General features: G+C 51.0%; 46 protein-coding genes. 27 read left to right on the forward strand and 19 right to left on the reverse strand.

Annotated features, from left to right (window positions below):
• Nucleotides 1-204: 204 nt before the first annotated feature.
• Entirely contained in the window at nucleotides 205-450 is a 246-nt protein-coding gene (locus AC5JLP_RS20680) for a hypothetical protein (protein ID WP_496069837.1), read from the forward strand.
• Between the two features lie 25 nt (nucleotides 451-475).
• Here the strand turns inward: AC5JLP_RS20680 and AC5JLP_RS20685 are convergent, their stop codons facing one another.
• The 4 genes from AC5JLP_RS20685 to AC5JLP_RS20700 all read right to left on the reverse strand — a co-directional run bounded on the left by AC5JLP_RS20685 (nucleotide 476) and on the right by AC5JLP_RS20700 (nucleotide 4,807).
• Nucleotides 476-1,201 carry a TIGR04283 family arsenosugar biosynthesis glycosyltransferase gene (locus AC5JLP_RS20685; protein ID WP_496069838.1) on the reverse strand — a complete coding sequence of 242 codons (726 nt, stop codon included), beginning with the start codon at nucleotides 1,199-1,201 and terminating at the stop codon, nucleotides 476-478.
• Between the two features lie 200 nt (nucleotides 1,202-1,401).
• The gene (locus AC5JLP_RS20690) at nucleotides 1,402-3,120 is read right to left on the reverse strand and encodes a PhnE/PtxC family ABC transporter permease (RefSeq protein WP_496069839.1); all 1,719 of its coding nucleotides are present in this window, start codon (nucleotides 3,118-3,120) and stop codon (nucleotides 1,402-1,404) included.
• Nucleotides 3,117-3,872, reverse strand: a complete 756-nt coding sequence (locus tag AC5JLP_RS20695) for a phosphonate ABC transporter ATP-binding protein (protein ID WP_496069840.1) — start codon at nucleotides 3,870-3,872, stop codon at nucleotides 3,117-3,119. The genes AC5JLP_RS20690 and AC5JLP_RS20695 overlap by 4 nt, the downstream gene beginning before the upstream one ends.
• A gap of 2 nt (nucleotides 3,873-3,874) precedes the next feature.
• Complete coding sequence (locus tag AC5JLP_RS20700; protein WP_496069841.1) at nucleotides 3,875-4,807, reverse strand: putative selenate ABC transporter substrate-binding protein; 933 nt, start codon at nucleotides 4,805-4,807, stop codon at nucleotides 3,875-3,877.
• Nucleotides 4,808-5,459: 652 nt separating this feature from the next.
• Between AC5JLP_RS20700 and AC5JLP_RS20705 the strand changes: the two genes are divergently transcribed.
• From AC5JLP_RS20705 to AC5JLP_RS20725, 5 genes are all read left to right on the forward strand, one after another.
• Nucleotides 5,460-6,410 (forward strand): DUF4365 domain-containing protein, encoded by a 951-nt coding sequence (locus AC5JLP_RS20705; protein ID WP_496069842.1) that lies wholly within the window; start codon nucleotides 5,460-5,462, stop codon nucleotides 6,408-6,410.
• A gap of 193 nt (nucleotides 6,411-6,603) precedes the next feature.
• Nucleotides 6,604-6,849 (forward strand): type II toxin-antitoxin system RelN family antitoxin, encoded by a 246-nt coding sequence (locus AC5JLP_RS20710; RefSeq protein ID WP_496069843.1) that lies wholly within the window; start codon nucleotides 6,604-6,606, stop codon nucleotides 6,847-6,849.
• 73 nt (nucleotides 6,850-6,922) lie between these two features.
• Nucleotides 6,923-7,150, forward strand: a complete 228-nt coding sequence (locus AC5JLP_RS20715) for an antitoxin (RefSeq protein WP_496069844.1) — start codon at nucleotides 6,923-6,925, stop codon at nucleotides 7,148-7,150.
• The gene (gene vapC / locus AC5JLP_RS20720; protein WP_496069845.1) at nucleotides 7,151-7,552 is read left to right on the forward strand and encodes a type II toxin-antitoxin system tRNA(fMet)-specific endonuclease VapC; all 402 of its coding nucleotides are present in this window, start codon (nucleotides 7,151-7,153) and stop codon (nucleotides 7,550-7,552) included. It begins immediately after the preceding gene.
• Nucleotides 7,553-7,601: 49 nt separating this feature from the next.
• A complete protein-coding gene (locus AC5JLP_RS20725) occupies nucleotides 7,602-8,003 on the forward strand; it encodes a PPC domain-containing DNA-binding protein (protein WP_496069846.1) in 402 nt (133 codons plus the stop codon).
• A gap of 21 nt (nucleotides 8,004-8,024) precedes the next feature.
• Here AC5JLP_RS20725 and mnmH read toward each other — a convergent pair whose 3' ends face one another.
• From mnmH to rnhA, 4 genes are all read right to left on the reverse strand, one after another.
• On the reverse strand, nucleotides 8,025-9,125 hold the full coding sequence (gene mnmH, locus AC5JLP_RS20730) for a tRNA 2-selenouridine(34) synthase MnmH (RefSeq protein WP_496069847.1): 1,101 nt from the start codon (nucleotides 9,123-9,125) through the stop codon (nucleotides 8,025-8,027).
• Between the two features lie 143 nt (nucleotides 9,126-9,268).
• Nucleotides 9,269-11,563 (reverse strand): selenide, water dikinase SelD, encoded by a 2,295-nt coding sequence (selD, locus tag AC5JLP_RS20735; RefSeq protein WP_496069848.1) that lies wholly within the window; start codon nucleotides 11,561-11,563, stop codon nucleotides 9,269-9,271.
• A gap of 179 nt (nucleotides 11,564-11,742) precedes the next feature.
• Nucleotides 11,743-12,021, reverse strand: a complete 279-nt coding sequence (locus AC5JLP_RS20740) for a hypothetical protein (protein WP_496069849.1) — start codon at nucleotides 12,019-12,021, stop codon at nucleotides 11,743-11,745.
• Between the two features lie 238 nt (nucleotides 12,022-12,259).
• Nucleotides 12,260-12,742 carry a ribonuclease HI gene (gene rnhA / locus AC5JLP_RS20745; RefSeq protein ID WP_496069850.1) on the reverse strand — a complete coding sequence of 161 codons (483 nt, stop codon included), beginning with the start codon at nucleotides 12,740-12,742 and terminating at the stop codon, nucleotides 12,260-12,262.
• Nucleotides 12,743-13,122: 380 nt separating this feature from the next.
• Between rnhA and AC5JLP_RS20750 the strand changes: the two genes are divergently transcribed.
• From AC5JLP_RS20750 to AC5JLP_RS20805, 12 genes are all read left to right on the forward strand, one after another.
• The gene (locus AC5JLP_RS20750) at nucleotides 13,123-13,932 is read left to right on the forward strand and encodes a fatty acid desaturase (RefSeq protein ID WP_496069851.1); all 810 of its coding nucleotides are present in this window, start codon (nucleotides 13,123-13,125) and stop codon (nucleotides 13,930-13,932) included.
• Between the two features lie 57 nt (nucleotides 13,933-13,989).
• Complete coding sequence (locus AC5JLP_RS20755; RefSeq protein WP_496069852.1) at nucleotides 13,990-14,790, forward strand: ABC transporter permease; 801 nt, start codon at nucleotides 13,990-13,992, stop codon at nucleotides 14,788-14,790.
• A gap of 5 nt (nucleotides 14,791-14,795) precedes the next feature.
• Nucleotides 14,796-15,737 (forward strand): ABC transporter ATP-binding protein, encoded by a 942-nt coding sequence (locus AC5JLP_RS20760; protein WP_496069853.1) that lies wholly within the window; start codon nucleotides 14,796-14,798, stop codon nucleotides 15,735-15,737.
• A gap of 112 nt (nucleotides 15,738-15,849) precedes the next feature.
• On the forward strand, nucleotides 15,850-17,865 hold the full coding sequence (locus tag AC5JLP_RS20765) for a DNA polymerase III subunit gamma/tau (RefSeq protein WP_496069854.1): 2,016 nt from the start codon (nucleotides 15,850-15,852) through the stop codon (nucleotides 17,863-17,865).
• 255 nt (nucleotides 17,866-18,120) lie between these two features.
• On the forward strand, nucleotides 18,121-19,389 hold the full coding sequence (locus AC5JLP_RS20770) for a glycoside hydrolase family 10-like protein (protein ID WP_496069855.1): 1,269 nt from the start codon (nucleotides 18,121-18,123) through the stop codon (nucleotides 19,387-19,389).
• A gap of 87 nt (nucleotides 19,390-19,476) precedes the next feature.
• Nucleotides 19,477-19,893: a hypothetical protein gene (locus tag AC5JLP_RS20775; protein ID WP_496069856.1), complete on the forward strand. Its 417-nt coding sequence runs from the start codon at nucleotides 19,477-19,479 to the stop codon at nucleotides 19,891-19,893.
• On the forward strand, nucleotides 19,890-21,104 hold the full coding sequence (locus AC5JLP_RS20780; RefSeq protein ID WP_496069857.1) for an NRAMP family divalent metal transporter: 1,215 nt from the start codon (nucleotides 19,890-19,892) through the stop codon (nucleotides 21,102-21,104). Before AC5JLP_RS20775 ends, AC5JLP_RS20780 begins: the two co-directional genes overlap by 4 nt.
• Nucleotide 21,105: 1 nt before the next feature.
• On the forward strand, nucleotides 21,106-21,465 hold the full coding sequence (locus AC5JLP_RS20785) for a hypothetical protein (RefSeq protein WP_496069858.1): 360 nt from the start codon (nucleotides 21,106-21,108) through the stop codon (nucleotides 21,463-21,465).
• Nucleotides 21,465-21,785, forward strand: coding sequence for a hypothetical protein (locus AC5JLP_RS20790; protein ID WP_496069859.1), 321 nt, complete (start codon nucleotides 21,465-21,467; stop codon nucleotides 21,783-21,785). Before AC5JLP_RS20785 ends, AC5JLP_RS20790 begins: the two co-directional genes overlap by 1 nt.
• Before the next feature lie 184 nt (nucleotides 21,786-21,969).
• A complete protein-coding gene (locus AC5JLP_RS20795; protein ID WP_496069860.1) occupies nucleotides 21,970-22,401 on the forward strand; it encodes a hypothetical protein in 432 nt (143 codons plus the stop codon).
• 310 nt (nucleotides 22,402-22,711) lie between these two features.
• Nucleotides 22,712-23,482 (forward strand): FAD-dependent oxidoreductase, encoded by a 771-nt coding sequence (locus tag AC5JLP_RS20800; RefSeq protein WP_496069861.1) that lies wholly within the window; start codon nucleotides 22,712-22,714, stop codon nucleotides 23,480-23,482.
• 18 nt (nucleotides 23,483-23,500) lie between these two features.
• Entirely contained in the window at nucleotides 23,501-24,724 is a 1,224-nt protein-coding gene (locus AC5JLP_RS20805; RefSeq protein ID WP_496069862.1) for an FAD-dependent oxidoreductase, read from the forward strand.
• 92 nt (nucleotides 24,725-24,816) lie between these two features.
• Here the strand turns inward: AC5JLP_RS20805 and AC5JLP_RS20810 are convergent, their stop codons facing one another.
• The 3 genes from AC5JLP_RS20810 to AC5JLP_RS20820 all read right to left on the reverse strand — a co-directional run bounded on the left by AC5JLP_RS20810 (nucleotide 24,817) and on the right by AC5JLP_RS20820 (nucleotide 26,151).
• Nucleotides 24,817-25,173, reverse strand: a complete 357-nt coding sequence (locus tag AC5JLP_RS20810; protein WP_496069863.1) for a DUF1818 family protein — start codon at nucleotides 25,171-25,173, stop codon at nucleotides 24,817-24,819.
• 11 nt (nucleotides 25,174-25,184) lie between these two features.
• Nucleotides 25,185-25,781, reverse strand: a complete 597-nt coding sequence (locus AC5JLP_RS20815; protein WP_496069864.1) for a hypothetical protein — start codon at nucleotides 25,779-25,781, stop codon at nucleotides 25,185-25,187.
• 142 nt (nucleotides 25,782-25,923) lie between these two features.
• On the reverse strand, nucleotides 25,924-26,151 hold the full coding sequence (locus AC5JLP_RS20820) for a DNA-directed RNA polymerase subunit omega (RefSeq protein ID WP_106260391.1): 228 nt from the start codon (nucleotides 26,149-26,151) through the stop codon (nucleotides 25,924-25,926).
• 297 nt (nucleotides 26,152-26,448) lie between these two features.
• On the opposite strand from AC5JLP_RS20820, the gene rdgB reads away from it, so the two are divergent.
• The 6 genes from rdgB (at nucleotide 26,449) to AC5JLP_RS20850 (ending at nucleotide 35,968) form a co-directional block, all read left to right on the forward strand.
• Nucleotides 26,449-27,039 (forward strand): RdgB/HAM1 family non-canonical purine NTP pyrophosphatase, encoded by a 591-nt coding sequence (gene rdgB / locus AC5JLP_RS20825; protein ID WP_496069865.1) that lies wholly within the window; start codon nucleotides 26,449-26,451, stop codon nucleotides 27,037-27,039.
• Between the two features lie 533 nt (nucleotides 27,040-27,572).
• On the forward strand, nucleotides 27,573-28,247 hold the full coding sequence (locus AC5JLP_RS20830) for a sugar transferase (RefSeq protein ID WP_496069866.1): 675 nt from the start codon (nucleotides 27,573-27,575) through the stop codon (nucleotides 28,245-28,247).
• A 670-nt stretch (nucleotides 28,248-28,917) separates the two neighbouring features.
• On the forward strand, nucleotides 28,918-30,369 hold the full coding sequence (locus tag AC5JLP_RS20835; RefSeq protein ID WP_496069867.1) for a YdcF family protein: 1,452 nt from the start codon (nucleotides 28,918-28,920) through the stop codon (nucleotides 30,367-30,369).
• Nucleotides 30,370-30,461: 92 nt separating this feature from the next.
• Entirely contained in the window at nucleotides 30,462-32,210 is a 1,749-nt protein-coding gene (locus AC5JLP_RS20840) for an ABC transporter ATP-binding protein (protein ID WP_496069868.1), read from the forward strand.
• A gap of 622 nt (nucleotides 32,211-32,832) precedes the next feature.
• Nucleotides 32,833-33,615, forward strand: a complete 783-nt coding sequence (locus AC5JLP_RS20845; RefSeq protein ID WP_496069869.1) for a DUF928 domain-containing protein — start codon at nucleotides 32,833-32,835, stop codon at nucleotides 33,613-33,615.
• A gap of 106 nt (nucleotides 33,616-33,721) precedes the next feature.
• Nucleotides 33,722-35,968 (forward strand): CHASE2 domain-containing protein, encoded by a 2,247-nt coding sequence (locus AC5JLP_RS20850; protein WP_496069870.1) that lies wholly within the window; start codon nucleotides 33,722-33,724, stop codon nucleotides 35,966-35,968.
• A 22-nt stretch (nucleotides 35,969-35,990) separates the two neighbouring features.
• Here the strand turns inward: AC5JLP_RS20850 and AC5JLP_RS20855 are convergent, their stop codons facing one another.
• Nucleotides 35,991-36,518, reverse strand: coding sequence for a hypothetical protein (locus tag AC5JLP_RS20855; protein WP_496069871.1), 528 nt, complete (start codon nucleotides 36,516-36,518; stop codon nucleotides 35,991-35,993).
• 118 nt (nucleotides 36,519-36,636) lie between these two features.
• Here AC5JLP_RS20855 and AC5JLP_RS20860 point away from each other — a divergent pair, with 118 nt between their 5' ends.
• Nucleotides 36,637-37,704, forward strand: a complete 1,068-nt coding sequence (locus AC5JLP_RS20860) for an IS630 family transposase (protein WP_496069872.1) — start codon at nucleotides 36,637-36,639, stop codon at nucleotides 37,702-37,704.
• Between the two features lie 76 nt (nucleotides 37,705-37,780).
• On the opposite strand, the gene AC5JLP_RS20865 is transcribed toward AC5JLP_RS20860, so the two are convergent.
• From AC5JLP_RS20865 to AC5JLP_RS20890, 6 genes are all read right to left on the reverse strand, one after another.
• Entirely contained in the window at nucleotides 37,781-37,993 is a 213-nt protein-coding gene (locus tag AC5JLP_RS20865) for a type II toxin-antitoxin system HicB family antitoxin (RefSeq protein ID WP_496069873.1), read from the reverse strand.
• Nucleotides 37,993-38,172, reverse strand: a complete 180-nt coding sequence (locus AC5JLP_RS20870; RefSeq protein ID WP_496069874.1) for a type II toxin-antitoxin system HicA family toxin — start codon at nucleotides 38,170-38,172, stop codon at nucleotides 37,993-37,995. Before AC5JLP_RS20870 ends, AC5JLP_RS20865 begins: the two co-directional genes overlap by 1 nt.
• A gap of 78 nt (nucleotides 38,173-38,250) precedes the next feature.
• Nucleotides 38,251-39,390, reverse strand: a complete 1,140-nt coding sequence (locus tag AC5JLP_RS20875; RefSeq protein ID WP_496069875.1) for a 5-(carboxyamino)imidazole ribonucleotide synthase — start codon at nucleotides 39,388-39,390, stop codon at nucleotides 38,251-38,253.
• 297 nt (nucleotides 39,391-39,687) lie between these two features.
• The gene (locus AC5JLP_RS20880) at nucleotides 39,688-40,206 is read right to left on the reverse strand and encodes a pentapeptide repeat-containing protein (protein WP_496069876.1); all 519 of its coding nucleotides are present in this window, start codon (nucleotides 40,204-40,206) and stop codon (nucleotides 39,688-39,690) included.
• A 194-nt stretch (nucleotides 40,207-40,400) separates the two neighbouring features.
• Entirely contained in the window at nucleotides 40,401-42,494 is a 2,094-nt protein-coding gene (locus AC5JLP_RS20885; protein WP_496069877.1) for a caspase family protein, read from the reverse strand.
• A gap of 480 nt (nucleotides 42,495-42,974) precedes the next feature.
• The gene (locus AC5JLP_RS20890) at nucleotides 42,975-43,673 is read right to left on the reverse strand and encodes a PTPA-CTERM sorting domain-containing protein (RefSeq protein WP_496069878.1); all 699 of its coding nucleotides are present in this window, start codon (nucleotides 43,671-43,673) and stop codon (nucleotides 42,975-42,977) included.
• Between the two features lie 1,049 nt (nucleotides 43,674-44,722).
• Between AC5JLP_RS20890 and AC5JLP_RS20895 the strand changes: the two genes are divergently transcribed.
• Together AC5JLP_RS20895 and chlP are read left to right on the forward strand one after the other, a co-directional pair.
• Nucleotides 44,723-45,385: a hypothetical protein gene (locus tag AC5JLP_RS20895; protein WP_496069879.1), complete on the forward strand. Its 663-nt coding sequence runs from the start codon at nucleotides 44,723-44,725 to the stop codon at nucleotides 45,383-45,385.
• Between the two features lie 239 nt (nucleotides 45,386-45,624).
• Nucleotides 45,625-46,848 (forward strand): geranylgeranyl reductase, encoded by a 1,224-nt coding sequence (gene chlP, locus AC5JLP_RS20900; RefSeq protein ID WP_496069880.1) that lies wholly within the window; start codon nucleotides 45,625-45,627, stop codon nucleotides 46,846-46,848.
• A 96-nt stretch (nucleotides 46,849-46,944) separates the two neighbouring features.
• On the opposite strand, the gene AC5JLP_RS20905 is transcribed toward chlP, so the two are convergent.
• Nucleotides 46,945-47,136: a hypothetical protein gene (locus tag AC5JLP_RS20905; RefSeq protein ID WP_496069881.1), complete on the reverse strand. Its 192-nt coding sequence runs from the start codon at nucleotides 47,134-47,136 to the stop codon at nucleotides 46,945-46,947.
• Nucleotides 47,137-47,249 lie beyond the last annotated feature (113 nt).

The following is a 47,249-nucleotide window of genomic DNA, read 5'->3' on the forward strand; positions in this document are numbered from 1 at the left end:
ACGCAGCTTCTTCCAGCTTAATTTGCTCTCGTTGAGGTAACAAAAGAGGGATTACATTCTATTTTGCGCGCACGAAACCAGTCATGAGCTTGGATAACATCGTTACCCTCCGCAGGGATATTAAAAATAGCAACAATCAAATGCTCCTTTTTTCGTCGGGTTAGCACGAGCCGCTATAATCCAACCATTTCTGACGAGGGCATCATGCAACAGTTCCTCTCAGCATCAGTAGGGGGCGAAATGACCTGGATGCAGCCTCCCGGCGCGTCCCAAGACGATCCGCTGATTCTGTGGTTAAAGCCGCGATCGGCCTTACGCTGGCAACCATACACCCAGTTTCCAGCGCTCATGCAGCTAGAGACAACCGGAGACATCCAACAGTCTAAAGGGCTAACAACGATGCAGTTTCTTAAAACGCGAGGGTGGATCATGGTTGCCCCACCGAAGTAAGGGCTGCTCACAGTTGCAGTCATGTTTACCGGGCGACCCGCTTTCCCCAACTGCGATACCAGACTGCCAAGCGTGCTGGAGCAACACCCATCAGATACCCCAGGATGATGCACTGATTGATCAGCGTTGTGCGGAAAACATGGAGCTTCTGCCAACGGCGATCAGACGTTAGTACCGTACCCGGCGAAATGGCAATGCGTCCGCGCTGCTTTAACCGCCGCACCAGCTCAAAATCCTCCATGATAGGCAAGGGTGGAAAGCCACCGATCGCGCGAAAGGTATGGGCTGACATAAAAATCGCCTGATCACCATAGGGCATCTGACAGAGGCGCGATCGTATATGCACACCCCATTCCACCCAACGTAGCCCTGGAGTGGTGCCATCAATGGCTAGCTCGAACGCCCCAGCGATGACCTTCGGCGGCCTCAACGTTTGCCGCACCAATTGATCAAAACCATCGGGAAGACAGGTATCTGCGTGCAGAAACAGTAAAATATTGCCTTCAGCCATCGCTGCACCCAAATTCATCTGATGGGCACGTCCCGGCACAGGTGAACAAATAACGTTGGCTCCCCAGAACTCTGCCACGCTGATTGTGTTATCCAAACTGCCACCGTCTACTACAATCACATCTACAAGCGGGATGGTTTGCAGTGCTTTTAATGTTCGAGGCAGGTTTTTGGCTTCATTCAACGTGGGAATAATGATGGAAATGGATCGATCGACGTTAGGCATCAATGGCTGATTCATCGGCTTCTTTATAGCAGTACGCTCATTGGTTAGGACACACAGTAACGGTCGAACCATTGATGGACAAGGCTTTCCCTTCTGCCCTCTGCCTTCTGCCTTCTGCTATACCAACGTTCTGAAATCGTTGAATCATGTTTTTGATCAGTCATTCATGATCTGTAGGGGCGTTACATGTAACGCCCCTACGGACGGAAACAGCGCTACCGCAGCGATCGCCGTACTTTAGCACTGATGGCATCAACGAGAAACGTCAACAGTAGGAAGCCGCCCAGCGTCACAATCGTGCCGCGATAATCAAAGCTGCTCAATTGCTCCGTTAGTAAGCGTCCCAAGCCACCCGCACCGACTAAACCCACAATTACCGTTTCTCGCATACAGACTTCCCAACGATACAGGTCATACGCCAGAAAGCGAGGCAAACTCAGCGGCAGTACGCCATAGAAAAAGACCAGCGAACCGGGTGTGCCCTGGGCTTTCAGTGCTTCTAAGGGACGAGTATCGAGATTCTCGATCGTCTCCGCTTTCAAGCGACCGAGAATGCCCAGGTTATGAATGCCAAGCGCGATCGCGCCCGGTAGAATGCCTGGAAACATGACAAACAGCGCCACCAGTGCCCAAATAGGAGCAGGAATGGCACGTGCTATCAGCAACATCACTCGTGAAAGTAGAAAGAAACTAAACGCAAACCATCGCTTTGCCTGATGACCTGGATTCAGCACACCTCCTGGCAGCAAGACATTGGAGGCGGATGGAAACGCCAGCAGCATACCGCCTAGACCCGCCAGCGCGATCGCCAGAATAGACATCGCCACCGTTTCCAGTGAGAGCGGTAAGAGTTGGGGTAGCAGACTCCAATCGGGTGGTAGGGACGATCGTGCCAGCTCTCTCAGAAGCTGCTGCGTTCGGCTTGCCCAGAGTTTGCTGTAGTCAGGATGGATCGACCAGAACGAAAAGACAATCAACCCTAAAAGTGTCAGACCAATGAGGTTTTTCTGAACTCTGGTGGTTTGTTGGGATGGTTGGGTGCTGGCAACTGATCGACGTTGCGATCGTCTGGCTGGCGATCGTTGAGCCGATGGCAAATTCAATTCCAAACGATTTGCACAGTTTAAATAACGGCGCAACCGGGCACTGCCAAAATCCACCAGGCCATTCAAGCAAAAGAGCGCGTAGAAAAACGTCCAAAGCTGCTCGTATTGCAGCGATTGCAGGCTGAGCAAAATCTGGTAGCCCAGGCCACCCGCCCCGATGATGCCCAGCACTGCTGCTGATCGAATGGAACACTCAAACCGATAAAAGGCGTAGGACACCAAATTGAGACTTGCTAGCGGTAACAAGGCATAGCAGAAGGCGATCGGCGCAGGCACACCACTGTTCAATAACGCCTGTAAGGGCTGTCGGGGCGTTTCATCCAAAATCTCAGCAAACACTTTGGCGGTGATGGCTCCAAAGGGAATCGCGATCGCCAGAATTGCAGTCAGTGGATCTAAGCCCCAAAGGTTGATGAAGAACAGTCCCCAGATGAGTTCGTGAATCGCGCGGGGAATCGCTAAAAGAAACCGGATGCCGTACCACCCGGAAGCCGCCCGCCGCTGACGGTGCGAGAACACAGACTCCCACCACACTTCTGATACCAGGATGCCTCCGATCGCGCCCAGAACCAGACTGAACAATGTGCCACACACTGCATAAGCGAATGTTGTCACCATTGCGCTAAGCGTCACCTGGAGCAAGTTCTGACTGAGATCGGGATGGACTGCCGCCTGGAGAAATTGCCAGAACTGAGGAAACCCATCCACATTCACCAAATCGCGGCGAAACAGTCCGGCAGCCAGGAGTGAAAGGACGATCGCTCCCAACCCCACCAGTCCCCATCCCAGAGGTGCAGTTAAGAAGGGTTGACGCGGTAGGGCTGTCATAACGATGGCTCTAGCCGATATAAGGCATCAAACATCTCGCTCGTCACCGCTTCGGTTGGAGCATCAAACACGATCTGTCCCTGTCGCAGCCCAATCAACCGCTGACAGTAGTGACGCGCCATTGCCACATCATGCAAACTCACAATCAACGTTTGTCCGGTTTGCTCACCCAGCGATCGCAGCAGCGCCATCACTTCTCGGCTGCGCTCCGGGTCAAGACTCGCGATCGGTTCATCTGCCAGAATTGCCAACGGGTTTTGCACCAGCACCCGCGCAATCGCCACTCGCTGTTGTTCCCCACCAGAAAGGCGATCGGTGCGAGCATACAGCTTATCGGGAATGCCCACCTGAGCCAACGCCTTCGCAGCCGTCTCGACTTCCAACGGCACCAGCAAGGACAGCAATGCTTTGGGCAATGACCAACGTCCCAAATGTCCCGCATTGACGTTATGGATAACCCGCAAGGTATCAATGAGATGGAACTGCTGATAAATGGTGCCAAACTGCCGCTGTACTTGCCGTAAGCGTCGTGGGGACTGATTGAGGTTGCAGCCCAACGCCCAGACCTCCCCTTCTGTGGGAGAAAGCGTCCCGTTGAGCAATCGTAAGAGCGTGCTTTTGCCTGCGCCACTGGAGCCAACCAGCGCAACGCATTCGCCAGGATACAGTTGCAGGCAAACATCCGACAGAGCCAGACACTCTCCAAAACGCCGGGAAACGTGCTTCAGCTCAAACAGTGGCGCGATCGTCATAGTTACTTAATCTTGCCAATTTCTCGTCCCACCTGCTCAATTTGGGCGTAATTAGAGTTTTGAGTGGGCACAAACTTTGTGGCATTAAACAAGTCAAGAATCTCCTTCTGCTCTGGCACAGCGGGATTAAGCTTGAGCAGTGCCGATCGCACTTTCTCCTCAAAGTCGGCCCCAAACTGCTGCTTCACGGCAGGATTGATCACCCAGTGGTAATCATAGTAAGCCGGAGTGCGCCAGATGGCTTCCACTTTGCTGGTATCCACCTTGCCCTCTTTTAAGCGGCTCAGCCACACTTTCTCATTCAGCACGCCTGCATCGTAAGAGCCTGCCTGCACCAGCTTTAGCGTCGCATCGTGGTTTTTGGAAAAGCCCACCTCTCCCTTAAAGTCGGTCAGCTTGATGTTTGCCTGTTGCAAGAAATATTGAGGCATCAACCGTCCAGAGGTCGAAGATTCACTGCCAAAGGTGAACGTTTTGCCCTTCAGCGCCGTTAACCCTTTCTCATCTGTAATAGGAGCCAGTCCACTCTTTTTATTGGCAATAAAAATGCTGTGGAAGTTAGAATCCACTTCTCGTTGCGCGATCGCCTCTGCACCAGGAACCTGAAGCCGCGCCTGCACACCCGTCAGTCCGCCAAACCACACCATCTCCAGATCACCCACTTTGAACGCTGTAACCGCTGCGGTGTAGTCCGTAACAGGCTTATAAGCAACAGGAACCTTCAATTCGTTCTGCAAGTAGGTGGATAGCCTGGTATAAAGCCGCTGAAGCTGCTCTGGATCTTGATCGGGAATGGCACCGATCGTAAACACTGCTTTCGTTGCCGCCTCTTTAGTCGCTTCAGGCGCATTTGCCGCTGGAGGCTGGGGTGAACAGGCAACACCTAAACCTGATAGTAGTACAGCAGCAAGGGCGATCGGCCAATTACGTTTCATAATCCTTGTTCAACATCTCAACACACCCTGACATCGTAAACCCCAATGGTTCTTTGAGATGCACAAGTCAGGAAGCAGCCGTTACAGAAAGCTGGCTAATGGTGGTTGAAACGTGTAGAAGCGTCTCAAAACGCAGTCCAAGCTTAAACTGATTGCCTAGCCCTATATCGTGTTTGGGTTCCCGAACATCATGTTTAAGTACCCGAACATCATATTTAAGTACCCGAACATCATATTTAAGTACTCGAATATCGTATTTAAGTACCTGAACATCGTGTTTGAGTACCTGAACATCGTGTTTGAGTACCTGAACATCGTGTTTGAGTACCCAAACATCGCGTTTGGGTTCCTAAACACCGTAGTTTAGTACTCACATGTTGTATTGAGGTTCCTGATCGTGAGCGCTGGCATCTTAGCGAGTAACTCAATGCTTACTGGCATTAGCGATCGTGCTGTGGCATGAGCGATTGTATAGACAGGCTGTGAGGGGAAAGACACGGAAGCTTTCGGGTTATTCACTCAAATCAGGGAGATATACGGAAACTTTCCATACAATCAATTGTTAGGCAGCTAAAATTAACCTTACTGCTCATGTCTGTTTACTTCCTTAAATAGCTGTTGGGTTAAGATTGAGAAAATCTCTAGTGCCGTGATGACCAAGTTACCCAAACGTTCTAAATCTCAAAAGATGGGGATGAGTGCTGCTGATCTCCTCAGTTCTGTTTTTGTCGAGTTTTACAACGTTATTCCTGTCCCTCAAGATAGAGACCTCGGTATCGACTTCATCTGTGAAATCATGCGGGAAGAACACCCAACTGGGAAATTATTCAATATTCAATGTAAAGGGAAAGATGAAGCCAAAGTAGAAGGTGATTCAATCATAGTTCCCATCAAAGTCACGACTCTCAATTATTGGCTCCTTCAACCAAACCCAACATTCTTAATTGTTGTTGACAGCAAAAATAGTTTATTTTACTGGTCTTTTCCTCAAGACTTTCTCGGTTCACTCAATAAAAATTGGCAAGAACAGAAGACAGTATCAATTCTAGTTCCTGTTCAAAATTGGTTCGAGCAAGATATAGATAGCTTGCCCACTCAACTGGTTTCAATAGTTAATTCACATGCATCAGCTACTCCTCGAAATGGCGATTATCTCGGAACATTAACACTTGGAGATGCCATAAATAGGGCTGCTGACTATGGATTGCATGTTCTGAGAGCACCCTTTCATCGTCCTTTTCAGTATATGGGAATGTCTATTGCAGATGCGGCAAGCGCGGTTGGCAGTCAACCCAATAAAGTTGGCAATATCATTATTGAGTCTAATCAAGCCCATATGCTGTTAGAGGCAGAAGGAAATTTCGTGAATTATGTAGATATTGAACTGAAAAAGACTGCACCTTGGAGTCAGAGCCGCCCGTTTGATTCTGCGGCAATTTTAGGAGTACTTAGTACTAATTCAGCTGAGTTGGAACTAGTCCGTAAACAGACGCACTTTCACACCTACTATGACCGTAAGAGAAGATTAAAGGTTGGCGTATCTTGTCAATATGAAGGCGCATCGCTGTCTGTAGGATTTAGCGGCAAGTATTACGGGGCTTGAAGGAGTAATAAAAGCAATTCTGTTTTGTCGTATTGCATTCCAAGCAGTTCAGATTGTTTGCTCCAGGTTGGGAGATAGCATTGTCTAACAATCCCGTTGCACACCGACCGTTTAGAGTCTCTTCGTCGAGTTGGACAAATTAGTAGCTTAAAGGCTTTAAATTGATTTATTTTGAATTTCTTGAAAGGGCAAAATGAAAGCACTCAAAGTTATGGCAACCATTGATGAACAGGGGCAACTGACGTTAGATCATCCTCTGTTAACAGATAAAAACAGTCGTGTTGAAGTCATTGTCTTGATTCCAGAATCATCAGAAGCCGAAGAAGAAGAACAATCTAAATCAGCACTGCTGCATGACTTTCGGCAAGCTTGGCACGAAGCGATGACTGGGCAAACGATTCCCGTTGTTCAGCTATGGAAAGGGCTTGAGAGTGACTAATCCACCCTTCATCCAAGTTAAATCGCCACCATATTCAATCGAAACCTTCGCACTGAAGTAGAGGATATACATCATGAACACAGCTAAAATTAGCACCGATGGCACTCATCAGATTGTGATATTACCTGACGACTTCAAAATAGCGGGCACCGAGGTCTACATTAAAAAAGTCGGTAATGCGATCGTGCTTATCGCCAAGGATAATCCCTGGCAATCACTCTTCGAGAGCTTGGATCACTTTTCCGATGATTTTATGGCTGACAGAGATCAGCCGTCCCTCGATCAGCGAGAGGCTTTTTAGATGCAATACTTATTAGATACTAATATTTGTATCTATTTGATTAAGCAGAAGCCACCTAAAGTATTGGCACGCTTTCAAAGCCTTAACCTATCAGATATTGGCATTTCGTCTATTACCATAGCGGAATTAGAATACGGCGTCTGCAAGAGTCAGCAGCAGGAAAAGAATCGCAATGCCTTAATGCAATTTTTAGTGCCGCTAGATGTTGTCGAATTTGGTCAAGCTGCTGCAACGATTTATGGCTTGGTAAGAAGTGACTTGGAAAGACAAGGACTTGTCATTGGTTCAATGGACATGCTGATTGCCGCCCATGCGTTGAGCCTTGGAGTTACTCTCGTCAGTAATAACGTTCGAGAGCTTTCGCGCGTTACTAATCTACTTTTAGAAAATTGGGTAGAGTGAGCTAGCAAGATGCGTTTATGAAAATCAACTCATTCAAAAGTACGATCGCATGAACATTTTTGCTTTACGACTTTATCCCAATCAGGATTTGAAGCAAGCGCTAACAGAATTTGTTGTGGCGAAGCAAATTCAGGCGGGGTTTATTTTGTCGGCGATCGGGAGCTTGCAAAAAGCCACCATTCGCTTTGCCAACCAGCCAACGAGTGACATATTCGACGAGAAGTTTGAAATCATCGCGTTGAATGGAACGCTCTCGGTGCATGGGAGTCATTTGCATGTAGCGATCGCCGATCAGACAGGTCGTATGACAGGTGGACATCTCACTGAGGGCTGCATCATTTACACCACTGCCGAAATTGTCATTGGCGAAAATCCCAACCTTACTTTTGTACGCACGCCAGACCAACAAACTGGTTTTCTAGAGTTAGAAATTAGAGAACGTGCTGTATGAATTCTGGTGAGCGGTCAGCTATCAGCGGTCAGCGGTCAGCATTGGACTGAAATTTTGCGAAGGATACACACGTAAAGCATCTGGTAATCGTGTGCTTTGTTGATTGGCTAGCTGGCGCGATCGCTCCACTAAGGTTTTCGCAACCTCAATATCTGTTAATCCTGTTACATCGATCGAGTCAATGCCAACCTGTCGTCGTTTGAGATCGTAGCGATAGGCTTTGTCGTAATAGTCCAACACCAGATCCACAGCTGCAGCTAGATTACCCTGTTGGATACAATCGACTGCCTGCTGGGTACGATCGCCACCAAGCCGCTTCTTCAAACGTACCGTCGCTTCTAGTAGCGCTTCAGGCTCAACCGCACCATAATCCTCCAGCAGCAGATGAATGCGTTCTTCCCGCGATCGCTCAACCTGCAACACAGGAGCCGCAACCATCTGTTGAAACAGATCATCTGGTACACGACACGAGCCAATCATACGGCTTTCGGCTTCAATCCAGATGGGACGATCGCGGCTTAGCTGGCTCCATTCTATTGCAATGAGGTTTTCAAACTGTTCCGTGCTGGGTTGCGGTGGCAAACCAAGATTGCCATAGCTGCTGCCCCGATGGTTCGCTAGATGCTCCAGATCCAAAATCTGTTCTCCCTGCGCCTTTAAAGCATTCAGGATGAGAGTTTTGCCTGTCCCTGTCATGCCGCCCAAAGTCACGATCGGCTTCGGTTCTGCCAGCACTGCATGCGCCCAGTGGCGAAACCCTTTGTAACCACGATCGAGCACCGTAACCTGAAAGCCTGCTGTTTCTAGTAACCATGCCATGCTGCCGCTACGCATCCCACCCCGCCAGCAATGCACCCGCACCACGCGATCGGGTGACAAGGTTTTGGCTTGCGTAACGAAAGATGTCAGCTTGGGACCGACGATCGACAGGCCCAGTTCCACCGCTTCATCTCGCCCTTGCTGTTTGTAGCAGGTGCCCACTTGCGCTCGTTCCTCATTGCTAAACAGGGGAAAGCTTATAGCGTCTCGGATGCGTCCATGCTCATGCTCAGCCGGACTTCGCACATCGAGAATCGCTCCGGGTGCGGCGAGGAAGTCGGCAATGGGTAAGGTTTGGGGCATGAGAAGGAGGACGGAGGCGGAGGGAAAGGGGGAGCAGGGGGCGTGGGGGGAGCAGGGGAATGGGGAGGAGCTATGAGCTACGTTGCTTCTGACTCCTTTCTGACTTCTGACTTTCAGCACCTACCAACTCAACAACCACTGCTCTAAGCGATCGTAATCGGTTTTGCCTGATCGCGCAGAGGCGTTGTGTGCCCGATGATAGCGCTATGTGTGTAGCCGAGTGCGCGAAGGGCCGTCAGACAGCGATCGCTCTCCTCAACAGGAACGGATGCAAGTAACCCACCTGATGTTTGAGGGTCGAACAGAAGTGGGAAAAAAGGATGGGCGTTGACCGCAGAGGCGTTGGCGATCGCTTGCATCGCGTGCAAATTTTGAGGTTGCAGAGAGCTTGTAATCCCTCGCCCAAGGGTCTCTAAGGCACCTTCCAAGAGAGGTATAGCGGCTAGGTTCAGCGTTACGGCGACATTAGAGGCTTGTACCATTTCCGTGAGATGACCGACTAAACCAAAGCCAGTGACATCCGTGCAGGCAGTGGCGCAATGCTCCAGCAGACAAGTTGCCGCCCGCTGGTTGGATTGCTGCATGGAGGCGATCGCGCCATCTAGCCAACGTCCTTTCGCTTTAAGCTGCATGTGAGCGGCAAAGAGCGTGCCTGTGCCGATCGCCTTCGTTAAGATCAACGCTTGTCCTGGCTTCATGCCACATTTGCGAAGCAGGCGATCGGGCTGTGCCAACCCATTACACGACAGCCCAAACGCCAGTTCTGCGCCTTCGGTTGTGTGTCCGCCAATCAGCACCGCCTGCGCCTGATTGAGCACCGACATCGCGCCCGAAAGAAGCTGATACAGGGTTTCTTCCACGTTTGCCGGCTGGGCATAGGGAATAGTGGCGATCGCCAGCACACTCTGAGGTTGGGCACCCATCGCAAACAGATCGCTCAAGGCATGGTTCGCGCTAATCTGTCCAAACACAAACGGGTCATTCAATAGCGCTGGAAAGTAGTCGATCGTCTGCACCATGACCGATCCTGCCGGAACCTGTACTACAGCCGCGTCATCAGAAGCCTCCAAGCCAATGAGAATATCCGATCGTGTACGACTTCCGTTTTCCTTCTGCACCCGCTGCAACGCACGTGACAAAATACTGCTGCCAACCTTCGCCCCACACCCCGCACAGCGCATCGCCGGAGCATCCTGAACCAGAGTTCTGAACGACGTTGAGGCATCGACCGCAGTCTCTTGCTGATCGCTGACCGCTGGCCGCTGACTGCTTTCTTTCATCTGCGGCAACTCACTAAACCGCTGCATAAACGCCCGATCGATCCAGTCTTTCCAACGCCACAGCAACGGTGATTGCCAGCCAAACGAACCGCGAACCGCGATCGCTTCACCATCGCCGGTACCAATCAAGCTGAGGTATTGTGCTTGCGGTCGAAAGGTTTTCAAGGGCTTGTTCTGCACAGCGCGTCGTAGATTGTTGACCAGGGGCTTCCCCTGACGTACGGCAAATACACCTGCCTTTGGGCGCGGGTGATTGAGCATCGTTGCCGTGTCGCCTGCTGCAAAGACATTGGGATGAGAGAGCGATCGCAGCGTGTCATCCACCAACACGAAGCCATCTTCATCCACAGCTAACCCGGCTTTTGCCAACCAATCAGGAGCCGCTGCCTGCGTCACCCAAAAGATGTAATCGCAAGCAACTGTCACCGACGCACCAATGACCTGATGCGGCTGAACAGATTGCACAGGCTCCTGTAAGTGGATCTGGATGCCACGCTGAGCCAGCAACTTGTGAAAACGATCGCGCACCCAACGGTTTTGGGTCGGTAACAACGTCGCCTCTTTCTGAAAAAGATGGACGGTCAGATTCGTGAGAGGCTGTTGCGCCGCCTTCAAAATTTGCTGAAGGCGATGTTGCATCGTCAGCGCCAGTTCTACACCACCCGCACCGCCACCCACAATGCCGATCGTCCTAGCTTTTTCAGGGGTTCGCGTCACGTCAAGCACCACCTGATCCCAACGCTCTAGAAATTGGCGGACGGGCTTCGCTGGAATAATGGCCTCTCGATCGCCCATCAAAGCAGGCAGCTTCGGCGTACTGCCAATATTGATCGACAAGAGATCAAAGGCAACAGGCGGACGATTGGCACAGAGAACACGATTTTGGGCTAAATCTAAGCCGATCGCGCGATCAATATAAAACTGTGCGCCCGCGAACTGAGCCAGTCGACGCAAATCCATATGGCACTCTTCTCGACTGTAGAAGCCTGCGACGTGCCCCGGCAGCATTCCCGAATAGGCGGTATCAGAGGCTTCCGTCAACAGCGTGATCCGGACTCCTGGCATCGGCTTCATACCAAACATCCGCAGCGCGATCGCATGCGAATGCCCACCACCCAGCAACACCACATCGTTGAAAATTGGCTGCGATTGCTTCATGCGTCAAAGAGGAGCGGAGGAGTTAGACCGATAGGGGAGCGGGGGAAGCGGAAGGGGCAGGGAACGACGAGGGAAGCGAAGGGGGCAAAAGAGAGCCCTAAAGAAGGCAAGACTAGGCAAGATCTGTTTGCTCTCCCCTGCTCCCCTAGCTCCCCCTGCCTCCCCTGTCCCGCCTTCCTCTAATCTACCCGCTCTAACTGCCAGAGAATCTGATTCCCTTCCCGCCGCACGCGAGACACAACCCAATTGCGCCAAACCCAATGATCGCCGCGACTGGTGACAGCGCTGGCGTTCACATCCATGAGATCGGCTAACTCAGAGCTGGTAATCAAGTAGCCTTTACTGGAGATCTCATCGGCGAAATGTAGAGTGTCTACCAGATCACGCAGTTGCGCGACTCTAACTTCGCGCGGCAAGTTGTCGATCGCATCCGTTTGGGAGTGAGAAGAAACATCCATCTTGGAATTCACTACCTGTAGATACTGCTTTTATTCTGTTTCAAATAAAACTTTATGGTTAAAGCTGTAACGAGTGAAGAAACACACGCTTAAGCATTTAGACTTAGACCCTTACCTTGAGATATTGCAACGAATTTAGAGGGTTTGTACAAAACCGTTAGGGTAAGATACAAGCCTTTACAAAAATTAACCAGTTTGCGCAAAGATACTTAACAAACTTGCATTTGTTCAGACTGCGTTATGGCAAGGAGAGCTGTTTTAAGTTAGGCATCTTACCGATCGAGAAAGCACGAGCGATCGCGTCACACCGTTCGTTCCCTACGTTGCCAGTATGTCCGCGCACGTAACGCCACTGAACGTTGGGCGAGTTTAGCGCATCCATTTGTTGCCACAGGTCAGGATTCAGCACAGCCTTACCTGTCGAAGTCTTCCAGCCTTTTTTCTTCCAACCGTGAATCCATTGGGTAATGCCGTTTTTGACGTACTCGCTATCGGTATACAGCTCGATCGAGTCTGTATACCCCGTGTCTTTCAGAAACTGGAGTGCTGCGATCGCCGCCTGCATTTCCATCTGGTTATTGGTTGTATGTGCCTTGGCTCCACCCATTTCGTGTACCGAGCCATCCGCAAAGTAGACAACCGTTCCCCATCCACCGGGACCAGGATTGCCTGAGCAAGCGCCATCGGTATAAATCGATTGGATTTTTAAGCGATCAACCATCAGTCATCTGACCAGAAACGGACTATTCAGGTTACCATACGGACGATCGCGTAAAGAATCGTCTCATTATTTTGGCTTGATAATCGCTGGCATGGAGTTATTTGGTTTCACATTGAAATCTTCTGAAAAGGGCATTGGATCATTGAACGCTAGGTTCAACACATCTTGCTTTTCAGGATGACCTCTGGCTTAGTCTGCATAGGTTTATTCACTCCATGTCTCGATCGTAGGGCAATCATTTTGTCACTAGTGGCAAGGGTGATAGAGCAAAAGTAGGTGCGGTTGCTTTTTGTGTGCAATCGACCGCATAACACTTGCTTGCTCAAGGATTGCCCCTGCTATCTGGAGATTGAGAGCAATTTAGTTATGGAAACGGCATCGTGCTGGATAGAGAAAGACGCATTCACGCAGAATCAGGCTTGACACAACTTGACCATCATTGGCATCTATCAGGACAAGCAACGTCACTTACGCTTACGGGAAGCCAGAAGTATCAGGGGTTGGCGATCGCTGGCGGCATCATCGGGCTATGGCTCATCAGCCTGGTGAGTTTGCTCACGTCAGGTCAATCGCTGCCGATCGTCTGGATGGCGCTGGCGATCTTAAGTCAAACGTTCCTCTACACAGGGCTGTTTATCACGGCGCATGATGCCATGCATGAATGTGTCATACCCCAACATCCAAGGGTAAATCACACGATCGGGTTTTTAGCGCTGCTGCTCTACGGCTTTTTACCGTATTACAAGTTACGCACCGCCCACTGGCAGCATCATCAATATCCAGCAAGCGATCGCGACCCTGACTATCACAATGGCAAGCATACGCACGGGTTGTTCTGGTACGTCCGCTTTATGGTTCGTTATTGGGGTTGGTGGCAGTGCATTGGCATCACGGCAGCGTATCATTTTATGCATCGAGTGCTGGCTGTTTCGGAGCTAAATCTAGTCGTGTTTTGGGCCATACCAGCGCTTTTGAGTTCCCTGCAACTATTCTACTTCGGCACCTTCCTGGCGCATCGTGAACCCGCAACGGGGTATCAAAATGCAGCTCGTGCCAATAGCATCTACCGTCCAGTCCTTTGGTCATTTTTAACCTGTTACCATTTTGGCTACCACAACGAACACCATGAGCATCCGCATGTGCCTTGGTGGGGGTTGCCTGCGATCGTGCAAATACAGTCCACGCAATAAGCGTTCAGCGATCAGCCATTCTTCCTCCTCTGCTCCCTCTGCCTGCCCTGCCCCTTTATGCAACAATCCATCACACGACAATTCAGGCGCGACTGGCTGGGAACCGTTGCGATCGCCCAGCGCATTTTGCTGGAACTGTGGCGACGCAAGGTGAGTCTGGTTTGTTGGACGGTGTTTCCAGCCTCGATTTTGATTGTGAATGGCTTAATTTTGACGGAGCGTGGACGCTTATCCACTGGAGTCGCCTTTGCTCAATCGGTGCCACCCTGCTTAGTGGGAACAGCGCTGTTTTTTAGCTGCCTGGGTGGTAGCATTGCGACGATCGTGGCAGAGCGTGAGCAGCGGACGCTAAAGCAACTCCTGATTTCGCCGCTGCGAGGGATGGCTTACTTCCTGGGTATCTTTCTGGCGTATGGGGCGATCGGGGTTGGTCAAACGCTGCTGGTGTATGCGATCGCGGCGTTCACTGGCTCTGAATTTAAGGGGTCACTTTCTCTAAGTGTGCTAATTATTGGGTTGAGCATGATGGCGTATGTGGGCACTGGGTTTTGCATTGGCGCAAAGTTGGCTCGCCGCACGGAGGATGTGAATGCCTTGATCGCCGCGCTGGGTGTGCCATTATTGCTGCTGAGTGGAGCGTTCATCCCCATCAATTTTTTCCCTGAAGCATTGCGAAACATTGCCCGCTACAACCCGATTTATCACATGATCGAGGCACTGGCAGCCGCGTCTGTAGAGGGTTTCAAAATAACTGAAGTTGCGCCTCATCTCTGGTTTTTGGTCGGTTTTACGGGCTTGATGGTTCTGACTGGTTGGGTCGCGTACCGTCAGATGCTAAACAGTGAGAGGAGATCGTAGGGTTCATGCTGCACATTCAAAATCTTTACAAGTCCTATGGCGATCGCACTGTTTTACGAGACCTGAACCTGAGCATCGCTCCCGGTGAAATCTACGGGCTGTTAGGGCCGAACGGCGCAGGCAAAACCACGACCATTCGCATTCTTTGCAGCTTACTAACTGCCGATCGTGGAAACGTGACGCTTTCAGGTCAACCCCTTTCAGACGCAACGAAACCGCTCATTGGTCTCGTGCCGCAAGAAAACTTGCAATATGCCAGCCTGACCTGCGCCGAAAATCTCGATTTTTTTGCACGGCTCTATGGTCGATCGCGCCAGCAGCGAAAGGAACAGGTGTCTGCATGCCTGGATGCCGTTGGCTTGCTGCCCCGTGCCAACAGTCCCGCCGAGACCTTGAGTGGGGGCATGAGACGTCGCCTTAGCTTAGCGATCGCACTGGTGCATCATCCCAAACTTCTGATTCTGGACGAGCCGACTACAGGGTTAGACATTGAAGCCCGCATTGACCTCTGGAGGTTGATCCGGCAGTTGCAAAGTCAGGGCATGACGATCCTCCTCACAACGCATTTGCTGGATGAAGCCGAGCGCTTGTGCGATCGCCTGGGCATTCTCAAGCAAGGATGCCTGCTGGCAGAAGGAAGTCTCGCAGAACTGCGTCAATGCATTACGGCACAAGAAATTGTTATCGTGCGCACGACTGCTGAAGCGGAGGCAATCGCCCGTGCAGAGACACTCGGCTTTCCCTACCGTCGCTACGGCGATGACCTTGCTTTTTGGCTCCCCCAAACTCTGGAAATGAAGGCCATTATTGATCGCTTTGATGGCATTCCGTTGGAGTCGATCGCCCGTCAACCTGTACGTCTGGAGCATATTTACGATGAAGTGCTGCGGGGAGCGGCAAATGAGCGATCGCGAGATGCACCGAAACCGCTTGAAGCGATCAGTTAATTTAGACCTCCGAGTTCTTACAGAAAACTCGGAGGTCTGGTTTGAGAGAAATAGTTCATACGTTCGCATCATCTGTCGCTTACGCTAGAGAGCAGGGATTTGCTGTAGATCGATGACCTATCAACCGCTTCATCACAAATATCGTCCACAAAGCTTTAGCGATTTGGTCGGGCAGGAGGCGATCGCCACCACGCTGACAAACGCTCTACAGCAGCGGCGGATTGCACCTGCCTATCTGTTTACGGGTGCGCGTGGTACAGGCAAAACCTCCAGCGCGCGCATTTTGGCAAAGTCGCTGAATTGTTTGAAGTCCGATGTGCCGACTGCTCAACCGTGTGGGACATGCGAGGTGTGTCAGGCAATCGCCAAAGGTGCCGCGTTGGATGTCATTGAAATCGACGCTGCCAGCAATACAGGCGTTGACAATATTCGCGAACTGATTGAGCGATCGCAATTTGCACCCGTCCAGTGCCGCTACAAAGTGTATGTGGTGGATGAGTGCCATATGCTCAGTACCGCCGCGTTTAATGCCTTGCTGAAGACGCTGGAAGAGCCGCCCGATCGCGTAGTCTTTGTACTGGCAACGACCGATCCTCAACGGGTGCTGCCGACCATTATTTCGCGCTGTCAGCGGTTTGACTTTCGGCGCATTCCCTTAGAAGCAAGCGTCAAGCATCTCCGGTTGATCGCTACCAAAGAGGCCATCAACATCACCGATGATGCCATCATGCTCATCGCCCAACTCTCTCAAGGTGGCATGCGCGATGCCGAAAGCCTGCTGGATCAATTGAGTTTGTTGGCGGGTGAGGTCTCTGTCGATAAAGTGTGGGATCTGGTGGGATCGGTGCCAGAGCGCGATTTAATGTCTTTGCTGGAAGCGATCGCGCAAGACAACCCTGAGACCTTGCTCGATAGCGTTCGGCGACTCATGGATCGGGGGCGCGAACCGCTGATCGTCCTGCAAAACCTCGCCAGCTTCTACCGAGATCTACTCATCGCCAAGACAGCACCCGCTCGGAACGATCTGGTGACGCTAACCCCTCCCACTTGGGCGACGCTCTGCAACTTTGCCCAAACCCTAGATCTGCAAACCATTCTGGCAGGACAACAACAACTCCGTCGCAGTGAAGACCAGATTAAAAGTACGACCCAACCACGGCTCTGGTTGGAAGTGACGTTAATGGGATTGTTGCCTTCAGCGGTTAGCAGTCAGGCAGGAGGCACAAGGCCAAAGGCAGAAGGCAGTTCAATGAGGGAGACCGATGCGGTGGTAAGTCTTCCTGTTCAGGCGGTAAAGCCTCCACAAGTAAAAGCGATCACACCAGTCATTCCCGTCGAGCCAGCAGAGGTGAAGGCGATCGCAGAGCCAGTCCGTTCTGTAGAGCCAGTCGCAGTTCAGGCCAACGGAGCTAGCCAACCAGCTAGGGATGCGAGCAGTGATCTTAGTCAAACCTGGCAGGAAATTTTGAGCCACATTGACCTGAAGGGCACTCGCGCCATGCTGAGTGTGAATTGTCACCTACTCAACCAGAACGACCAGGAGATTCTGGTGGGTGTGAAAGCTCAAAGTATGCTCAAAATGATTACGGGCATGATCCCGCAGCTTGAGAAAGCCGCTGCTAAAGCGTTTAAGGCAAAAATTAAAGTTGACCTCCAGGTAACAGAGCCAACCCTTCAAGCGGTACAAACGCCACCAGAAGCGAGTGATCGCTCATCCTTACTCAAAAATGAGTTGAGCGATCGTGCGATCAATCCACCAGCCTTTGATGCAAACCAAGACTCAAGGGCTGAGCCTGCAATCACACCCATATCCCCCAGCAACGCACAACCTCACCCAAATTCTCAGGCCCCTTCAACGCCCAAACAATCATCCTCCAACCACGCGACAGAGGCAGCAGCGGATTATTATTCTGCGCCTGATCAGTGGCAACAAGAAGACGAAGTAACCCGCGCAGCGAAACAACTAGCTGACTTCTTCGGCGGCAGAGTGGTCGATCTCAGCGACAGTGATACTATCGCAGAAGCCCCCAAACTGGCGGAAATCGACGCAGCCAGCCTCAAACATAAAGCAGCAGAAGCTTTGCCAGAAACAGACTATGAACCGGATGAAGATGATGTACCGTTTTAACGGATTTTCTTGAAGTGGCGCTGTATAGAATTGCAAGTCTAAGCTCGACTGTATCCAAACGCTATAACCCTTAAGTGGAGCCAGCTGTGGCATATCAAATTCTCTCTGAACTTTTCTTGATATCAGGTTAACCGCTGGAAATCTGAAAAAGTTTCGGCTCCATCTGCGACCCAGACACCGCCAAGAATGGGAATTTTTTAACATGGATAAAGTCGAGCTTAGAAACCTCATTTCTCAGCTCTTTAAAGTCACTTCATGATGCGTAAATTTATTCAACAGTTAGACCGATCGCTCCACCAGGCCAGGCAATTTGTACGGAGTCGCAAACATCAAGCCTTGATGCTGTTGGTAGGGAGTCTGGTGCTGCTGGCAAGTGTGTCCCTTCCAATGACCGCGCAGTCTGCTTCTCAAGCGATCGCCCCTCGTCAAGAGATTCGTGGCGTTTGGTTGACCAACGTGGATAGTGCCGTGTTGTTCAAGGCGACGGTGCTTCAAGATGCTGTGCAGCAACTCGCGCGATTGAACTTCAATACGCTGTACCCCGCTGTCTGGAACTGGGGCTACACGACCTATCCTAGTGCGGTCGCAAAGCAGGCGATCGGGGCTGCGGTTGATCCACGCCCGATCGGATTAGAAGGGCGCGATTCACTGGCAGAACTCGTGCAGCAGGCGCATCAAAAGAGCATCGCAGTGCTGCCCTGGTTTGAGTTTGGCTTTATGGCACCTGAAGATTCGGCGTTAGCGATTCGGCATCCCGATTGGTTAACGCAGCAGCAAGACGGTACGCAAGTTTGGCAGGAGGGCATTTATCCTCGTGTGTGGCTCAACCCGTTTAAGCCCGAAGTGCAGCAGTTCATTCAAACGCTCATTCTGGAACTGGTCAACCAGTACGATATTGACGGCATTCAGCTTGACGACCATTTTGGATTGCCCTACCAGTTTGGCTATGACGATTACACCGTGCAGCTTTACAAGCGTGAGCACCAGGGTAAAGCGCCACCGAGCAATTCCAAAGATCCTGCCTGGATTCGTTGGCGGGCCGATAAGATTACCCGTTTCACTACGCAACTTTTTCGAGCGATCAAAGCGCGGAAAAATAACGTTTTGCTGTCACTGTCACCCAACAACTATGACTTTTCTTACAACTACTCTCTGCAAGACTGGCGAGACTGGCGGCAGCAGGGCTTGATCGAAGAACTGGTCCTTCAGGTGTATAGCAATGATCTGCAAGCGTTTACGGCACAACTGAAAACACCGGAACTTCAGACAGCACGGCAACATATTCCCACCGCGATCGGTATTTTGACCGGACTCAAAAAGCGTCCCGTCTCCATGAAGCAAGTCCGAGAGCAGCTACAGGTAGTACGACAGCAACGGTTTGCAGGGGTGTCGTTCTTCTTCTACGAGACGCTATGGCATTTAGCGGCTGAACCAGAAGCCGATCGCAAAGCGGCATTTCAAGCCCTGTTTCCATCGCTTGCTAGCCGACCCAACGTGATGGAAGGGTGGGTCTCCCCTCGTTAAAGTCTCTCCAGTGGTATACAAACTAACCGTTCTAACATGCGGAAATAAGGATAGGGGAGCTTCGTTTATCAGAAGCGATCGTCAGCCATGAACCGAATTCGGGCATTGAGTCCGTTGTTGCTTTTCGTGCCAATTGCGTGTAGCCAGCAGTCATCAAGTGAGGTCTTGAGCCAACATTTGAAGACGGTGCATTCTTGGACGGCGACTGCGCAGATGGTGGCAGAATCTTGGACACAAGGGTCTGTGCCTCAACGCTACGCTAAACAAACGTTAGAGAAGACGCAGCAAGAGATTGCTAAAGAAACAGAGTCACTGTTCAACGAGTTGCCGCAAACTCGATCGCAGTTCGCGCCATCCCTACAGCAATTGCAACAGACCATTCAACAACTGTCGATCGCAGTAGAGCAATCAGAAAAAGCCGCGATCGCAGCCCCCTTGAAGCAACTGATCATCGAAGAACAACAGCTTCAAACCCTGATCAGAGCGCAGGGAACATCACCATGAACAAGGCTCTGGAAATTGCGCTGGGGATTGCAACCAGCATTGGCGGTTTTTTAGATGTGGGCGCGATCGCAACGGCAGCCGAAGCGGGTTCGATCTTCGGCTTTGAACTCGTTTGGGCAGTCGTTCTGGGCACCATTTGCGTCATTTTTTTAGTCGAGATGTCGGGTCGGTTAGCGGCAATTAGCAAACACACGTTGGCCGATGCTGTGCGGGAGCGGTTTGGCTTCAACTTCTATATCCTGCCGCTGTTGGCTGAAGTCGTCGTCGATTTTTTGGTACTAGGTGCAGAAATTGGCGGGGTTTGTATTGCCTTTCAACTGCTCACTGGCATTAGCTTTCAGTGGTGGGCGCTACCCGTTGCCTTTGCTATCTGGTTGCTGCTATGGAAAGGCAACTTCAGCGTGATTGAAAATGGGGTGTCTCTACTCGGCTTAGTGACGCTGGTGTTTGTGGTTGCAATGGTGATGCTTAAAGCCCCGATCGCACCGATCATCGTTGGACTGAAACCGACGCTTCCCGCTCAAGATAGCCCCCACTACCTGTTCATTGCGGTAAGCATCCTGGGCGCAATCATCAGCCCCTACCTGTTCTATTTCTACTCATCCGGCGCGGTCGAAGACAAATGGGATGAAGGTTATTTGGGCGTGAATCGCATTGTTGCCAGTGCAGGTATGGGTTTTGGCAGTGTGGTTTCGCTCGGTGTACTCATCGTTGCTGCTGTGGTGCTAAATCCCAGAGGTGTTCAGGTGGATAGTTATGAGCAGGCGGCGCTCATGCTGACGCAGCCATTTGGCTACTGGGGTTTCATTCTCTTTGCGGCCTCGCTGGGCATTGCTTGCTTTGGCGCGGCGCTAGAAGTCACGCTCGACACGGCTTATATCGTGGCGCAAGCCTTTGGGTGGAATTGGGGCGAAAACCTGCATCCCAAAGAGGCAGCCCGGTTCAGCATGGTTTACACCGTGTTTGTGTTGCTTGCCTCCCTATTGATGGTGTTTGGTATCGACCCCTTACAGCTCACACTGTTTTCGATGGCGCTTACAGCCGTGATTTTGCCGATCGTGATGGTGCCCTTTCTGGTTTTAATGAACGACGAAAGCTACATCGGGCAATATCGTAATGGCTGGATCAGCAACAGCGCGGTGATTTTTATTATTGGACTAGCGTTTGTGCTGGCGATCGTCGCCATTCCGCTGGAAGTGATAGGAGGTTGAGATGGACGTGATTCGGGATGTGTTGGATAACCAACTGGTCGATCGCAACCAGCGCAAGATGGGCAAAGTAGACGGCATTGTGATTGAACTGCGAGACGGTCAACCACCCCGACTGGCGTACATCGAAACTGGAGCCACCACTCTCGCACGTCGCTTGCATCCCCGCTTAGAACGCTGGGTTGCGGCATGGCAAAGTAAATGGGGCGCAAAGCGATCGGAGCCGTTTCGCATTCCCTGGTCTAAGGTGCGCGACATTGGCATTGATGTCGAAGTTGATGTAGACGCAGACGAAACCGCCGCCCTTGCCTACGAGCAATGGTTGCGAGACAACGTGGTGAAGCACATTCCCGGAGGCCGTTAATGTCAACTAATGAACGACATCTAGAATTGCTCCTCGGTCGCTGTGTGTACGATATAGACGGCAAACGAGTGGGGCTGATTGAGGAAGTTCGCGCGAACCAAGAGGGCAGCGATTGGGTGGTTCAGGAATACCTTTTGGGCGCAACGGCAATTCTAGAGCGTTTATCCGCCTGGTCTTTGGGAATTGGTATTCTACGGTTGTTGGGCGCTCACAAACTTCAGGTCGGTTACCGGGTGCCGTGGGATCAGTTAGATTTATCGGACCTTAAGCACCTGCGCCTAAACTGCACGATCGACACGCTACAGGCATTGGACAAGTAGTCAGAACAATATCGTTCGGATTCCTTTTGCTGAAGCAGCTACTCCAGGTCGATCGCGACTTTGTTATGATCGAGAGGCAAAGCAAGTAGTACAAACGTTTTATCTAGGCGTTACACTAGCCATGCAGGGCGTATACTAAAGCTTGCTTTCTCTTCTTAAACAGGCTTCAGCAGGAACCACTATCATGACGACCCCTAAAAATGGGAATACAGCCGTTGAAGTTACAGCGCCAGTAGCCACCAGCGTTGCATCAACCGATCGCGCCGTAGACAAGCCCCCCTCAAAATCGGTTGAAGACTCCGAACCGAAGCCTACTCAAACGGCAGAGGAAGAGATCACGCAAGCAATTCAAGTCCTGTCTACACTAGCGACCTTAAAACTGAAAACTCAGGAGTCGAAAGACCAATCCCTGACCGTCCTCAGAAAAATTGAGTCGCTGTTTAAGCTGGAAGAACCGATTTCTCCTGAAGACCTCGAAGAACTCAAAACGGGCTTTAAGACCTTAAACAAGTTTGCGCTTGCGGTGAACCAGTACTACGAGACCAAAACCAAAGCAGAAGATGCCAAGAAGGTGCTTGACGGGATTTTAGGCAGCTTTAAGTCAAGCGTAAAATAGAGCCAGGACTTACGCCTTTGCCCCCTTTTCTTGTATGCCCAAAGGGCTTTGAGCCTCCAATTCTAGGGGACTTTGAGTGCTTGCTCCCCCTTTCTTGTATGCCCGCTAGGGCTATAAATTGTGGGCTGGGGGCAGTTTTGCGAGCATTTGCGTAAGTCCTGAAAGCTTTCCTAACAGCACATAGAGCAGATGCACTGGTTTAAGCATCTGCTTTTTTCATCCTTTTGATAGATGATGTGTTAAAACCTATCGCAGTGGTCGTGATGGGTTGACTGTGAAGCGATTGTTGGTTTCTCGAAAGTGGTCGGCGTTGAAGCGCGCGCTCCTTAGGCATCGTTACCCTTGGGGCAAGCCCTTTTTTATCGGGAAACGGCTACCAGCGCGGCTCTGGTCACGGTTACTTCCACTAACCACCATCAGCTTTGCCTTGGGGTTCATCCTCTCTACAGGGCTGCTGTTTTTGCAGGCTGGGCAGCAGCAGGAGTCGATCGCGGTTAGTACGCCTGCTCCCAACGCTGCTTTAATACAATCACCCGTCGAACAACCTGTACTGCTGCCGCTGCTGGCAAATGGTCGTCCGCAACTCTCACCGCTTCCGCCCGCGCAGGAGGACTGGTCGTGTGAAGTTGTAGTAGTAGGGGGATCGCTCGGTGGCATTGCGGCGGCAGCTCATGCCATGCAGTCGGGTGCTATTACCTGTCTGATTGAACTAACACCCTGGTTGGGCGGGCAAATTAGCGCTCAAGGAGTATCCGCGATCGATGAATCGCGTTTGATGTGGGAAAGTGGTACGTTCTCTCGCAGTTGGACTAGCTTCAAGGCGTTAATCCAGCAGCAAACGGTGAAACTGCCCTCCTGGGTACCAGTGAGGGGCAATCAGGAGGCTGAAAATCTCAATAGTTGCTGGGTTGGTCGGCTCTGTTTCTCGCCGCAAGCAGGGGCCGCGGCCAGTCAGCAATTACTCAAGACTGCATCAGCAAATGCACCGGGTAGTCGATGGGGTACCAGCATCGCGTTTAAGGGCGCTGAATTTGATGCAACGGGCAAGGTTATTACAGCCATTCATGCGGTGCGTCGATAGCCACATCGCTCTAAATATGTGCCTGAGGGCTGGTTTTCTAGAGAATTAGGACGCTGGTATTCCTGGCAAACCGATGATGTGTTTACAAAACAAGCGCTGCGCCTTCACCCACGCCCTGGCAAACCACTGTTGGTTATTGATGCCAGCGATACAGGAGAACTGGTCGGCTGGGCAAACATTCCTCATCATTTAGGCACTGAAGCAACCGCAGTGACAGGTGAGCCAAATGCACCCATTAACGCTAATCCAGACTGTCTTCAAGCATTTACATACCCCTTCGTTCTGGCACTGCATAATGACCAGGGCAGGAGTTCCAAGGTTTTAGCTCGCTTGCAGCCAGACTACTCACGGCGAGAACATCAGCGAGAATTTTCGCTCAAGCACTATCCCATGTTTCAAGGCGCACATAACTTTTTCAACTACCGCCGCATTGTCAGCACAAGTCGCAACAATCCGTTCTACGGCACCTCCACATTGGGAGATATGACGATCGTCAACTGGAATTGTGGCAATGACTGGACGTGGATGAATCCCCCCCTCCTGCTCAATGAGCCACAGATTGATGCCACCGGGCAACGCCAAAACTGGAAAGGTGGACTAGCTACAATCGCGCTGAGAAGTGCTCAGGAACATGCGCTCCTCTTTGCCGAATGGCTGATGAAAACGCAGTCAAAACCTACATTTCCCCTCATGCTGATGACAGGCTCTCAGTCGCCTCTAGGTACGACCTCAGGGCTAAGCATGGTGCCCTACATCCGCGAGGGACGACGAATTGTGGGACGTAGCGCCTATGGACAACGTGAATTTATGATCCGCGAACAGGACTTGCGCAAAGACCTTTCCGGTGGACGCGACTTTAGCCGTACTGCGATCGCTGTCACCCACTACGCGATCGATCTACACGGCTGCCGTTACCGCAACTGGCAACCCTCAGATGAGGCTACCAGTGCTCCCGTGCGCGAAACCAACATCCGCCCACTGCAAATTCCGCTAGAGAGTCTCATTCCGCAAGGTGTCAATAATCTTTTGATAGGTGGGAAGAGTCTGGCAGTGACACACATCGCTGACGCCGTTACCCGGACACACTACAGCGAGTGGAGTATTGGCGCAGCAGCAGGTGCGACCGCAGGATGGTTAACGACGCAAGCGCCACGCAATCTCCCCCTAGCAGACATTCCCAAACGGTCTATGCCAGCATTACAGCGATATTTAACTGATCAGGGGCTGAGATGGCGCTGGTAGGAGTTAGGCGTCAGGAGTTAGATGATTGTCTTCTCAGTTGATCCATCGCAACGATTTGATCCATCGCAACGACGGAAGCAGGCTCATATGGTTCAAAAGACATCGAGCGATCGTGCCGCTTGGGCAAGCGCTGGCACGGCTGTAGCAACCCAGTGGCCTTCGCCGCGCCGTCCGGTTAACAGCATCAGGTGCAAGCGATAGGCATAGGGATAGCCTTCAACTTCTAACCAGAGGCGATCGCTCTCAGCTTCGCAGGCGATCGTTTCCTCAGCCATTAACTCACTGCTCATTTGAATCATCGTTTCGACCAACTGATTGAGCAGCCGACAGAAATCTTGTAGCTCTGCTGCGGTTAGCTCTAAAGCCCAATCATCTGATCCTACCAACCCTTGAAAAGTATCGGCATCTGCATCCCAGCCTAGCCGCCATCCAATCCCACTCTTGATCATGCGGGCCATACTCAAGGCTTCAGCAGTGAAGCGCCTCCAGAATCGGGGGGCTTTGCGTTTGGCTGTGGCTTTTGGCTGGGCGATGGTTGCGGTGTCGGTGCGTCTACGTTTGCGGTTGGGGCTGTGAAGCCATCTACCAGTGCCTGAACGAGTGCATCACGCTGCGATCGCGTGAGCCGATTAATCGCAGCCCGATCGCCTTCAGCAGGATTAGTCTTCAGGGTCGCACGGCTGGGATAACTGGTCTCATCAAAACTACCATTAAGCCCCAGGCCGAGATAGTCGGCGATGGTCAGTTTCCAGTCGAACCGATACAGCGGCGATCGACCAACCACATAAAGGTGATAGCGAATCAACCGACCGACCAACGTATTGTCCGATGCAACCTTACCCGTTTCTTTACTAACGTATTGATTTTCTTTGGGCAGATCGGGTACACGTTCATATACAGTCTGCCAGACCCCTTCTGGACGCACACGCTGAGCAAAGGCGGGCGATCGCTCCAGTCCAACAGACCAGAAGACCAGCAGGCTCATGGCAAGGAGCAGGGCACTCACAAAAGAACCCATCATGACAGCACGTCGAGAAGTCAGCCGTTTTCTTGCCATTGCGATCGCTCAATGAGTGGTCAGGTAATGCAATAAGAAGCAATCAGCGTTGCTAAAGTTCCATGCAAGGATCAGCCACGACACTCCCCGTCCTGTCATTGGCTTCTTGAACGCTGATGATGACTGAGCAAGACCCCAATCACTACTCGCCAATAATTTCGGGCTGAGTCAGTTCGTCAGACATCTCGATAATGGCTCGCATGACTGGCTTCATCATGGGATCGTCCACACTATCGAAATCTTCAAACCGTCTGCGTTTTGCCCGGTTGGCAACCTGCACCGTAATCCGATAACGATTGGAAGCGGCTGAGATCAACTCGTCAGCTCGACGCATCAATTGAGTGCTATCGAAGGCGGCACGCTTTTGCATGAAGTTACCTACTCTAAAAAGAACGTCAAGCTCCAGTTTACCAAGAGTCAACTACAGTTGGTAACAGTTCACCTGTGTATAGCGATCCTGTTTGATTTATGAACATGATTCTGGATTGGTTTTTAGCTTTCAGCGGTCAGCTTTGAATTCCAGGCTGACGGCTCAAGAAGTGGTTGGTTGTTAAAAGAAACCCGATGGCTGACCGCTGACCGCTGATAGCTCTTCAGCCCAAAACTCAAAACTTAAAACTGAGAGCTGGTATTAACCCGTATTCTGATCATTGATAAGCAGTAAAGGATGGTTAAGCCCATGACCGTGCTAGTGGTAGCGACAGGCAATCCAGGCAAGCTCAAAGAAATGCAGGCCTATCTAGCAGGGCTGGAGTGGGAATTAGTGCTCAAGCCAGAGACACTGGAGGTTGAAGAAACGGGCGCAACCTTTGCCGAAAATGCTTGCCTTAAAGCCTCGCAGATTGCATTGGCAACTGGAGAATGGGCGATCGCTGATGATTCGGGGCTAGAAGTCGAGGCGCTCGATGGTGCCCCAGGCGTTTACTCGGCTCGTTATGGCAAAACAGACACAGACCGCATTGAACGGCTGCTGAATGAGCTAGGCAATGAGCTTAATCGTGACGCGCAGTTTGTCTGTGTGATTGCGATCGCCCGACCCGATGGCACGATCGCGCTGCAAGCAGAAGGGGTTTGTCCCGGTAGAATTCTCCACAGCCCACGTGGTAGCGGTGGTTTTGGCTACGATCCGATCTTCTACGTGCCAGAACAACGGCTGACCTTTGCAGAAATGTCTAGTGATCAAAAACGGCTACTTAGCCATCGTGGTAAAGCATTTCAGGCTCTTGCGCCACAGCTACAGCAGGTTTCAAGCCAATAAGCCACAGTTCTGGCAAAACGGGTGCAGGGTGTAGGGGGGGGTGAATGCAACGGCAACTGGCTGTAATCCGTCTATAGCTGTCCTAAATCACTCATAGTTAGGAGGCTTGTGAGCAAGAACTCCCTGGAATCCTTCAATCGTCAGCGGTCAGCTTTCCCCCTTCACCTTTTCCCTGTCCCCTAACCCCACTTCCCTCACCACTCAAACTGCTGTATTCATTCCACAGAAGGATTTAGACAGCTATATCCTCTCAGTAATTGTCCGGAGGAGAGCTGCTGCAACCGTAAAAAGCAGTAGACAGTTAAAGCGACCGCTCGTTCAGGCTCTACCGCATTCTTACCCTACAAAAGCGGTCTTAGCTTTACTCAAACTTTACAATCGATTAACTGTGTAAAGTTCCCGAAAAGATTGAGTCAGTACATTAGCGGATACGATCGCTCCCCGTGAAGTAGGAACTATAGTTTGGTCAAGACGCTCTACGTATTTGTACCTGCTTTATTTTTACCTGCTTCCGTCACCCCATTGAGACAGCTATGCAATCCACCTTCCCTACTGCAACGGTGAATCCTTTGCTGCTGGCACCTCCAACGCTTCAGGTTCCACACCGTTCAGTCAACTCTATTTCTAAGCGCCTTCTGGATCTTGTTGGCAGCCTCATCGGTCTAATTATTTTGGGGATTCTTTTTATTCCTCTGGCACTTGCCATTAAATTAGACAGCTCAGGACCAATTTTTTATGCCCAAGAGCGCTATGGCTTGCTAGGAAGGCCGTTTCGCATCTATAAATTTCGTTCAATGGTGCAAAATGCGGATGAACTGAAAGCGCAGGTCAAAAACGAAGCTAGCGGCCTCATCTTCAAAAACCAGGACGATCCTCGCGTCACCAAGATTGGACGGTTTCTACGCCGGAGCAGTCTGGATGAGTTTCCACAGTTTTGGAACGTGCTGGTCGGTGACATGAGCTTGGTAGGAACACGCCCCCCTACCAGCGATGAAGTGTCTCATTATGCGGCACATCATTGGCAACGGCTCAGTGTAAAGCCTGGTATGACTGGAGAATGGCAAGTTAACGGTCGATCGACCGTCAAAGACTTTGAGGACATCGTGAAGCTTGATCTGCGCTACCAAGATCAGTGGCACCCCTTTTATGATTTGGCTCTGATTGCTCGCACCGTGTACGTCATTGTGGCTAAGGTTGGTGCTTTCTAATCCGGTTATTGATACCGTTTTCGTGAAGATCTGGCTATAGCCGAGAGGTGGCTGTAGCGCTGAAGAGGCTGATGAAGAGGGCGCTTGATGCGCCCTCTTTGCATTGGGAGGTGATCAACCACTCGCACGTAAGCGCTTAATGCACCTACTTGCCAAACATTTCTCTAGCAATCACGAAAAAGAGAAAGCCAAACACAATTAGAGCGAGAATCAACGACACAAACAAAACCTCCTGGACATGCTTTTAAGGGCACATTTGCACGTTTTTTGGCAGCGAACAAAGCACCCAGACTATTGTGCAACGATTGCTTCTCCAGAAATTTATGATCCTGTAAAGAACCCATCGCGATCGTTTAAAGTTCTTTGCTGTCTAGAACAGCGACCCTCGTCTTATGCTGCTCAAGCGAACATTTGTATTACAGTCGTGTATCATACAAGTAAGGTTTTGAGGCCGCTAGAGGGTCAGAGAGTCATCCTGTGACGAGGCACCAAGACTCGCGCCATACTCTTACAGAATCTTTTTGGCCTCTTATCAAGGAATTATTGCCAATTCTAGATTTGGCTGCATCATGGTGTCTGTAAAAGAGGTATGGGCTGAGGGCAAGATGCGATCGCACCAGCATCGTCATAAAGCAGACTCAGTTGTAGCAAGCAGGTAGGAACGCTCCGCATGGTTTTACTGCTCACAGATGTTTTTCTGCTGCTCACGCAAGTACTGCTCTGGATTATCGTTGGGCTAGTCACCTGGTTTGTGTTGCTCAAGGCGCTACCACGGGCGTTCTTGGGGCTGCTAGTGCTGCTGCTGATCTTGCTCATCCTGGCGGTCTCGTTCTTTAGTGGGCCAAACGTCTTCGACGATTCTGATATCTTCAGAACGCTGTGGTATCTGATTTCGTTACTGTTTAAACCGCTGAGCTTAGGCATCATCCTGCTCCTGATTTTGCTCACTGGAGCCAAAATCAACAAAGTGGTCGGTCAAATCATTCGCGTTGGTTTAGTGCTTTTGCTGGCCTGCTGCCTGCCGATCGTGTCCTATTTTCTGGCTCAAGAGCTGGAATGGGAAGGTATCAAAATGATTCGGCCCGTTGCAGCGCAGGTGGCCGGTGACACTCCCGTCATTGTGCTTTTGGGGCAAGGTACAACCCGCCCGTTTTTAGGTCCCAGAACGACCTGCCCACAGTTGAGAGCGGCTCCCGCTGGGCCGCCCGCTAGACCCGCCACCCCTAGACCGCCTGATAGTGAAGAACCACTGACAGCAGAGCAATATCGTGTGCTGACGCAGACACCCACTCAGCTTCCGATTCAATTAACAGAAAAAGCCGATCGCCTGCTGTATGCGGCTCAACTGTATCGGCAAAACCCCAGTAGTCTCATTGTCATTAGTGCGCCTCGGCGGCTTGATCGCAAACAGAAAGAAGGCGAAACCAAGGAAGTGGTTTCAGAAGCAAAAGACATTCAAACCTTTCTCAATCAAGCGTTAAACATTCCCTGCGAAGCCATTCGGTTTCTAGACCATGATGGTGCAAGCATTCGCAGAACAGCCGAGAATGTCAAAAAAATTCTGGCTGATAATCGCATCAACTATGGCAATCAGTTAACCATTGTCAATACGGCAATGAACACGGAACGGACGTACCGTACCTTTCGAGAAGTCTTCGGCTTTTGTCCCATTGCACGGCCTACGGATTTTTACACAATACCACGACGATCGAAGCTCGATAATCTGGCTCCAGAGCGCGATCTGGTTGAGCACAATCTTCAGGCAATTGACTTTTTGCCCAGCATTGATGCCTTGTTTCTTGGTTCGCAGGCGATCGAAGAATACGCTGGTGCACTGTATTACTTTCTGCGCGGCTGGATTAAATTCCGTGATTTGACCGACTGTGGCGGCCTTGCTGCCGTACCGCCGCCTGCGGTTGCCATCCAACGAGCAAACACCAGGAATTTCCCCCGTGGCTCTATCAATTCCGACCTGACTGGCTCTACTGTCGCTGAAACGGTTCCTTCTGCCAATCAACCAACTTTTCCTGCCTCAACGCCTTTCACACCGGATTCTGCTAGCTCAACCACTACCAGTCGAACCACGACTCCAGTTAATAACCCAGCGTATAAAGCATGGTGAGCAGTAGAAGACGGTTGCGATCGACAAGGGAAGCAGCGATCGTTTCCCTGATTCGTTTAGGATGAGAGAGTTTCCGCACTGGCACACGCACAATGGCTCAATCTCGACTGCAAAAATTGGGGAGCTACCTTCGTCCCCACTGGAAAGCAGCAGTCTCAGGTATTTCGGCGCTCTTAGTCGTCAATTTTTTAGGGGTTCGCATTCCTCTCCAAATCCGGGATGCGGTAGACAAGCTTCAGGTCACCTTTAGCTTCAGCCAAGTTTCTTACTACGTTGTCGTGATCCTCACAATGGCCTCTGTCATGTGGGTTGTGCGCATGCTCTCGCGGACATTACTGTTTGGAGTGGGTCGTCAGGTTGAGTTTGACCTGAAACAAAAGCTATTTTCCCATTTGCTCACGCTAGAGCCGTCCTATTTTGCGATCAATACCGTGGGGGATCTCATTAACCGGGCAACCAGCGATGTCGATAATATTCGCCGTCTGCTAGGGTTTGCCATACTGAGCGTCGCCAATACGGTATTTGCGTATGGCCTCACATTGCCTGCCATGCTCAGAATTAACGTGAAGGTGACGCTGCTCTCGCTGTCCGTCTATCCCATCATGCTGATTTTGGTGCAGTTGTTTAGCACACGGCTTCGGCAGGAGCAGATTACAGTGCAGGAGCAACTTTCTGACCTGAGCGAACTGATTCAAGAAGATATGAGCGGCATTGCGCTGGTAAAAATTTATGCGCAAGAAGAAAATGAGCGAGATGCCTTTCAGCGACGGAATCAAGAGCTTTTAGAAGCCAATCTGTCGCTGGCGCTGACGCGGAGTACCCTACTGCCGTTGCTGCCCGGTCTAGCAAGCGTGGGGTTACTGGTCGTCTTGCGGTTTGGGGTCAGCGCGATCAATGAAGGGGCGATTACCGTGGGCGATTTTGTGGCACTTTTGCTCTATGTCGGGCAACTGGCGTTTCCAGCAGCCTTGCTGGGGTTCACCATTACGGCGTATCAGCGGGGCGAAGTCAGTGTCGATCGCATCGAAGCCATCCTCACCGTTCAGCCTAAAATCCGCGATCAGCCCAGCGCGATTGTTCTCCCGCGATCGCACGTGCAGGGAGAGTTGACGGCACAAGCATTAACGTTTACCTTCCCAAACACCAGCAAACCCGCTCTGAAAGCCGTGAGCTTTACCATCCAACCACAGGAAACCGTTGCCATTGTGGGGCCGATCGGCTCTGGTAAATCGACTCTGGCAAATGCGCTACCTCGCTTGCTAGATATTGCCTCCGGTCAACTGTTTCTGGATGGGCACGACATCACGCAGGTGCGACTGGCTGATTTGCGTGGCGCGATCGCTTACGTTCCCCAGGATAGCTTTCTCTTCAGCACAACCATTAAAAACAATATTCGCTATGGCGATCCGGGTGCAGACCCAGCATTCGTCATTCAGGCTGCCAAACAAGCACAGATTCACAGCGAAATTCTCAACTTTCCGCACCAATACGAGACGATCGTGGGCGAACGAGGCATTACCCTCTCCGGCGGTCAACGTCAGCGAACCGCTCTGGCACGGGCCTTACTGGTTGATGCCCCGATCCTGATCCTGGATGATGCACTTTCTAGCGTGGATAACCAGACCGCTACCCAAATTTTGCGTAACCTCTCTGAAGGCACCAACCGCAAAACCGTTCTCTTCATCTCTCACCAACTCTCTGCCGCTGCCAGCGCTGATCGTATCTTTGTCATGAATCAGGGTGCGATCGTCCAATCCGGTACTCATGCACAACTTTGTGGGCAGCCAGGACTTTATCAAACCCTATGGAACCAGCAAAAGCTAGAGGAAGTCTTACAGTAAAAGTAAGGTTTAGCAGTCAGCTATCAGCGGTCAGCTATCAGCATTTTTCTAAAAACTATAGGACTTACACAAAAGCGGTCAATCTTTCGCCCCCTAGGCAGTGCTTTAAAACTTCAATCGTTTCATTGCTAATAGCTTCTGCCCCCTTTTCTTGTATGCCCAAAGGGCTTTAAGCCCCTCATGCTGGGGGACTTTGAAGCTGGTTTGTAAGTCCCAAATTTGGGGGTTGGGGGCTTCTGAGGGTTTTAAAACACGCTCTAGTTCGCAATTCTGAGGGAACCGAACCAATTAAAACCCCCAGAATTGAGGGTTTGGGGGCAAATGCGTAAGTCCTAAACTAACAACTAACAACTTCTTCTACCTTTTGCCTTCCCTGACGATTTGTTTTGTTTTTCCAGGATGACGCGAGTTTCCTTTAAGGGGCGGGTAATCTAGGATATTGCCTGCAATACCGTTGACGTAAACCCTCAATGGCGCGATCGCGCTGATTTCGATCGCCCGCACTCAGCTTAAAATTTTGTGGGTTCGTCGCTAATTGTCTGGAAAGTTTGCATCCAGTGATGAGTTAACACACAGTCAGTCTTATCGTCGCTTACCGAAGAGAACCAAGGGAGGGGTCACTATGATTATCAAACGTTCACGCTATAACACCATCCTTTCCCTGTCTTTGCTCATGCCGTCCCTGTCGCTAACGGCTCTACCTGCTACAGCACAGACCGTGACACCGCGTCCCACGATCGCGCCGCCAGTTAAAGTTAGCCTTAAATTTGCCGTGCCAAAACGGGGCGCACCGCGATCAACCGCTGGAGGTGCAAGCCGTGGCTCCTGCTTGCGGGGAACGACTCAGCCCATCAGCAACCGCTTGACAGCCGTCATGCCGCCGACCCGGCTAGGACTCACGTTTGCCGAACGCCCCAGTTTCTTTGTTTATGTGCCTCAATCACCCGCTCAAACGGCAGGCTTTCTGTTGCTCAGTGATGATGATACCGAAGTGGTTTACGAAACAACCTTTGCATTACCAGCTAAGGCAGGCATCATCCGCTTTGACCTGCCAGAAAACGCTCCAGCCCTGGAGGTGGGCAAGCAGTATCACTGGTTTGTGACCACACTATGCGATGCTACCAGCGGTTTAAGCGGCAGCCCAACGGTTGAGGGATGGGTTGAGCGCTCGACCCCCGATGTCGCCCTAACCAAGGCGCTGCAAAAAACCCTACCAGGTAACCGCCCAGCCCTTTACGCCGAAGCGGGCATCTGGCAAGAAACCCTGGCATCCCTGGCCGACCTTCAGCACAAATATCCCCAGAACTCCAAGTTCCTTAACGACTGGCGCGAAGCACTGCAATCAGTGGGTCTAACCAACGTAGCCTCAGAGCCATTGGTTGACTGCTGTAAGGTAAAGCCGTAATGGCAGCAAACACTTTGCTTTGCAAGCTGAGAAACACCCGGTGCCTACCTCTGCTGTCGGCTCCGTTACCTGCGGGATGAACGCACCAATGCTGTAGGGCTGCTATATGTGGAAGGCATTAAGACATAAGATCTGGCAGTGGCGGGGCGTCATCATCGCAGTACCGAGCGTCACCGTGGTTGTGTTGAGCATTCGTGCGACAGGCGTACTGCAAGCCCTAGAGTTTCCCGTATTGGATCAGTTTTTTCTGCTGCGTCCTCAGGAGTCGATCGATCCGCGCATTGTCATTGTTGAAATCAACGAGGCAGATATCCAGAAGGTGGGGCACTGGTCGCTGACCGATACCGAGCTTGCAGGGCTGCTAGAAACAATCAAGCAGCAAAAACCCGCCGCGATCGGGCTGGATCTCTACCGTGATTTACCCGTTGAGCCAGGTCGCCAAACGCTGACCAAACTGTTTGAAATCACTCCCAATCTGGTTGGAGTGCAAAAAGTGGGCAGCAGCGGCGATAGTTCTCCTGTCAATCCACCGCCCATGCTCAAGCAGCACGATCAGGTTGGCGCGAATGATCTGGTGCTGGATGGTGATGGCAAAGTACGACGAGGCTTGTTTTATCTCGAAGACCAGGCAGGCGAAACCGTCTTCAGCTTTAGTTTTAAGCTAGCGGAGCTGTACCTGAAGACAAAAGGCATTGAACCAGAACTCACCGCCGATCAGTCAATGAAGCTTGGTGCAGCCATATTTCCTGCCTTCAATACCAATGATGGGAGCTACGTAAGTGCCCAGGCAGAAGGCTATCAGGTTTTGCTCAATTACCGGGGCACGCGAGAGCGCTTCCAGACGGTTACCTTGACTGAGGTGCTAGAGAAAAGGATTGCACCAGAACTAATGCGCGATCGCATTGTGCTCATCGGTGCTACGGCAGAAAGCCTGAAAGATTTGTTCTACGTGCCCTACAGCAGCAGTCTGACCGCACCAACCCGCATGGCAGGCGTTACCATTCACGCTAACCTAATCAGCCAGATGCTCAGCGCTGCACTAGAGGGACGAATGCCCACGCTGAGAACCTGGAGTGAACCGTTAGAAGGGCTGTGGGTTTTAGCCTGGGCACTGGTGGGTGGCATCATGAGTTGGCGGCAGCGCTACAGCGGCAGGCCGGGGTTTCATCCCTGGCACACTATTAATGTACTCCTGGCAGCGGGATGCCTGGTCGCTGGCAGCTATATCGCTTTTTTGCAAGGCTGGTGGATTCCTGTTGTACCACCGCTGCTGACTATGGTGGGATCGTCGATCGTCATCACAGGGTATGTCGCGAGATCGGCAGCCGACATGCGTCGCACCTTTGGGCGTTACCTTACAGACGAAGTGGTTGCCAGCCTGCTTGAAACACCCGGTGGCTTAACACTCGGTGGCGAACGCCGTAAAGTGACGATCCTCATTTCTGACCTGCGTGGCTTTTCGGCTATCTCAGAGCGTCTGCCGCCCGAACAGGTCGTAACCATCCTCAACCTCTATCTTGGTGCAATGTCCGATGCCATTACACGCTACAACGGCACCATTAATGAGTTCATCGGCGACGGCATTTTTGTGATGTTTGGTGCGCCGATTTACCGAGAAGATGATTCGGAACGAGCGGTGGCGTGCGCGATCGCCATGCAGTCCGTCATGTGCGATGTCAATCGGCAAAACCAGCAGCTTGGGCTACCCGCGATCGAAATGGGTATTGGCATCAACACGGGTGAGGTCGTTGTGGGAAATATCGGCTCTCAGCGCCGCGCAAAATACACGGTGATTGGCAACCACGTCAACCTGGCTGCACGCATCGAATCCTACACGGTCGGCGGACAAATTTTGATCTCAGAAGACACTTGCCGCGATGCTGGGGAGGGCATCGTGAAGGTCGATGGGCACATTCAGGTAGAACCCAAAGGCATCAAAGAGCCGATTACCCTTCACAACGTCAGCGGCATTGGCGGCAAGCACAACCTCTACCTACCCGAAGAAAAAGAAGCGTTCGTCACGCTCACGGCAAGCATTCCAGTACGCTACACCGTTTTAGAAGGCAAACACGCAGTTGGCACGATGTTTGAAGGTTCCTTAGTCAGCCTGTCAGATAAGAGTGCCGAACTGCGATCGGATCACTTCCTCACTCCCCTCAGCAACCTCAAGCTCAATCTCTTAAACACCACCCAGAAACATGCTGAACTGGATGACCTTTACGCCAAAGTGCTGGATAAAGCTGCCACCAAGCCAGATTGTGTACGCATTCGCTTTACTGGAATGCCCATTCGTTTTGCCGCCCTAGCGCCTGAAGTGAGCGCTGCACTCGAGCATTTGCGGCGATCGACCTAACGTTTAACCATTTCGATCGTCGCTAATCAAACGAGTACCCTGCAAAGAAAATCTCTGTGGGTTTATCGTTCTGATAGAGGACAATGTACCGTCCTTCCCCACGATCGATACTATCCCAAAACTCTTCCCAAACATCTGGATTCTGTTCCTGTATCAAGATCGATTCAACGATTTCATGGGTTGGTTTATCAGTGCCAAACAACCTTGACAAATCATCGTTCGATAGAGGACAAACGGCACAGGCTTCAGGTTCTTCTGACACTTGGAACATATCTAGAATCGAAGTCGTACCGTCAGGTTCAGAGTCAGCAAAGACTGCTTCAATGGCTGCTTCAAGACTGCCATGTTCTTCAATTAGTTCTTCAGCAGAAGTCGTAGAAGTTTCAAATTCTGCTGGTTCAAATCCTATGAAAGCAGCTAAGCCGCTAGTGTTCATCCAAGAGGAAACACCATAACGCCCTGCACGAAATTCTTGCTCACGCAATCTCTGCAACGTAGAATTAACATCTTTGTCAAAGGGAACAAAGTAGTGCCAGGCATTTCCACCCATAACTGAGTTCTATTTTTTTACTGCAACTGTTTTATATGGTTCCCTTATTTTTTGCTATCTATTAACCCGGCAACTTGAGAGAATGCAGAGTGAGTAAGGCAATTCGTACAATTAAAGTATGAACAAACCTGATGCTCGATTTCTCAATCCAACGACTCAAAACTACCTACGCCAACAAGCGATTCGCTTACGCGAGCAAGGAAAGCGATTTGTCGATATTGCAAATTACCTGGGAGTGCATCGCAATACGGTTTCGGATTGGTGGCAACAGTACCAGGAATGCGGCGAGATTGCCTTGAACCAGCAGGAGCGAGGACGCAACGTTGGGGAAGGACGCACCTTAACTCAGGAGCAGGAGCATCGCCTTCAACAGTTGATGCAAGCGCAATTTCCAGAGGACTTAGAGATTGACAGTGCCTTGTGGACTCGACGAGCCGTCCAACAGTTGATGAAGCAAGTGTGCGAGGTCCAAATGCCGATTCGCACGGTGGGAGAGTACCTCAAGCGGTGGGGGTATACGCCACAGAAACCCTTGAAACGGGCTTACGAGCAGGAACCAGACGCGGTGGAGGAGTGGTTGGAGCAGACCTACCCTGAAATTGAGCAACGGGCGCAAGCCCAGGGAGCTGAGATCGCTTGGGGCGATGAGTCAGGATTACGCTTGGATACTCAAGTCGGTCGTGGGTATGCCCCGATAGGCGAAACACCTGAAATTCATTTGAGCCAGAAAAAGCGGGTGCGGGTCAACTTCATTGCCAGTATCAGCAATCAAGGCGCGGTTCGATTCATGCTCTACACCAGCAAGCTCAACGAAATCGTCTTTTTGACCTTCATCAAACGCTTAGTTGCCAAGCGCAAACGCAAGTTGTTTTGGATTGTGGATCGACATCCGGTGCATCGAGGACAACAGGTAAAACAATGGCTTGCCGAACACACCGATGAGATTGAACTGTTCTACCTGCCCTCTTACTCACCGCAGTTGAATCCAACCGAGTATCTCAATGGGGATGTTAAGCAGGGCGTTCACTCTAAGCCACCAACTCGCAATCTCGCTCAGCTCAAGCAACGATTGATATCTCATCTCCATAAGTTACAGAATTTGCCAGCGCGAATCCAGAAGTATTTTGAGCATCCGTTCCTCGCTTATGCAGCAAAAAAGATGCAACCTCTATTATTGCCGGGTTAATAATTCAACAGCTCCAAAATTTATGCATAGATCCTCTCGAGAAGGAATGACTATATATCGTTAGCTCAAGCTCGCATCAGACGGCGACTTCAACATAGGCTGATGACGTTGTCGGTTGTGGAATCTCTAAACCTTCCAGTTTCAAGCCATCAAGATGAAACGCGATCGCTTCATGCATATTCTGTTCAACTTCTTCACGAGTTGATCCCGTCGAAACACATCCCGGTAAGTCAGGAGAGTAAGCAGAATATCCAGTTGTTGTCTGCTCGATGACAATCAGATACTGCATTATTTCAACCCCGCTTGCTTCAAAAGACTATTCAACGTTCCTGGTGCCAACTCGTCACTCGGTTCTCCGGGTACAGTCACGAGACCTGGCTTGTGTGGATGCTTATATTGCCGATGACTGCCTCGTGTTCGAGCCAGGTACCAACCATCCTGCCCAATCAGTTTAATGACATCCTTCACCTTCATGTCTCAAGCCTACAAAGAGCCTAGAGACTTGCCAATGTCGGTAAGTCTAGCTCGTGTTGTAGTTCGTCTGGTTTAGCTGCCATACCAAATGGCTTCGATCGCGCTTGCAACCTTCTGCCCACTTTGTTCTTCCAACAAAACGGTCGCATGTCCCAACTTACGTCCCAAACGCGATTCCGCCTTGCCGTACCAGTAGACATGTGCATGAGGCATCGCTGCCAATTGCTGCCGTTTCTCCAGATAATCGCTGTGAGAGTCCTCGTAACCCAAGAGGTTCACCATGACGGCTCCAAGAACGTGCATCGCTGGGCTTCCCAAGGGCAACCCGCAAACCGCGCGTAACTGTTGTTCAAACTGAGAGGTTTCGCAGGCATCTAGCGTAAAGTGCCCAGAATTGTGCGTGCGGGGCGCAATTTCGTTCACCAACACCTTACCGTCTGCTGTGAGAAAGCATTCAATGCCGAAGACACCCACCACGTTCAAGCTGTTGAGTAGGGTGTGCGCGATCGCCTCTACTTCCGCCGCGATCGCCGCACTCACGTCTGCGGGCGCAAATACACGACGACAAACCTGCTTTTCTTGCTGCGTTTCCACGATCGGGTAAACCACCACTTCACCAGTGGTAGAACGGGCAGCGATCGCCGCTAGCTCACGCTCAAACGGTACAAACTCCTCCAGCAGCAGCGCACATCCTCTGAGTCGCTTCAGCGTGCTATCCAACTCCTGAGCATTCTTGACAATAAACGTCCCCTGACCGTCATAGCCATGCCGTCGCGTCTTCAGCACCACCGGAAACGAAAAGGATGGCTGACTCCTGACTCCTGACTCCTGACTCCTGACCTCCTCCAGTGCCACAAATTGAGGCGTTGGTAGCCCCAAATCACGGAGATAACATCGCTGGTGATATTTATCCAGCAACGGTTTCAGAGCCTCCAAACTGGGACGAAAACAGACTCCCTGATTTGCTAGTAAAGCCAGAGCCTCTAAATCGACAAACTCATTTTCAAACGTGATGACATCGCACTGAGTTGCCAGTTGTGCAGTTGCAGTCGCATCATCGATCGCCGCCAAAACCACATCCGCTGCAATACTTACCGCTGGATCATCATGCGATGGCGTTTGCACCATTAGCTCAACGCCCAACTTGTCTGCTGCACCTGCCATCATCCAGGCAAGCTGACCACCACCAATGACCCCTACACGCTTTATCACGCTCTGCCACCTTCTTGTAAATCAGCTATTAGCGGTCAGCTATCAGCCATCAGTCATCAGCGGAGAAGTTCTGAGTTTTGAGTTTTAAGTTGAAGAGCGATCAGCTAACCCTGCGGGAAGCAAGCTACAGCGGTCAGCCGCCAGCTATCAGCGTTCTTCTTAAAACCAACAACTGCTTCAGCAGTCAGTGGTCAACAATCAGCCATTAACCGACTCCCCACTCCCGACTCTCAACTCCTCACTCCTTTCTTTTACCTTTTGTCTTCTACCTTCTCCCTTTTGCCTTTTACCTTCTCCTTAACGACACCCCAGCGAATCTCGCGTCTCCACACCCGTTTTCGGGTTCACACCACTTGCCAGAGTGCACAACTCCCGAATCTGAACCCGATCTAAAATAGCATCACTAAAATCAGCCCCAGCGATGTTCACCTCGTCAAAGACAGTTCGCAACATCATGGTATTGACCAAAACGGCATCGCTGAGGTCAACGCGAGACAACTTCACTTGATCTAGCATCGCCTGAGTGAGGTCAGCGCCGTGCAAGTTTGTCTCTGTCATCGTAGAAGCGCTAAACACGGCACCTGCAAGATCTGCATTGGTAAAATTGGTACGGTTGAGATTGGCGTTTGAGAACTCTGCGACTCGTAGCGACTGCCCAGAGAAGTCTTTGCCTGCTAGTTCTGCATTGCTGTAAGACGGCGGCGGCGCGTATTGGGAGGAGTATTTAGTGCCGATCGCCGCGTGTGCGGGCGCGATCGAAAGCCCAAAGAGCAAGAGGGCAGTGCATAGAAGAGCGAAACAGCGGTTAATCAGCATCCCTTCGGCGATCGAAACACCATGTTTCAGTGTAGTCAGAATTTCTTACTCTGGCTAAGTCACGCTGTCTAAGATGCACTCTCATTACAAAGAAGATGTAGCCTCACTAACTAAAACTACGCATGTCTGCACTATGTATTGCCTTACACTTCAAACCACTGCCAAGTGGCTAATGCAACGAACGCTCTGCTTGCTTAGCTAAGACCTGTCCGACAGATATTTTTTGCCTGTTGCCGCTGGACTGGGTTTACACCTCGCTGTTTTGAGAGTGCAGGACACCAGCGATCGATAGCACTTTTCGCCTCAGCGCGGGCAGACTGCTCTTGCGGGATCAACCGAGCCGCAACAATGGCAGCATCAAACCGACCTTGCCGACCCCGCTGTCGAGCGATGCGCAAAATTTGACCACTCCAATCTGCGATCGCTTGCTTCGCCTGAGGGTAATCTGGTTGCCCTGGCTGCACCTTCCTCGCTTCTTGAATGGCATCTGAGTAGGGCGATGCCTGGTCACGGTTCATCGCTGCCAGTGCTCTTGCTTTAGCCAAGTGAGAAGAAGCCGATAGTTTGGCAATATTCGCCGTTCTTGTTACTTGAGCAGGCTGCGGTTGTGTCGTCGCAGGCTTGCCCGCAGTCACATTAAGACGACTCGCCCCGGAAGCGCCAAGTTGAGTAGAGGCGATCGGCTTGAGCGAAAGTGGGCTAGCAGCAGGGGTCGTCGCTGGAAAGACGGACACTCCAGGCTTCACCTCAGGCGGCCTAGTGGAAAGCGTCGCTTGTCCCGCACCTGCCTGTCCTGTGTTAGAAGGGCTTGCACCGGATGGACTTGTACTGGAGGTCGCAGGTCGCTGTGTTGTAGAGGGCGCTTTTGGCGTGAAAGAGGCGCAGTTTCGGAGCAGTACACCCAAAATCAGCCCAACCACTGCAAGACCACCCCAACGAATCGCCGATCGCCAGAAGAGAGCATCAGAAATTTCGTTCGGGTCTTCGGGAGAGTCAGAATGAGGCTGCGTCACAGTAGTTGCTCGATCGGAGGAAGTCCCTCTATTTTCGTCATTCTGAGCGGGAGTGTCGATAGGCTGATGGATACCACCGCCATTTTGTAGAGCTGGAGGTGGTGTGCCCCCGTTAACAGGCGGCGTGGAATTAAGCGCAACCCCGGTACTTCTGTGAGGCAGGGCAGCACTTGAAGCTGGCGTTGTCCTTGAAGGTGAGATCGTGCCGCCATTGGTGTAGCTTGCCCCACTGCCATTGGCGTGAGAGCGACCATTGCCGTTGGTGCTGGTAGCGTTAGCATGTGCCCCATTAGTTGGAGTCGCCGTTGCTACCTGTCTAGATGAGGCCCAAAGGCTATTGCCGTTCGCATGGCTATTGCCGTTCGCATGACTGCTATTCGTTTGGCTGCCGTTTCCAGCGCTGTCATGGTTTGCAGAAGCAGCCACCAGAGGAAGGTTGCCTGCACTACCAGCAGATTGCATCGAGAGGAAAGCCGCACCATGCGCGATGGCCGTCTGCATGCCGATGGCGCGATCGCCCACTGGTTGATTTGCCTGCGCTACCGTTGGCAGTAAAAGCTGCTGTCGCTTCTCGGCTGGGCAAACCGTTACAGGCTGCTGAATGGGTCGCCAGTAATGTTCGCTCAAAGCGGGTAGGCGAACACTTAATATCTGGTCTAATGCTGCGACCGTTGTACCTTGATGACTACGCAAACTTTCTAACAGCGCCGCCGTGAAAAAGCCATGCCCCAAGGCAGACGTTTCGCGGGAAAACTGCCCTGGCTGGCAAGATAAAATCGTTGGGATACCAGTAATGCTTGCTAAATGCGCCGTATGATCGCCAACCATTTCATAGGAAAAACTGCTTTCATTGCGGTTCATATCGAGCAACACCAGCACGGTCGCGTCTGAGACCCGCCTCAAGCTACGAAAGATTGATTCTAAAGGAAGCGTAGTGGCTTGAACGGCGGTTGGCGTACCTGCGATCGGAATCAGATAATCTTGCCCCTGCTGACAAATGCCATAGCCGCTGAAAAAGAACCACAACACATCTCCTGGCTGCACACAACGCTGAGTGATAAAGTCAAGCCAGTTTTGAATCGTTTCGCGATCGGGGTAAGTTGATTTATCCCACTGCGGCGGCGAGGTTTCTGTCAACAACACGCACTGTTCGGCTGGCACACCAACCTCATCCACCAAAAACTGCTGGATCGCTTGAGCATCATGCTGGGCATAGCTCAATGGCTGAAATGCTTGATATTGATTAATGCCAATGCTGATTGCCCACTGTCTCATATCAGATGCCCCGGATATCTATTGACATAGCATTCCCAGTCCTCTCTATCATGACACGCTCACTCTAGAAGACAAAATGCTTTGTCATCGGAATGCTTTAACGGCATGAGACAGGAGCGATCGACCGCAATGCAGCCAAAGCATCGTCATCCCTTGTGACACCAGGATCGCAAGGATGAATGTGCATGGAAAGACATTGCGAAATCCTTAGATGCCGCGAGCATTGTTAGAAGGATGGTCTTAAAAGGTATGGCTCATCCCCAAAAGCTGTCGGGGCGAAGCAGGCCTTACAGGAAGCAAGCTACGGGCCACGATTCGCGGTCTACAAGGCTTGTTTGCTACATGCGATGCCCTACGCCAGACGATCGCACCACCTCAGACATCCTCTAAAACTAATCGCTGATCGATGAAAGCTGACGGCTGAAAGCTGATCATTTCAACCACCCCATACTTTTACGAATGATTGAGGACTGCCATAGATCACAGATCATTCGTTTGTTTCGCGGCCTCCGCTTTGCGCTTTCGTAACACACCAATGCCCAACCCAATCAAACCGGGTAAAAGCGCAGGTGTTGGCACAGCCGCAACTTCATTTGCCTGAAAGTTCGGACCAAAATATCCCAAATTGTTATCAGAATTTTGCACAGTGGTACTACCTGGAGTAGTGCCAGAAATCGTACCGGGAAAAACAAGCGTGTTGCTAAAGCGAAAAGCAGACGATACAAAGGTGATATTAGGGTTGACCGAAAACCCCGTTGGATTAAAGGTATAGCTTTCAGAACCTGTGACAGCTGCAATAAAAAAGGTACCGCCAGCTTTCAGCAACGTTGATGATACAGACGTGTACCGAAAGTATCCATCTAATGAATCGCCAGGTTTAACGGTTCCTTGAACCAGCAAGTTCCCGGTGTCATCAAAAATACCAACATCATGCGTTTGCGTTAGATTGTTTTGGAAGTCATCGTAGAACCCTAACGTCGTGACATTCACTGCTTTCTTTGTGGTGAACTGAAAGCCAAGACTCCAGGAACCATTCGTGAAATTTGTTGTCGGCGCGCTAAAGTCAACGGCAGTAAAACTGGCAGCGCTGACAGGCTTGATATTTTCTGTAGTAAATAGAAAACAGGTGGCTCCGATCGCAGTGATAAGCGACTGTTTCAAAAGGGTTGATTGAGACATCGAATTTTGTTACTCCCAGTAGAGTCGTGAGGATGGTAGGAGTACCCTAAACGTAAATTCAAACGTGTGCGCTTGTCTGCTTCTCAACCCAAAAGTATTATTTCGCTAGACATATTTATGGCTTTAAGCAAAATTTATGGCTTCAGGCAAAACAAGCAGCGGGTGATGCCAAGAACGCAATTAAGGTTGAAGCTGTAGTAAAAGCACCTGTATTGCATCTATGTCAACTTCATACTTCTTCATTGCAGTTTCATCTCAATCAGGAATCTAGCCCTGATTAATTCAGAGCAGCCAGTGTTTCTACGTATCTTTACAAGAAAAACATACAGCTCTGACATCCGTACTCCCAGAGCTATGGTAGCGTTATAGGCTCAGAAATTGGTGCCGTCAACTCTGCTGTATTGGGCTGTGTAGCTGTTACCACGATCGCGACTCAAATCGCTGAAGCACCAGGGCAGCTTTTTGCGGCTAGAGAATTTTGTAACATTGATTGCAATGCCTGAGTGATGACGATCGTAGTGCCCCTCAAAGCTAAACAGTTACAAGTTGTCTCTCATTTAGTTGCTTGAGTTTTAAGCTTAAAAAAGCTAGGCATTCTGTTAAAAAACTGTCAAAAAAATACAGCGCTACAAGAGCGTTATGGCTAACGTTAGCAACAGCCATCAGATACTTTTTTAGCCGTATTGAAGTAGACAATAAACTTTTTATCTCTACTTATTTGTTAAGAAGGTGTTTGAGACGTTGCACTTACACACAAGGGCCATGACATGCGGCGACCTATTCTGTAAACCGCGAACATCGTGGCTCGTAGTTTGCTTTCTGTAGGGTATGCTACGCCCTGACAGCTTTTGGTATTAAAAATTTGATGGTTGATTTTTAAGCAAGCTGAACCATAATGGCTCATCTCGGTTTATGTTTTCATTTCTTCTGCGGAATGCTGGGCTAGACGCGATCGCCATCAGTCGGCACAACCTGTCACCCTCAGCAAAGCTCACGTTAAAGAAAATGTAAAGCAGTCGTTCTATCGTTAACCGCAGCCAGGAGGCATTATGCGACCTTTGGAGTTAACTCAAGTGGATGCGCCTTTAGTATCAGCGCTAGTTTCCCCAGTGATCCGCAGGTGGCGTCTTTTACCCACAGGTTTGGCCGTTATGGTAGGGCTAGCGGCTAGCGGGTTGATAACACAAACGATCGCCCCTCCTACCGTCCATGCCTACACAGGTACTGTAAATGTGACGATCGACGTGCAGCCGAGCGAAACGTATGACACCCTGGTGCGCCGTGCCGAAGCGATCGCTAGAGCCGCAACACAACGCAGTTTCGATCGCGATATCTTAGTTACGGATGTCTCAATTATGGTCATCGCGCAGAGTGCTTCTTCTACCGTGCCGGTTCTGTCTTTAACCACCACTCGCCCTCAATGGCGCAGCCAGCCTGATCCCCGTCGCTGGGCCACATATTACAGCACCTCTAAAGCGCTTTTGAGATTAAACAGCTCCCCATCTGCAACAACAGCACAACCAACCGTAACAACGTCAACTCCGCAGCAGCCACAGCCGCGATCGACTGCTCCCAGCATTCCAACCCAGCCCAGTGCTCCTGTCGCCCCTGCCAATGGTGGAGCATCAACAGGGACAACTCAACCCCCAACAGCAACACCCAGTCCCACTCTGCCGCAGCGCATTCCCACACCGGGGAATATTGGGAAGTGACGGGAAAGAGAGAAGGTAAAGGGCAGAAGAAAGGAGTGGGGAGTCGAGAGTCGGGAGTCGGGAGTGAGTTAACGGCTGATCGCTAGTAGCTCTTTGACTCAAAACTCTCTTCACTCCTCACCCCTCACTTTTGTTAAGCTCTGTTTCAACTTGGCAGGATCTCCTACGACTCAGGAATGTCCGTGAAATGTCCGTGATACCATGCATCCTGTAGCTTCTAACAATTTAGGAGAAAACCTTTGGCACTACGGGTTGCAGTGGTTGGCGGCGGGCCAGCAGGTTCTTCCGCCGCAGAAATTTTGGCAAAAGCTGGTATTGAAACCTATTTAATTGAGCGCAAGCTAGACAACGTGAAGCCTTGCGGTGGCGCAATTCCACTGTGCATGGTGAGCGAGTTTGATTTGCCGCCCGAAATCATCGATCGCCGGGTGCGCAAGATGAAAATGATCTCCCCTTCGAATGTGGAGGTCAACATTGGCGGCACGCTGAAGGACGATGAGTACATCGGGATGTGCCGTCGAGAAGTGCTGGATGGCTTTATGCGCGATCGGGCCGAAAAGCTCGGCACCAAGATCATCAACGGCACCATGCACAAGCTGGAAATTCCCGGCAATGACAAAGATCCCTACACGTTGCACTACGCCGATCACTCCAGCGGTAGTCTGGAAGGGGAGCCGAAAACGTTGCAAGTGGATCTGGTGATTGGTGCGGATGGTGCCAATTCACGAGTAGCAAAAGCGATCGATGCGGGTGACTACAACTACGCGATCGCCTTTCAGGAGCGGATTCGTCTGCCTGAAGACAAGATGGCGTACTACAACGAACTGGCGGAGATGTACGTCGGGGATGATGTATCGCCCGACTTTTACGCTTGGGTGTTTCCTAAATACGACCACGTTGCGGTTGGTACGGGTACGATGAAGCCCAACCAGGCAAAAATTAAGCAACTGCAAGCGGGCATTCGCGCTCGTGCAGCAGCAAGATTACGCGGTGGCAAAATTATTCGTGTGGAAGCACATCCCATTCCTGAACATCCCAGACCGCGTCGTGTCGTTGGTCGAGTGGCTCTGGTCGGTGATGCGGCTGGAACGGTGACAAAATCATCGGGCGAAGGCATCTACTTTGCAGCGAAGTCAGCGCGGATGTGTGCGGAAGCGATCGTGGAGTTTTCTCACAAGGGCGATCGCGTACCTACAGAGGCGGATCTCAAAACGTATATCAAGCGATGGGATAAGCAGTACGGCACAACCTATTTGGTGCTCGACATTTTACAACGGGTCTTCTACCGATCGGACGCGGCGCGTGAAGCCTTTGTCGAAATGTGCTCGGATATCGATGTGCAGAAGCTCACCTTCGACAGCTATCTCTATAAAACGGTTGTACCCGCCAATCCATTGATTCAGCTTAAAATCACGGCGAAGACGATCGGCAGCCTGATTCGTGGCAATGCACTAGCACCCTAGAATCTAACCAATCGTGTTTGAATGAACCAGCATTGGAGCGTGTCTCTGATGCTGGTTTTTAAGTTGAAAGATGTAAACAATTTATTTAAGCCTAATCTAGCCGTCTTCAGGTTCTAAGTCCCAGCTTTGTTCTTGAATAACTTGTTGGATTTCAGCTTCTAAAGCTCCGAAAGCTGGCAAGGTTCGTAATGGAGAGAAATCATTGACAAACTGCGCTATTAGACGTGTACCAGCGTGAGCATCAAATTTCTTTCTTCGACGACCTTGTAGACCGCTTGCATCAAGCAAAAGGTTATGCAGATCGTTTTTAGGGTCAGGTAAGTCTTCAAGTCTTTTAAGCTCAGGTAAAGTTAAATCACCTCCGGCTTTGCCGGAGGCTTATCTTTGTTAGCCCCCCAAGG

The organism is Stenomitos rutilans (assembly GCF_059505485.1).

Coding starts and splice junctions, on each gene's coding strand:
- AC5JLP_RS20705 (WP_496069842.1), top strand. CDS start 5,460: ATGACCAAGTTACCCAAACGTTCTAAATCTCAAAAGATGGGGATGAGT.
- AC5JLP_RS20700 (WP_496069841.1), bottom strand. CDS start 4,807: ATGAAACGTAATTGGCCGATCGCCCTTGCTGCTGTACTACTATCAGGT.
- vapC (WP_496069845.1), top strand. CDS start 7,151: ATGCAATACTTATTAGATACTAATATTTGTATCTATTTGATTAAGCAG.
- AC5JLP_RS20850 (WP_496069870.1), top strand. CDS start 33,722: ATGTGGAAGGCATTAAGACATAAGATCTGGCAGTGGCGGGGCGTCATC.
- AC5JLP_RS20760 (WP_496069853.1), top strand. CDS start 14,796: ATGCTGCACATTCAAAATCTTTACAAGTCCTATGGCGATCGCACTGTT.
- AC5JLP_RS20695 (WP_496069840.1), bottom strand. CDS start 3,872: ATGACGATCGCGCCACTGTTTGAGCTGAAGCACGTTTCCCGGCGTTTT.
- AC5JLP_RS20740 (WP_496069849.1), bottom strand. CDS start 12,021: ATGGATGTTTCTTCTCACTCCCAAACGGATGCGATCGACAACTTGCCG.
- AC5JLP_RS20790 (WP_496069859.1), top strand. CDS start 21,465: ATGTCAACTAATGAACGACATCTAGAATTGCTCCTCGGTCGCTGTGTG.
- AC5JLP_RS20725 (WP_496069846.1), top strand. CDS start 7,602: ATGAACATTTTTGCTTTACGACTTTATCCCAATCAGGATTTGAAGCAA.
- AC5JLP_RS20865 (WP_496069873.1), bottom strand. CDS start 37,993: ATGCAGTATCTGATTGTCATCGAGCAGACAACAACTGGATATTCTGCT.
- rdgB (WP_496069865.1), top strand. CDS start 26,449: ATGGTTAAGCCCATGACCGTGCTAGTGGTAGCGACAGGCAATCCAGGC.
- AC5JLP_RS20840 (WP_496069868.1), top strand. CDS start 30,462: ATGGCTCAATCTCGACTGCAAAAATTGGGGAGCTACCTTCGTCCCCAC.
- AC5JLP_RS20880 (WP_496069876.1), bottom strand. CDS start 40,206: ATGCTGATTAACCGCTGTTTCGCTCTTCTATGCACTGCCCTCTTGCTC.
- rnhA (WP_496069850.1), bottom strand. CDS start 12,742: ATGGTTGATCGCTTAAAAATCCAATCGATTTATACCGATGGCGCTTGC.
- AC5JLP_RS20815 (WP_496069864.1), bottom strand. CDS start 25,781: ATGGCAAGAAAACGGCTGACTTCTCGACGTGCTGTCATGATGGGTTCT.
- AC5JLP_RS20715 (WP_496069844.1), top strand. CDS start 6,923: ATGAACACAGCTAAAATTAGCACCGATGGCACTCATCAGATTGTGATA.
- AC5JLP_RS20830 (WP_496069866.1), top strand. CDS start 27,573: ATGCAATCCACCTTCCCTACTGCAACGGTGAATCCTTTGCTGCTGGCA.
- AC5JLP_RS20685 (WP_496069838.1), bottom strand. CDS start 1,201: ATGAATCAGCCATTGATGCCTAACGTCGATCGATCCATTTCCATCATT.
- AC5JLP_RS20820 (WP_106260391.1), bottom strand. CDS start 26,151: ATGCAAAAGCGTGCCGCCTTCGATAGCACTCAATTGATGCGTCGAGCT.
- AC5JLP_RS20780 (WP_496069857.1), top strand. CDS start 19,890: ATGAACAAGGCTCTGGAAATTGCGCTGGGGATTGCAACCAGCATTGGC.
- AC5JLP_RS20855 (WP_496069871.1), bottom strand. CDS start 36,518: ATGGGTGGAAATGCCTGGCACTACTTTGTTCCCTTTGACAAAGATGTT.
- AC5JLP_RS20710 (WP_496069843.1), top strand. CDS start 6,604: ATGAAAGCACTCAAAGTTATGGCAACCATTGATGAACAGGGGCAACTG.
- AC5JLP_RS20795 (WP_496069860.1), top strand. CDS start 21,970: ATGACGACCCCTAAAAATGGGAATACAGCCGTTGAAGTTACAGCGCCA.
- AC5JLP_RS20890 (WP_496069878.1), bottom strand. CDS start 43,673: ATGTCTCAATCAACCCTTTTGAAACAGTCGCTTATCACTGCGATCGGA.
- AC5JLP_RS20895 (WP_496069879.1), top strand. CDS start 44,723: ATGCGACCTTTGGAGTTAACTCAAGTGGATGCGCCTTTAGTATCAGCG.
- AC5JLP_RS20835 (WP_496069867.1), top strand. CDS start 28,918: ATGGTTTTACTGCTCACAGATGTTTTTCTGCTGCTCACGCAAGTACTG.
- AC5JLP_RS20765 (WP_496069854.1), top strand. CDS start 15,850: ATGACCTATCAACCGCTTCATCACAAATATCGTCCACAAAGCTTTAGC.
- AC5JLP_RS20680 (WP_496069837.1), top strand. CDS start 205: ATGCAACAGTTCCTCTCAGCATCAGTAGGGGGCGAAATGACCTGGATG.
- AC5JLP_RS20860 (WP_496069872.1), top strand. CDS start 36,637: ATGAACAAACCTGATGCTCGATTTCTCAATCCAACGACTCAAAACTAC.
- AC5JLP_RS20755 (WP_496069852.1), top strand. CDS start 13,990: ATGCAACAATCCATCACACGACAATTCAGGCGCGACTGGCTGGGAACC.
- AC5JLP_RS20885 (WP_496069877.1), bottom strand. CDS start 42,494: ATGAGACAGTGGGCAATCAGCATTGGCATTAATCAATATCAAGCATTT.
- AC5JLP_RS20810 (WP_496069863.1), bottom strand. CDS start 25,173: ATGATCAAGAGTGGGATTGGATGGCGGCTAGGCTGGGATGCAGATGCC.
- AC5JLP_RS20770 (WP_496069855.1), top strand. CDS start 18,121: ATGATGCGTAAATTTATTCAACAGTTAGACCGATCGCTCCACCAGGCC.
- selD (WP_496069848.1), bottom strand. CDS start 11,563: ATGAAGCAATCGCAGCCAATTTTCAACGATGTGGTGTTGCTGGGTGGT.
- AC5JLP_RS20775 (WP_496069856.1), top strand. CDS start 19,477: ATGAACCGAATTCGGGCATTGAGTCCGTTGTTGCTTTTCGTGCCAATT.
- mnmH (WP_496069847.1), bottom strand. CDS start 9,125: ATGCCCCAAACCTTACCCATTGCCGACTTCCTCGCCGCACCCGGAGCG.
- AC5JLP_RS20845 (WP_496069869.1), top strand. CDS start 32,833: ATGATTATCAAACGTTCACGCTATAACACCATCCTTTCCCTGTCTTTG.
- AC5JLP_RS20690 (WP_496069839.1), bottom strand. CDS start 3,120: ATGACAGCCCTACCGCGTCAACCCTTCTTAACTGCACCTCTGGGATGG.
- AC5JLP_RS20785 (WP_496069858.1), top strand. CDS start 21,106: ATGGACGTGATTCGGGATGTGTTGGATAACCAACTGGTCGATCGCAAC.